General features: G+C 56.5%; 52 protein-coding genes, 1 tRNA gene and 1 pseudogene (1 of these 54 running past the window's edge). 34 read left to right on the plus strand and 20 right to left on the minus strand.

Annotated elements, in window-relative coordinates; all coding sequences use genetic code 11:
* On the plus strand, window positions 1-237 hold a 237-nt coding region (locus Q0Z71_RS04585), incomplete at its 5' end, for a hypothetical protein (protein WP_298018922.1).
* Between the two features lie 114 nt (window positions 238-351).
* On the opposite strand, the gene Q0Z71_RS04590 is transcribed toward Q0Z71_RS04585, so the two are convergent.
* Both Q0Z71_RS04590 and Q0Z71_RS04595 read right to left on the minus strand, forming a co-directional pair.
* Complete coding sequence (locus tag Q0Z71_RS04590; protein WP_298018924.1) at window positions 352-1,221, minus strand: hypothetical protein; 870 nt, start codon at window positions 1,219-1,221, stop codon at window positions 352-354.
* Between the two features lie 175 nt (window positions 1,222-1,396).
* Window positions 1,397-1,858 carry a hypothetical protein gene (locus Q0Z71_RS04595; RefSeq protein ID WP_298018926.1) on the minus strand — a complete coding sequence of 154 codons (462 nt, stop codon included), beginning with the start codon at window positions 1,856-1,858 and terminating at the stop codon, window positions 1,397-1,399.
* Window positions 1,859-2,081: 223 nt separating this feature from the next.
* Here Q0Z71_RS04595 and Q0Z71_RS04600 point away from each other — a divergent pair, with 223 nt between their 5' ends.
* The 4 genes from Q0Z71_RS04600 (at window position 2,082) to Q0Z71_RS04615 (ending at window position 7,623) form a co-directional block, all read left to right on the plus strand.
* Window positions 2,082-4,709, plus strand: a complete 2,628-nt coding sequence (locus Q0Z71_RS04600) for an exodeoxyribonuclease III (protein ID WP_298018928.1) — start codon at window positions 2,082-2,084, stop codon at window positions 4,707-4,709.
* Between the two features lie 575 nt (window positions 4,710-5,284).
* Window positions 5,285-5,539, plus strand: coding sequence for a hypothetical protein (locus Q0Z71_RS04605; protein WP_298018931.1), 255 nt, complete (start codon window positions 5,285-5,287; stop codon window positions 5,537-5,539).
* 95 nt (window positions 5,540-5,634) lie between these two features.
* Window positions 5,635-6,687 (plus strand): hypothetical protein, encoded by a 1,053-nt coding sequence (locus Q0Z71_RS04610; RefSeq protein WP_298018934.1) that lies wholly within the window; start codon window positions 5,635-5,637, stop codon window positions 6,685-6,687.
* A 183-nt stretch (window positions 6,688-6,870) separates the two neighbouring features.
* On the plus strand, window positions 6,871-7,623 hold the full coding sequence (locus Q0Z71_RS04615) for an XRE family transcriptional regulator (RefSeq protein ID WP_298018938.1): 753 nt from the start codon (window positions 6,871-6,873) through the stop codon (window positions 7,621-7,623).
* A 48-nt stretch (window positions 7,624-7,671) separates the two neighbouring features.
* Here Q0Z71_RS04615 and Q0Z71_RS04620 read toward each other — a convergent pair whose 3' ends face one another.
* Window positions 7,672-8,406, minus strand: a complete 735-nt coding sequence (locus Q0Z71_RS04620; protein ID WP_298018941.1) for an elongation factor P 5-aminopentanone reductase — start codon at window positions 8,404-8,406, stop codon at window positions 7,672-7,674.
* Between the two features lie 112 nt (window positions 8,407-8,518).
* Here Q0Z71_RS04620 and Q0Z71_RS04625 point away from each other — a divergent pair.
* Window positions 8,519-8,595, plus strand: a tRNA-Val gene (locus Q0Z71_RS04625).
* 1,165 nt (window positions 8,596-9,760) lie between these two features.
* On the opposite strand, the gene Q0Z71_RS04630 is transcribed toward Q0Z71_RS04625, so the two are convergent.
* From Q0Z71_RS04630 to Q0Z71_RS04640, 3 genes are read right to left on the minus strand one after another with little or no spacing between them, the layout of a single operon-like run.
* A complete protein-coding gene (locus Q0Z71_RS04630) occupies window positions 9,761-10,840 on the minus strand; it encodes an electron transfer flavoprotein subunit alpha/FixB family protein (RefSeq protein WP_298018944.1) in 1,080 nt (359 codons plus the stop codon).
* Between the two features lie 17 nt (window positions 10,841-10,857).
* Window positions 10,858-11,646, minus strand: a complete 789-nt coding sequence (locus Q0Z71_RS04635) for an electron transfer flavoprotein subunit beta/FixA family protein (protein WP_298018946.1) — start codon at window positions 11,644-11,646, stop codon at window positions 10,858-10,860.
* An 18-nt stretch (window positions 11,647-11,664) separates the two neighbouring features.
* Window positions 11,665-12,813 carry an acyl-CoA dehydrogenase family protein gene (locus tag Q0Z71_RS04640; protein ID WP_298018949.1) on the minus strand — a complete coding sequence of 383 codons (1,149 nt, stop codon included), beginning with the start codon at window positions 12,811-12,813 and terminating at the stop codon, window positions 11,665-11,667.
* A 228-nt stretch (window positions 12,814-13,041) separates the two neighbouring features.
* Between Q0Z71_RS04640 and Q0Z71_RS04645 the strand changes: the two genes are divergently transcribed.
* Window positions 13,042-13,476, plus strand: coding sequence for a MarR family winged helix-turn-helix transcriptional regulator (locus Q0Z71_RS04645; RefSeq protein ID WP_298018953.1), 435 nt, complete (start codon window positions 13,042-13,044; stop codon window positions 13,474-13,476).
* A 198-nt stretch (window positions 13,477-13,674) separates the two neighbouring features.
* Here the strand turns inward: Q0Z71_RS04645 and Q0Z71_RS04650 are convergent, their stop codons facing one another.
* Window positions 13,675-14,010, minus strand: a complete 336-nt coding sequence (locus Q0Z71_RS04650; protein ID WP_298018956.1) for a hypothetical protein — start codon at window positions 14,008-14,010, stop codon at window positions 13,675-13,677.
* Between the two features lie 326 nt (window positions 14,011-14,336).
* Between Q0Z71_RS04650 and Q0Z71_RS04655 the strand changes: the two genes are divergently transcribed.
* The 10 genes and pseudogenes from Q0Z71_RS04655 to Q0Z71_RS04700 all read left to right on the plus strand — a co-directional run bounded on the left by Q0Z71_RS04655 (window position 14,337) and on the right by Q0Z71_RS04700 (window position 22,393).
* The gene (locus Q0Z71_RS04655) at window positions 14,337-14,771 is read left to right on the plus strand and encodes a MarR family winged helix-turn-helix transcriptional regulator (protein WP_298018959.1); all 435 of its coding nucleotides are present in this window, start codon (window positions 14,337-14,339) and stop codon (window positions 14,769-14,771) included.
* Window positions 14,772-15,176: 405 nt separating this feature from the next.
* Entirely contained in the window at window positions 15,177-15,335 is a 159-nt protein-coding gene (locus Q0Z71_RS04660; RefSeq protein ID WP_298018962.1) for a hypothetical protein, read from the plus strand.
* Between the two features lie 413 nt (window positions 15,336-15,748).
* Window positions 15,749-15,979, plus strand: coding sequence for a hypothetical protein (locus Q0Z71_RS04665; RefSeq protein WP_298018965.1), 231 nt, complete (start codon window positions 15,749-15,751; stop codon window positions 15,977-15,979).
* 15 nt (window positions 15,980-15,994) lie between these two features.
* Window positions 15,995-17,533, plus strand: a complete 1,539-nt coding sequence (locus tag Q0Z71_RS04670) for a sodium:solute symporter (RefSeq protein ID WP_298018968.1) — start codon at window positions 15,995-15,997, stop codon at window positions 17,531-17,533.
* A gap of 210 nt (window positions 17,534-17,743) precedes the next feature.
* Window positions 17,744-18,937: a CaiB/BaiF CoA-transferase family protein gene (locus Q0Z71_RS04675; protein WP_298018972.1), complete on the plus strand. Its 1,194-nt coding sequence runs from the start codon at window positions 17,744-17,746 to the stop codon at window positions 18,935-18,937.
* A gap of 82 nt (window positions 18,938-19,019) precedes the next feature.
* Complete coding sequence (locus Q0Z71_RS04680; RefSeq protein ID WP_298018975.1) at window positions 19,020-20,213, plus strand: CaiB/BaiF CoA-transferase family protein; 1,194 nt, start codon at window positions 19,020-19,022, stop codon at window positions 20,211-20,213.
* 47 nt (window positions 20,214-20,260) lie between these two features.
* Window positions 20,261-21,655, plus strand: a complete 1,395-nt coding sequence (locus tag Q0Z71_RS04685; RefSeq protein ID WP_298019261.1) for a sigma-54-dependent Fis family transcriptional regulator — start codon at window positions 20,261-20,263, stop codon at window positions 21,653-21,655.
* A gap of 212 nt (window positions 21,656-21,867) precedes the next feature.
* A complete protein-coding gene (locus Q0Z71_RS04690; protein WP_298018978.1) occupies window positions 21,868-22,173 on the plus strand; it encodes a transposase in 306 nt (101 codons plus the stop codon).
* A pseudogene (locus Q0Z71_RS04695) lies at window positions 22,166-22,255 on the plus strand (hypothetical protein); the annotation flags it as partial. The gene Q0Z71_RS04690 and the pseudogene Q0Z71_RS04695, both read left to right, overlap by 8 nt.
* A gap of 12 nt (window positions 22,256-22,267) precedes the next feature.
* The gene (locus Q0Z71_RS04700; RefSeq protein WP_298019270.1) at window positions 22,268-22,393 is read left to right on the plus strand and encodes a hypothetical protein; all 126 of its coding nucleotides are present in this window, start codon (window positions 22,268-22,270) and stop codon (window positions 22,391-22,393) included.
* 21 nt (window positions 22,394-22,414) lie between these two features.
* Here the strand turns inward: Q0Z71_RS04700 and Q0Z71_RS04705 are convergent, their stop codons facing one another.
* From Q0Z71_RS04705 to Q0Z71_RS04720, 4 genes are all read right to left on the minus strand, one after another.
* Window positions 22,415-23,689 (minus strand): MFS transporter, encoded by a 1,275-nt coding sequence (locus Q0Z71_RS04705; RefSeq protein ID WP_298018981.1) that lies wholly within the window; start codon window positions 23,687-23,689, stop codon window positions 22,415-22,417.
* 113 nt (window positions 23,690-23,802) lie between these two features.
* A complete protein-coding gene (locus tag Q0Z71_RS04710; RefSeq protein ID WP_298018985.1) occupies window positions 23,803-24,984 on the minus strand; it encodes a M20 family metallopeptidase in 1,182 nt (393 codons plus the stop codon).
* A gap of 40 nt (window positions 24,985-25,024) precedes the next feature.
* Window positions 25,025-26,425: a YfcC family protein gene (locus Q0Z71_RS04715; protein ID WP_298018988.1), complete on the minus strand. Its 1,401-nt coding sequence runs from the start codon at window positions 26,423-26,425 to the stop codon at window positions 25,025-25,027.
* An 84-nt stretch (window positions 26,426-26,509) separates the two neighbouring features.
* Window positions 26,510-27,691, minus strand: coding sequence for a PLP-dependent aspartate aminotransferase family protein (locus Q0Z71_RS04720; RefSeq protein ID WP_298018991.1), 1,182 nt, complete (start codon window positions 27,689-27,691; stop codon window positions 26,510-26,512).
* 335 nt (window positions 27,692-28,026) lie between these two features.
* Between Q0Z71_RS04720 and Q0Z71_RS04725 the strand changes: the two genes are divergently transcribed.
* Entirely contained in the window at window positions 28,027-28,152 is a 126-nt protein-coding gene (locus Q0Z71_RS04725; protein WP_298018994.1) for a hypothetical protein, read from the plus strand.
* Between the two features lie 864 nt (window positions 28,153-29,016).
* Here Q0Z71_RS04725 and Q0Z71_RS04730 read toward each other — a convergent pair.
* The 7 genes from Q0Z71_RS04730 to Q0Z71_RS04760 all read right to left on the minus strand — a co-directional run bounded on the left by Q0Z71_RS04730 (window position 29,017) and on the right by Q0Z71_RS04760 (window position 36,952).
* Window positions 29,017-31,725, minus strand: a complete 2,709-nt coding sequence (locus Q0Z71_RS04730) for an ABC transporter permease (protein WP_298018997.1) — start codon at window positions 31,723-31,725, stop codon at window positions 29,017-29,019.
* 5 nt (window positions 31,726-31,730) lie between these two features.
* Window positions 31,731-32,402, minus strand: a complete 672-nt coding sequence (locus Q0Z71_RS04735; protein WP_298019001.1) for an ABC transporter ATP-binding protein — start codon at window positions 32,400-32,402, stop codon at window positions 31,731-31,733.
* A 375-nt stretch (window positions 32,403-32,777) separates the two neighbouring features.
* Window positions 32,778-33,236: a hypothetical protein gene (locus tag Q0Z71_RS04740; protein WP_298019003.1), complete on the minus strand. Its 459-nt coding sequence runs from the start codon at window positions 33,234-33,236 to the stop codon at window positions 32,778-32,780.
* 102 nt (window positions 33,237-33,338) lie between these two features.
* Window positions 33,339-34,259, minus strand: coding sequence for a sensor histidine kinase KdpD (locus Q0Z71_RS04745; RefSeq protein WP_298019006.1), 921 nt, complete (start codon window positions 34,257-34,259; stop codon window positions 33,339-33,341).
* 1 nt (window position 34,260) lies between these two features.
* On the minus strand, window positions 34,261-34,938 hold the full coding sequence (locus tag Q0Z71_RS04750; RefSeq protein WP_298019009.1) for a response regulator transcription factor: 678 nt from the start codon (window positions 34,936-34,938) through the stop codon (window positions 34,261-34,263).
* A 13-nt stretch (window positions 34,939-34,951) separates the two neighbouring features.
* Window positions 34,952-36,238 (minus strand): sensor histidine kinase, encoded by a 1,287-nt coding sequence (locus Q0Z71_RS04755; protein WP_298019011.1) that lies wholly within the window; start codon window positions 36,236-36,238, stop codon window positions 34,952-34,954.
* Window positions 36,239-36,241: 3 nt separating this feature from the next.
* Complete coding sequence (locus tag Q0Z71_RS04760) at window positions 36,242-36,952, minus strand: LytTR family DNA-binding domain-containing protein (protein WP_298019014.1); 711 nt, start codon at window positions 36,950-36,952, stop codon at window positions 36,242-36,244.
* Between the two features lie 485 nt (window positions 36,953-37,437).
* On the opposite strand from Q0Z71_RS04760, the gene Q0Z71_RS04765 reads away from it, so the two are divergent.
* From Q0Z71_RS04765 to Q0Z71_RS04775, 3 genes are all read left to right on the plus strand, one after another.
* Entirely contained in the window at window positions 37,438-38,181 is a 744-nt protein-coding gene (locus Q0Z71_RS04765) for an ABC transporter ATP-binding protein (RefSeq protein WP_298019017.1), read from the plus strand.
* Between the two features lie 5 nt (window positions 38,182-38,186).
* Window positions 38,187-40,307 (plus strand): ABC transporter permease, encoded by a 2,121-nt coding sequence (locus Q0Z71_RS04770; protein ID WP_298019020.1) that lies wholly within the window; start codon window positions 38,187-38,189, stop codon window positions 40,305-40,307.
* Between the two features lie 136 nt (window positions 40,308-40,443).
* Complete coding sequence (locus tag Q0Z71_RS04775; RefSeq protein ID WP_298019022.1) at window positions 40,444-41,217, plus strand: HpcH/HpaI aldolase/citrate lyase family protein; 774 nt, start codon at window positions 40,444-40,446, stop codon at window positions 41,215-41,217.
* A 108-nt stretch (window positions 41,218-41,325) separates the two neighbouring features.
* On the opposite strand, the gene Q0Z71_RS04780 is transcribed toward Q0Z71_RS04775, so the two are convergent.
* A complete protein-coding gene (locus Q0Z71_RS04780) occupies window positions 41,326-41,637 on the minus strand; it encodes a cysteine-rich small domain-containing protein (RefSeq protein ID WP_298019025.1) in 312 nt (103 codons plus the stop codon).
* Window positions 41,630-42,559: a LysR family transcriptional regulator gene (locus tag Q0Z71_RS04785; RefSeq protein ID WP_298019028.1), complete on the minus strand. Its 930-nt coding sequence runs from the start codon at window positions 42,557-42,559 to the stop codon at window positions 41,630-41,632. The genes Q0Z71_RS04780 and Q0Z71_RS04785 overlap by 8 nt, the downstream gene beginning before the upstream one ends.
* A gap of 451 nt (window positions 42,560-43,010) precedes the next feature.
* On the opposite strand from Q0Z71_RS04785, the gene cobT reads away from it, so the two are divergent.
* The 13 genes from cobT to Q0Z71_RS04850 all read left to right on the plus strand — a co-directional run.
* Window positions 43,011-44,111 carry a nicotinate-nucleotide--dimethylbenzimidazole phosphoribosyltransferase gene (gene cobT / locus Q0Z71_RS04790; protein WP_298019031.1) on the plus strand — a complete coding sequence of 367 codons (1,101 nt, stop codon included), beginning with the start codon at window positions 43,011-43,013 and terminating at the stop codon, window positions 44,109-44,111.
* A gap of 363 nt (window positions 44,112-44,474) precedes the next feature.
* A complete protein-coding gene (locus Q0Z71_RS04795) occupies window positions 44,475-45,659 on the plus strand; it encodes an aconitase/3-isopropylmalate dehydratase large subunit family protein (protein ID WP_298019034.1) in 1,185 nt (394 codons plus the stop codon).
* A gap of 18 nt (window positions 45,660-45,677) precedes the next feature.
* The gene (locus Q0Z71_RS04800) at window positions 45,678-46,172 is read left to right on the plus strand and encodes a 3-isopropylmalate dehydratase (RefSeq protein WP_298019036.1); all 495 of its coding nucleotides are present in this window, start codon (window positions 45,678-45,680) and stop codon (window positions 46,170-46,172) included.
* 19 nt (window positions 46,173-46,191) lie between these two features.
* Window positions 46,192-48,054: a cobalamin-dependent protein gene (locus Q0Z71_RS04805; protein WP_298019039.1), complete on the plus strand. Its 1,863-nt coding sequence runs from the start codon at window positions 46,192-46,194 to the stop codon at window positions 48,052-48,054.
* Between the two features lie 34 nt (window positions 48,055-48,088).
* The gene (locus tag Q0Z71_RS04810; protein WP_298019041.1) at window positions 48,089-49,231 is read left to right on the plus strand and encodes a 2-methylaconitate cis-trans isomerase PrpF family protein; all 1,143 of its coding nucleotides are present in this window, start codon (window positions 48,089-48,091) and stop codon (window positions 49,229-49,231) included.
* Window positions 49,232-49,293: 62 nt separating this feature from the next.
* A complete protein-coding gene (locus Q0Z71_RS04815) occupies window positions 49,294-50,739 on the plus strand; it encodes a glutamate mutase L (RefSeq protein ID WP_298019045.1) in 1,446 nt (481 codons plus the stop codon).
* A gap of 32 nt (window positions 50,740-50,771) precedes the next feature.
* A complete protein-coding gene (locus Q0Z71_RS04820) occupies window positions 50,772-51,650 on the plus strand; it encodes an oxaloacetate decarboxylase (RefSeq protein ID WP_298019048.1) in 879 nt (292 codons plus the stop codon).
* Between the two features lie 21 nt (window positions 51,651-51,671).
* Complete coding sequence (locus Q0Z71_RS04825; protein ID WP_298019052.1) at window positions 51,672-53,087, plus strand: L-serine ammonia-lyase, iron-sulfur-dependent, subunit alpha; 1,416 nt, start codon at window positions 51,672-51,674, stop codon at window positions 53,085-53,087.
* Window positions 53,088-53,245: 158 nt separating this feature from the next.
* Window positions 53,246-53,947 (plus strand): class I SAM-dependent methyltransferase, encoded by a 702-nt coding sequence (locus tag Q0Z71_RS04830; protein WP_298019055.1) that lies wholly within the window; start codon window positions 53,246-53,248, stop codon window positions 53,945-53,947.
* Window positions 53,948-54,179: 232 nt separating this feature from the next.
* The gene (locus Q0Z71_RS04835; RefSeq protein WP_298019058.1) at window positions 54,180-55,706 is read left to right on the plus strand and encodes a 4Fe-4S binding protein; all 1,527 of its coding nucleotides are present in this window, start codon (window positions 54,180-54,182) and stop codon (window positions 55,704-55,706) included.
* 2 nt (window positions 55,707-55,708) lie between these two features.
* A complete protein-coding gene (locus Q0Z71_RS04840) occupies window positions 55,709-56,545 on the plus strand; it encodes a UPF0280 family protein (RefSeq protein ID WP_298019061.1) in 837 nt (278 codons plus the stop codon).
* A 30-nt stretch (window positions 56,546-56,575) separates the two neighbouring features.
* The gene (locus Q0Z71_RS04845) at window positions 56,576-57,499 is read left to right on the plus strand and encodes an NAD(P)-dependent oxidoreductase (RefSeq protein WP_363316682.1); all 924 of its coding nucleotides are present in this window, start codon (window positions 56,576-56,578) and stop codon (window positions 57,497-57,499) included.
* Window positions 57,500-57,554: 55 nt separating this feature from the next.
* A protein-coding gene (locus Q0Z71_RS04850) for a xanthine dehydrogenase family protein subunit M (RefSeq protein WP_298019067.1) crosses the window boundary here: on the plus strand, window positions 57,555-57,671 show its start. It continues 780 nt past the right edge of the window; the window shows 117 of its 897 coding nt (coding positions 1-117); the start codon lies at window positions 57,555-57,557; its stop codon lies off the right edge, out of view.

A 57,671-nucleotide genomic window follows, 5' to 3' on the forward strand; every position in this document is an offset into this window, starting at 1 on the left:
AATTGGCGATTTTCGTCCGGCCGAAATTGGCTGTTTTCTCCCGGCAGAAAATGGCTAATTTCTCCCGACTCTAACATCGAAGGGAAAATCGCAAAAAAACAGGCCGAAATTGCTGAACTGGAAGCTCAAAAGCAGAGTCTTCTGCATCCTGTGACAATGAAAGCAGTTATGGCAAAGGCGAAGGAGGCAGGCCTTTCGCCTAAAGAAATTGCCGAAAAACTTGGCATTGAACTCTGATAGGCTGAAATAGAGGAAGAATAAAGGCACGGGAGTTCCCGTGCCTTTTTCTCCAAAGAAGCCGCAAGACTGTATGCGCTCCCTCCGGCCATGTTATATTCGCATATGAATTTGTTATTGCTTCCAGTATTGCTCGACCTTCGTCTCGGCAACATGGGGAAGAAGGTTGAACTGTTTCATGATTTTCTGAACCACGACTGCTTTCTCAATCTCCAGTTCCTTCAGCGTAGAAATCATGGCAGAAATGCCTTCTTCCCGGCCTTCCTCCCGGCCTTCCTCCAGAGCGGCCATTCGGGTGTTGTAGTCATGAATCTCCATCACTTTTTCTTGGTCATACAATGTCACCATGATATCGGCTACCTCCTTCTGCCTTGACGCCAGGATGGGGACTAGAACCCCCTCTTCCAAACACTGCCGGATAGTTGCTTCTACCGCCAGCTGTGTAGGCCCAAACACCCGCCGCTGGTCATCAGCAATCCGGCAAAACCGGACATATTGATACACGATATCGTCCTTGCCGCCGGTATCCCCGCGAAGCACCTTTACCGCGACCTCCGCGCTACCGGCACCCTCATACAAATCGGAGAGGCGAAGCACATCGGGTACATTCTGCTTTCCTGTGTAGACGACATAGAGTTCCGGTCTTGGTACGGAAACCTTCTTCGGAGCGTACAGATCCAGATTCTGTTCCTCTACATACTCCTTGTAGGTCGCTGCCAGGTAAAGAAGCATTCGCAGGGCCAAATTCACAGAAAATGTGGACTGTGCCTCTACCAGGAGGATGAGTTTATCCCGGACAAGAACGCCCAAGTCATTATAGATCCCATTGGTCAGAATAGTGGCGAGCGTGACCAGCTTGAAATCTTCTTCCCGCACATCGGTGTCCTCCGGATGGAGGGACAGGTACAGCTTCCGGGTGTACTCCGGCTCCTTAAAGATGTATGAGAAAAGGCTGTCCTTAATGGTCCGCCTCATATCGGTCATATGCCTCATCCCCCCAGCTTGCTGCCTACCTCTATTATATCGTAAGTTTAGAGAAAATACAAGGGGCAATGCCGCAGGGAGGCGAATGCCAAATGGACGGCCACGTCTCCCGCGGATACGCCTCTCCACCAAATGGAGATGAAACCAATTAACAAGACGAATCTCATCTCGGGTATCAAGTGTCTTCGATCAGCGCCACCCAATCTTCTCCATAATTATCTTCATTGAAGTTCTCTTCTAACATGAAAGATACTTTTTGAAAAGCCTCACTCTGCTCCATAAGGGCCTTTGTCTGGACAAATGTGTTCGTCCTGAAATCATAAATCCAGAGCTCATCCAGCTCATCGAGAAAGACCTCATCCCAGGAACAATATCTCAGGCCGGGCGGTGGTGGGGGCAGCTTGTGAAATGACCTGTCAAACTCTTCTTTTGGCATTTCCACACTGATATAATCAAGTATTGCCTTTATGCTATCTCTGTTTTTTTCATCTATCCAATACTGCACCGGGCACCCAACCGGCAGTTCCACCGTCACTGTCATATTATTTTCAGCAGGACAATCGAAGTGTAACGGAGTCCTCACAACAGCATATTTTGGAGCTTTAACAGGATACCAGATGAAGTTATCAAGGCTCATCACGCTCCCCCTCTCTTTTTTTGTTCAGTGTAACAGAATCCGGCCTGGTGCGCAAGGTTTGTTCCCACAATAAATGCCTTCACAATACTTTTGACATGGATTGGAAGAATAATTATAATTAAAGCAGGAGCAATGATTTGTGATGTCTCATCACACACTCAAAAAGCAGCTGGTGAAACCGCCAGCTGTTTTTTTGTAAACTGCAGGGGAGACGGAGGCCAAAATGAAAATAACGACGTGGAATGTCAATGGGATCGCCGCTTGCCGGCGGAAGGGGTTTCTGCGGTTCTTGGCAGACACCCGGCCTGATATCCTATGCTGCCAGGAAATCAAATCGCAGTGTGAGCTTAACACCCCAGGCTACAACCAAGTCTGGAATCCTGCCAAGAGATCTGGTTACTCCGGTTCCCTTGTTCTTACGCGGCGACAGCCCCGGTCTATTACCCTGGGCTTTGACGCTGATGAGGATCTTGACGCCGAGGGACGTCTGATTGCACTCGAATATGCAGATTATTATGTGGTAAGTGTCTACGTACCCAATACCAATCCGCATTCCGACCCGACTCGTCCGGAGTATAGGGCAAGGTGGGAGGCGGCGCTGCGCAAATATATCAAAGGGTTAGATAAACCCGCCATCCTCTGTGGCGATTTCAACGTGGCCCATACAGATCTGGACATCTATCCGGAGCACGAAAAGGGGCTCCTCCAACCGCTGGGGTTTGAACAGGAGGAGAGAGAGCGTTTTAATCTGCTGCTTTCCTGCGGATATGTAGATGCGTTTCGAGCTCTACACCCCACGAAAGAGGGGGTATATACCTGGTGGTCACCCAAAAACCACAATCGGGAGGCGAACCGCGGCTGCCGGCTGGATTATTTTTTGCTCTCGAATGAACTAGTGAACTGCGTCCAGAGTGTAAGCCACCATGTCAATACTGTCGCCTCTGACCACTGTCCGGTATCCATGGTTATCAGGCCGGCGATTAAGCCAAAGGATATCTCTAATGAAGATCTTGCTGTCATGTGGCACACAATAGACTGGCCAAAGATGGAAGATGCACTCTATCAAAAACAGATCAATCTGGCAGAGGCGGCGCATTATCGCGATTGGTCAGCCGTGAGTCAGATCCAGACGGAGATAGTCCACTCATTTGCCGCCAAGGTTCTCGCTGTGCGTAACGTAGTCAATATGGACGGAGCTGCAGGTGTAGATAATGTGAAGTGGTCTACACCGGCTCAGATGATGCAGGCAGCCCTGTCCCTGACTTCACGAGGGTACCACCCTCTCCCATACCGACACCATGAAATCGCGGACAGCGGCCATACACGCATCGTCCATATACCGGCAGCGCGGGATAAGGCAATGATGGCACTCTATGCCTTTTCTTTGGATCCCGTCGCGGAATCCACAGCTGACCATGGGAGTTTCTCTGCCCGCCGAGGCCGCTCAGCGTTGGATCTGCATGCATACCTAAGTCAGGAACTCAGTGGCCCGGATGCGCCTGGATTCATTGCAATAGTCGATGTGAAAGCCTATTACAGCAGCATAGTCCATGAGCGCCTCCTGACTTTAATCCCTATGGATAAGACAATGCTCAGGAAGTTCTTACAGGCGGGAGTCGTCCGGGATGGGCAGTTGTTCGAAACCGACCAAGGTATCTCGCTTGGAACATCGCTCTCCCCCATCTTAGGCAACATGCTTTTGGACGGCCTGCAATCTTATCTCTATGATCACCTGTTCCCGGAAGGCCATAAAAGCCACGATGGAGGCCGTATGTTTCGTTTCGCTGATGATATTGCCGTCACGGCAAGGGACTATAAACAGGCCGCTCAAATCATGGAGATTATCGGAGATTTCCTAGCAGATCGCGGGTTGAAGATCAATCACGATAAATCCTTCATTGCTAGTCTACGGGATGGGTTTGACTTCTTGGCCAGGCATTACCGAGTGGTGAAGGGAATTCTCGAGATAACTCCTTCCACCAAATCCATCCAAAAAATTGAACGCGAACTATCTGACCTGATTCTCGGCCACAACGGGTCTCTGAGGACACTAATCGATTTAATCAATAAGAGGCTCAATGGATGGGCTACCTACCACCGCATCACAGATGCCTACATGGTCTTCCGGCATGTTGACGCTGTAGTTGAGGGACTGTTAGTACGAAGGATGTGCGACCGATACAGCCGGTGGCACCGAGATACAGTCCTCAATAAATTCTGGATAAAAGAAGACGGATATTATGTATTCGCTCTCCCGGATGATCCAACGGTCAGGGTGACACGCCTGGCTCCCATCACTATTGTGCGGCATAAGCCCTGCCGGTTAAGTACCAATAGCTATCTGGACAACGATTATTACGCCTGGCTCAAGTACAAACGCGACACCCAAAAGAACAGCGGAAAGTATAAAGCTGTATGGCAGCGGCAGGGCGGCAAATGTGCTTACTGCGGACAACCCATGCTTGCCGATCAGGAGGTTGATGTGGTAGAGCGGATTCTGGGGCGGGGCCGCAGGCCGCAGAATCTCATGTACATCCATCGCCGGTGCGCCTATGACTCATTTTCGGGTTTGGATGATGTCACATTGGAGTCCATAGACCTTAACAACCTTCTCCAGGATGTCTTAGAAGAAACTCCGGCCGCCGAATCTCCCTACTTAGAATTGCAGGAGTTTTTCAGACTGACAGACAAATCCCCTATATCTCTTTCATTCCGCGAAATCGAACAAATCCTCGGTGACCAGCTGGACTGGGAGGCTTACTTTTATACTGCGTTCTGGTATGATGCCCAAGATGGGGGTATCACAACTCCTATGTGGGTTGAGGAGGGATTCCCTATCGAGACTAATTAGATATGACTTGTAGCGAAAATGCATTTGAGATATTTGGTGCTTCATTTGATACCGGACGGTACGATCCAAGACTGTGTAGATGATACCATTCGGACAACCCAGGAGGTATATCCTCACCCCATGCCAGTGGCTCCGGCCAAGGAGACGGCATCTTTTATCCTGACGGCTATGCAGTTGATTCTCTATCTGCTTTCTGTAAATGCTGACATAGAGGATGAACCGCTGCCCGTCAAATCGGTTCGAACCGGGCCCAAAACAGTGAATATTATCAGGGACAAAGCCGGAGAGGTTTCCGCTAAACAGGTCGGAATCCGAGTCGGTTCCGCTCTTCGCAGGGCAACTTCTCACAGCCAACATGAAGCCAATGTCTCAGCAGTTCCAGGGAGCCATAAACGCCCTCATGCACGGCGAGGTCATTGGCACCACTATTGGACGGGTCCGAAGGACGGCAATCGTGAGTTGATCCTAAAATGGACTGCACCCACCTTCATTCACCCGGAGAACGGGCAGGAGAATAGCATTGTCTTGTTTCCGGTAAAATAGCATTTAAATGTAAAGAGGTTATTGATCCGAACATGCCATTTTGCTATAATGCAATTAAAGATAAAGATACCATTGAAAATGCCCAATTCATTGCGGAAGAGGGAATCGGCGGTTCGAGATCCAAAGTGAGTCATTTTTCCACGTCGGAGCAAGCGTCAGATCGCTTGCTCCGATTTTTTATCAATCAGACCATGCGCATGCTGCTGCGCCTCCTTTCAAAACCAGGCCCGCTTTGCCGGGCCTCTTTTTTTGAGAACGGGTATTCCGGATTTCCCCGCATTTCATAGACGTTCCGTGCGAATGCCGCTGAAGATGGACAAAGGCCGGGATATTTGCTATCCTATCTGTAATACGCAAAGAAACGGACTGAGGGGGACTGCATATGTTCTTATACCGCTGTGACGGAGACATGCTCCGGGTTCAGAAGGACGGCAGAAGCTGGACAGCGGCACTGCCGGGAACACCGCCCAGCCATGGGGAGATCTGGGCCCATATCAGCGGAGATGAACGATATATAGCCTTTGGCAATCACCGGGGTGTCCGGGAGGAAACTCTGTCCGGGGCCAGCCGTTTGGATAGAGTCCATGGGATCTGGGTCTATGACCTGGATGCGGGCCGCCTGATGACAGTTCCCCACAGGGTCCAGCGGACCGATGTCTTTTGGGATATCATGTTTGATGCGGAAAATGCGCTGTATTACAGTGACGGCAATACCTTCTGGCGGTGGAGGATAGGCGCGGAGAGCGTGGAAAAGCTGTTCCGCTTTCAAAAGGTGAAGGGCGCGCCGATGGGACTGTGTGTCAGTCCCGGCGGCCGGGTCCTCTCTTATTACAAATACCGGGCGGATGAAAAGCGGCTCTTCCTGTATGACCTGGAGACCGGAGAGAGCCGGGACCTGCATATCTCCATCTTCTATTACGGTTGGCTGGATGAGGAGCATGTGGTGTGGACCAGGATGGGTGGCCTGAAGGTGCTGGATGTGAAGAGCGGAACGAATCGGACGCTCCTCCGGGATCACAAGGCCATCCTGAAAAGATGCGGCGGGGATGACGCAGCCCGGATCAGCTGCTTTTTGCAGGAGGAAAGCGTCTTTGAAGACCTGGACCTGCTGGGAAGCCATGCGGGGCGCCTGTGGTTCAATCTCGTGCTGCGGAGCTTTCCCAGAGAGGAGCCGGGGGTGCTGGGGTTCCTAAAAAAGAAACGGGAGCCGCTGCTCCACGACGGCGTCTGGTCCGTGGGGCCGGACGGAAAAGAGCCGTGCTTTCACTACCAGGTACCGGAGGATTGCCGTCACGGATATTTCAGCAGGCTTTTCCGGCAGGGGAGCCTGTGCTGGACCGGCGGGGATAACGTCTTCCGGTGCTGGGACGGCACGGACCGCCGGATGTTCCCATCCGGCTGGAAGCCGGTTTTTCTGCCGGGGGAATGCCAGTGAATACCGTGGTGGTGGGCTTGCCGGTTTCTTGATAAATTCACAAGAATCTTGTGAATAAGGACAAGATATCACAAGAAACTTGTAAAGTCAAGACCTATTTTACAAGTTTCTTGTAAAAATGGATTGACAGTTACAAGAAACTTGTGTATTCTAAAACCAGAGAGCAATGAAAGGATGTCTGCTATGAGCTTTGGTGAACGGATGCAGGCCCGCCGGGAGGAACTGGGACTTTCCCGGCTGGAAGTGGCGGCGATGCTGGGCGTGTCCCCCTCTGCGGTCAGCAATTACGAGAAGAGCATCAGCTTTCCCAAGGAGGAGGTCATCCTCCGCCTGTTCGACTGCCTGAAAACCGACCCCAACACCCTGTTTCAGGACAGTTTTCAGGCTGGCGGCCAGGTCCTGACCCATCCAGAGCGGCAGCTTTTGGAGCGTTACCGGGGCTTATCTCCCATGGGGCGGGAGACGGTCCGCTCCGTGGTGGAGGCACTGTGCGCCTACCGGGATGATCTGGAGGCCAGCAGGACCGAGCAGGAGCCCCGGGTGATCCCGCTGTACCGCAGCCCCGCGGCGGCGGGCTATGCGGCCCCGGTGTTCGGCGAGGACTTCGACTACATCCCTGTCACCGATGAGGTGCCCCAGGCGGCGGAATTTGCCGTCCGCATCCAGGGAGATTCCATGGCGCCGTTCATCGCAGACGGTTCCGTGGCCTATGTGAACCGGGACCCCTTGCAGGCAGGGGACGTGGGGGTGTTCTGTGTGGACGGAGATATCCTCTGCAAGCAGTATTACAAGGACCCGGCGGGGATCGTCTACCTGTTCTCCCTGAACCGGGCCAGAGCCGATGCGGATGTGGTGTTCGGCCCCACCAGTGGGCGGACACTGGCCTGCTTTGGCCGGGTCATCATGCATGCGCTGCCCTTGCCGGGAAGAGCGTAGAAGAAAAAGAGAGCCTTTCGGCTCTCTTTTTATATGGATCGGGTGAACTTATACGATAAATCCGCCATCGGCGGTCAGGACCTGCCCGGTGAGAAAGGCGGCCCGCTCCGAGGCGAGAAACGCCACGGCGTGGGCGATGTCCTCCGGTGTGCCCAGACGGCCCAACGGAGTCTCCTCCACCAGCATGGCCCGGGTCTCCTCTCCCAATGCCCGCACCATATCCGTTTCGATGCACCCGGGTGCCACACAGTTCACCCGAATGCCGGAGGGGGCCAGTTCCAGGGCCAGGGAGCGGGTAAATCCGATGATGGCCGCTTTGGAGCAGGCGTAGGCCACCTCACAGCTGGCGCCCCGCAGCCCCCAGATGGAGGAGATGTTGATGATGCACCCCCGCTTTTCGGACAGCATATGGGGGAGCACCGCTTTCGCGGTATTCCGGGCGCCGGTGAGGTTCACCGCCAGTGTGCGGTCCCAGGTCTCGTCGTCCGTGTCCTGAAACAGCCCCTGCCGGGAGATCCCGGCGTTGTTGACCAGCAGGTCCACCGGACCTAATTCGGCTTTTACGGCCTGCACCATGGCCTCCACGGCCTGCCGGTCCGCCACATCCGCGCCAACGGCAATGGCCATGTGTCCGCTGTCCCGCAGCTGGCGCACAAGCGACTCGGCGGCTTCCCGGTGTTCCAGATAGTTGACGCAGACCGCCCAGCCCTCCCGGGCCAGCTCCACGGCGACGGCCCGCCCAATGCCCCGGGAGGCCCCCGTGACCAGTGCGACTCGGTTCATATTCCCGCCTCCTGTTTACTCGATGGAGGCAGTATAACAAAAAAACGAAAAAAACGCAAGAAAAGTGTTGACAAATCGATATCGTTCGTGTATCCTATACCTGTTCCGCTTCGGACGATTAGCTCAGCTGGCTAGAGCACCTGCTTGACGTGCAGGGGGTCACAGGTTCGAGTCCTGTATCGTCCACCAGAGCAATCCCTTAGAGCCGCAAGGCTTTGAGGGATTTTCTTTTACCTGTATACTTTCCAAAATTTAGAAAATACGACATTTTTACGATTTTTAAGGTTTAATTTGGGGTTAAGCCTCTGCCTCACAAAAAAGAAACCGCTTCGATTATAAAGCGATTTCCTTGCCCTCGCTCTTCCTCCCTAACTTACTCCGCCCTTCAATGCTCCTCCCTAATGCGCATTTACTCTACCAGCTTGGAGAACCCCCTTGCGGTTTCCACAAGGGGGGTATGGCAATTCGCCTATCTCGGCATTTTCAAGCGCCCCGAGATTCGGGAAAATGAGCATTTCTCCCACATCGACCGCCGTCCCAAAAGCCTGCCCTAGGTATCCGACTGGTCAATCCATTGGGAAAGATAGATCGAACATCGCAAGTCCTCCATGCGCTGCAAGGTGGGGCACGTTTTCAGGATCGTCAAGTGCCAGTTTGGCTACCGAAAAACAGCGTACCGCGGTTGGAAAAAGAATGCGAACCGCCTGTGTGCGCTGTTCATAAGCGCGAACCTGTATACCTTGGTGCATGAAGGGCGCACGTTGCGCGAAGCATGCCCAAGGTGGGAAGTTTGCCCTGTTCAGCTGGCTTTTCCCCAAAACAGGAAATTTTTCAGGGAACTGCATGGAACCAGGCGAATGGTCCACTATTTGCGCCAAAGTACGGCCATTATACTGATTTACTCAGTGGTTCCCGAACGCTGAAAGCCTAGGAAAAAGTACCCGAAAACTCCTTTGAAATTTTCTGAAACCTAGCGATTTGGCGGCGATTTACAACACAAATCCATAAGAATTTTCGAGACATCCCTTCTAGCAGAGAGAAGTGTTACACCGTGATGAAGTTCTTGCAATAGGCGTGTTAGAGCCCGGCGAGAAGCACCTGTTATAGAGAAACCTTACCTCGACAAAACGCGCAGAGACATCGTCTCTGCGCGTTTTGTCGAGGTAAGGAGAAATTTCCACATGAGCATATCTGATACGAATTCTTCTTAAAACGGTTTTACCGTTTTATGAGAGTCACAGCATGTGACTTGGCGGAAAAGTCGCCATAAGAATGTAGTTTATACGTTTCTTGGCACCGCAGGCGCTGCGGCGTGCAACGCCGCGATAAAGAGGAAAAGCCGCCTTTTACACGTTCAAAGAGTCTGGCTTCTCTGATAGGCCTTGATGGCTTCGGTCAGCTTGGGAACAATGGCGTGCAGGTCACCCACGATGCCCAGATCAGCGATCTTCATCATGGGGCAGGATTCGTCCTTGTTGATGGCGATGATAAACTCGGAACCCTCCATACCAGCCAGATGCTGGATGGCGCCGGAGATGCCGCAGGCAATGTACAAGTTGGGATGGACGGTCTTGCCGGTCTGCCCTACCTGACGGTCTTTCTCAATCCAGCCGCTGTCAACACCGATACGGGAAGAGGAGACTTCCCCACCAAGCACGTCGGCCAACTCCCGGAGAGGCTTATAGCCATCCGGACCACCGACACCGCGGCCGCCAGATACCAAGATTTTTGCCTCGGTGATGTCCACAGTCTTCTTGTCATCATGGACTACCTTCAAAATCTCCACGTTCATGTCGTCCATGCTCAGATTAGCGTCAAAGGGCACGATTTCGCCGGCACGGCTGGTGTCCTTCTTGGGCATCTCCATGACACCAGGACGGACAGTGGCCATCTGCGGCGTGTAGTTTCGGCAGACGATAGTGGCCATGACATTGCCGCCGAATGCGGGACGGGTCATCTTCAGGTAACGGTCAGAGGTATCCAGAGCGTCCACGCGCTCAGGCTGCAGAGCCAGGGAGGTGGAGGTCTTCAGATACTCCTGATACTTTTTCACATCGATATCCAGACGGGTGGTATCGGCGGTCAGGCCGGTATGAACACGGCCCGCCACACGGGGAGCCATATCGCGGCCGATGCTGGACGCACCGAACAGCACGATGTTGGGATCGCAGTCCTTGATGACCTTCGTCACAGCCTTCACATAAGGCTCGGTGGTGTAGTGCTCCAGAACGGGATGGTCGATAACCAGAACCTTGGAAGCACCGTAGTGGATCAGCATATCAGCCTTGTCTTTGATATTATAGCCCAGCAGAACAGCAATCACCTGTTCACCGGAGTCGGCGGCCAGTTTGCACGCCTCGCCAATCAGCTCAATGCTGACCTTCTGAATGGCACCGCTGCGCTGTTCTACAACAACATAAATATCCTTACTCATCGTCGGGGTCCCTCCTCTCAAATAATATGACGCTCAATCAGTTTTTCCATGATCGCTTCAACAGCCTGGTCAGCGGTCAGATCCTTCAGCAGAGTGCCGGGATCCCGCATCTTCTTGCCGAAGGACTGGAATACGTTGGTGGGAGAACCCTTCAGGCCGATCCACTCAGGGTTCAGATCATTCTTCAGATCGTCGAAGCCCCAGACGGTGACGGTCTTCTCGTAAGCGTCCACAATACCGCGGACGGACATATAACGGGGTTCGCACAGCTCTGACAGAGCGGTGACCAAGCAGGGCATCTTGACCTTCAGGACGTGAGCGGAATCCTCAAACTGACGCTTGACAAAGATGTAGTCGCCATCTACGTCCAGCTCCTCGGCATAGCTCACCTGGGGCAGACGCAGCTGTTCGCCAATCTGGGGACCGACCTGAGCGGTATCACCATCGATAGCCTGCCGTCCGGTGATCACCAGGTCGAAGCCAATTTTCTTCAGAGCGGTAGCAATAATGGTGGCGGTGGCATAGGTGTCGGAGCCGCCAAATTCACGGGCGGAGAGCAGGTAGGCGTCGTCGGCGCCCATGGCCAGAGCTTCCCGCAGGGCCACATCAGCCTGGGGGGGACCCATGCAGACAACGGTCACGGTGCCGCCGACTCTCTCACGCAGCTGTAGTGCGGCTTCCAGACCGGCACGGTCGTCATGGTTGATGATGCTGGGCACACCGTCACGAATCAGGGTGCCGGTCTTTGGATCCAGCTTGACCTCAGCGGTGTCGGGGACCTGCTTGATACAAACAACAATTTTCATTTCTTCTGCACTCCCCTCTTACTTCAGCTTCATGGAACCGGAGATGACCATCTTCATGACCTCAGAGGTTCCCTCATAGATCTCGGTGATCTTGGCATCGCGCATCATGCGCTCCACGGGATACTCACGGCAGTAGCCGTAACCGCCCATGGCCTGCACGGCAAAACGGGTCACTTCGTTGGCAACATCGGATGCAAACAGCTTGGCCATGGCAGCCAGGGGACCAAAGACCTCATGGTTGTCCTCGGCAATGGCGGCACGCCAGGTCATCAGACGGGCGGCGTCGATCTTGGTCTGCATCTCGGCCATCTTGAACTGGGTGTTCTGGAAAGAGTTGATAGACTTGCCGAACTGCTTGCGCTCCTTGCCATACTTGATGGCCTCATTCAGAGCACCCTGGGCGATACCAACAGCCTGGGCGGCAATGCCGATACGGCCGCAGTCCAGGGCGCCCATGGCGATCTTGAAGCCTTTGCCCATAGGACCCAGGACACGGTCGGCGGGGACGCGGACATTCTCATAGGTGACGATGCAGTTGCTGGCTGCCCGGATGCCCATGCGCTCAATGTTATCGCTGACAGTGATGCCTGGCATCTCCTTCAGGTCCACAATGAAAGCGGTAAGACCCTTGGAGGCGGGCACGGTGCGGTCGGTCAGAGCGAAGACCACGCAGGTGTCGGCAAATCCGGCGTTGGTGGTGAAGATCTTGGAACCATTAAGAATCCAGTCATTGCCGTCCTTTACGGCCACGGTCTGGGCGCCCTGCACGTCGGAGCCGGCATTGGTTTCAGTAAGGCCGAAGCAGCCCACTTTGCTGCCGTCGATCAGGGGGCGCAGGTACTTCTGCTTCTGCTCTTCAGTGCCGAAGTTGTTGATGCAGGAGCAGCACAGTGACGTGTGCACAGAAATGGCGATGCCGGTGCTGGCATCCACCTTGGAGACTTCTTCCATACACAGGGTGTAGGCCAGGGTGTCACTGCCGCAGCCGCCATACTCCTTCGCGTAGGGAATACCCAGGAAGCCGTACTTTTGCAGTTTGCTCAGAAGTCCCAGATCATAGGTCTCATTTTCGTCCATCTCTTTTGCCAGTGGCCTAACCTCATTTTCCGCAAAGCTGCGGAAGAGCTGCTGCTGGAGCTGATGGGATTTGTCCAGTTTGAAATCCATATGTACCTCCTTGTCAGATCATATAAACTTGCTTACAAATATTTTGCTGGCAAACTAACTGATGCAATCGTAGCAGATAACAAATAATTTGTCAACATATAATTTGCAAACAAAATATTTTTTTATTATGTCTTGAAAAGGCATGGTTAACTTTGCTATAATGCAAAACTAATGCAGAACATCGGAACGGATATAACATCGGATACTGCTAATGGAACGGAGGGACATATGGAACTGAATGAATGTATCAATTTTCAACTGAATAACGTACATAATGCGGTGTTCAGCTACTTCAAGACGATGCTGGCACCCTATGATGTGACGCCGATTCAGTACGCACTGCTGAAATGCCTGTGGACAGAAGACATGCAGCCGCCTACACAGATTGCGCAGACGCTTCAACTGGATACCTCCACGGTTTCGGGCCATCTTGACCGACTGGAAAAGAAGGGATTGATCGAGCGTGTGTACAATGCTCAGGACAGACGGAGCATCCATGTGCATCTTCTGGAGAGCGGTGCCGCGCTTCAGCGCCCAATCGAGGATACGATCCTGAAGGCCAATCAGGAGATCACCACCGGGATCATCCCGGAGGATCTTGCGGTGTTCAAAAAACAGCTGAAAATCATTGAAAGCAATGCGAAGGCCGGCAAAGCTGTATGATGTCCGGCCTAAAGCGGAGTTTTCAAAATAGGAGGCAGGGCACCGGAAAAGAGAACACGGTGTATGACTTCGCCGCGCATGAGAAGATGAAGCCGCTGGGTAAAAGAAATGCGCCGTCCGGAAGGAATGCAGATAAACCGCATTCCTTCCGGACGGCGCATTTTGCTAAGGCTTGACCCTTCACAAAAGTCTGGTGGATCATTTTGATCCATTGATAGGGAGATCATATGTGTTTAACGCAGAAATGGGCAGCTCTCCGCCGGCGGCGATCCACCCTGCCCGAAAAGCGACACGCGCTATGGGGAATAATGCAGCTGCTCTTTCATCATACGCTTGTTCATCCAGGAAATCTTGATACGCTTTTTCAAAGTCACGGTTCATTGTGTGCACCTCCGTCAAGAATCGCAAAAATTCTCTGGTTTCATAGATATTGGCAAGGTCGTCTCCTGCCGCGAATTTGGATGGTTTCTCCATAGCTGCCCCTGATTTGGCGATTAGAGTTTCCGTGATTTCTTTCGTGAACCGTTCCTTCACAGTCAGTGGTCCCTCTCGGCAGTGTAATATTAGTTTGCCATCTATGAAAAACATGATATTCCGCTGCTTCAATAAAGTCAATATAGCGCAAACAAATTTTTCGCATACAAATTAAATTTGATCACGATGCACCAGGAATGCGGCTATTCAACATGAAAGGATGAATTACCAGCAAGAAATACAAGTATTGTTAAATTGTCTTTTCCGAATTTTTGAGCATGTTTTTCTTATATCTATTGAAAGAACGGCGGTTTCTTTGGTATAATACAATAAATAAAGTTTGGTAACGGCAAACATGCCATGGCATTGTCTGGATGGAGGAATATATGGAGCTAAATGAGTGTATCAATTTTCAGCTGAATAATGCACAAAATGCTGTGTTTCATTATTTTAAGTTGATGCTGGCACCCTATGATGTGACACCGATCCAATATGCGCTGCTGAAATGCCTTTGGACAGAGGATATGCAGCCGCCTACCCAGCTTGCGCAGACACTGCAGTTGGACACCTCCACGGTTTCTGGCCTTCTTGACCGCCTGGAAAAGAAGGGGCTGATTGAGCGCATATACAATACACAGGACCGGAGAGGCATCCATGTACATCTGATGAACAGCGGTGCTGCATTGCAGGGGCCCATCGAAGAGACGATCATGGCTGCCAACAAAGAAATCACTGCCGGAATCAACCCGGAGGATTTGGAGCGGTTTCGTCTACAGTTGAAAGTCATTGAAAACAATGCAAAAGCCGGCAGGCATGTGTGAAGATTCGTATGGGACTTGAGACCGCGCGATTCGGTGTGTTCCTGTCCTGTTCGCCCTGAATTCGATTGCTCTTTAGCTTTTTCCTTGCTGTTATTCCGCCTGCTTTGAAACTTTTGTGTTTATTTCCTTAGGTACGGTTTATAATTCTTATGGGTCAAGCCTCGCATTTCCGCTGTACTCGGCGGAGATGCGGGGCTCTTTTCATGCCGTGCCGATTCGGAGAAAGTTAAGGAAGCACTGATGAAATCCAAGTATGCGCCTTGGCAGGCGAAGAAGATGCCGCCAAGACGTATGCGGGGATCTATTCAGGGATTCCTTAATTGTATCCCCCTTCTGCCAGGCGACCATTGTTGAGTCAAAAATAACTCAAGAGTTGTCCTTGACTCGCAAAAAGAGACAAGAAGAATGGAAGAAAAACAAAGAACATATACAACATGCACAAATAAATATCAATTGCTGGGAAAAATCAAAAACAACGCCAAAAAAATAACAAGAAAAATATTTACATGGGCGCATATAGCCGTTTCCTGTGCGATGCGTATGGAATTGCTTTGGGGCATATGAATACAGGAATTCGATAAAAATGCGAAAATCATCCGAGTCCAAACCAACTCGGAAACTATAAATCAGCAGGATAGCAATTGCCTTGGCATACCAATTTATAAATTAGAGCACATTATCAGTATGAGATATTGGGAAATGAGCATGACATAAATATCCGCATGTACATGCAATAAACGCAAATAAAGCCATAATTTTTGCATAAATATTATGAAAATTTGAATAATGTGATGATGCTGGTTAACCCCATTTTCATTCAGAGATGTGTGTGAAAACCAGTTTATAGAATGCTTTAAAAATGGCACAAGTTTTGCTAAATAATAAATTAGAACATGCAGATGGTCTGCATGATTCTAGTATAGAGAAAGGAGTTATTCGGGCATCACTTTAAAAATTATAAAGGAGGCATATATTGTATGAAATTTAAACGTGCAGAAATTATTTGGCTAGTCGCATCTATTGCTGTATACTTGTTCTTCAATATTCCTGGAGTGCCAGCCTACAATGACTTCACGGGGTCCATCGTTCACCATACGATCGGGTTTTTGCTGATCTGGGTCGTGAACTATGTTGGATTCCACAAAATTTGCAAGATCTACCGTGCGCGTAAAGCTCCTGATGAAGCTGAATCTGAGAATAAAAAGTAAGAAAGGAGGCACATCATGCTTAGTACTACTACATTATGGGTTTGCATAATTACTTACCTCATTATTGTGTTAGGCATCAGCAGCGTTGTGCACTACATTCAGAACAAAAGAACACATGGCGACCTGTTCAAAGCAAAATTGCCTTGGCCCCAGGCGGTTATGACTTATATCGCATCTCAGATGTCCACATGGCTGTTTTTCGCCGGGCCCGGCGGATATTACCGCGGCGGCTTTGTGTACTTCATGGCGGAAATGGGCTGGGTCCCCATGTTCATGCTGATTTCCCACTTTGTACTGAACAAGGTTTGGGCGCTGAACCGTCATAGAGACTATGTGACGCCCTCTGACTTCTTCGCTGACCGGTTCCAAAGCCCTGCTCTGCGAGCCATTACCGGTTTGATCTTCCTGGCATCCTCTCTGCCGTATGTTACCTCCGTTCTGGTGGCTATTGCACAGGGCGCTCAAGTGGCTACCGATGGCGCCGCCAACTATACCACTGTCTGCATCGTGATTGGTCTGGCAATGGTGATTTTCACCGCCATTGGTGGTTTCAAGTCCGTGGCGCTGACGGATACAATTCAGGGCGTGATTTTTATCATCTGCATCTGGTTTATCGCGCTGACCTGCTTGGGCATTGGCTTCAACTTCTCTCTGCCCACCGCTTTGAAGAGCATCTATGACAATGCCGGTCCCGAGTGGTTCTCCATGCCGGGCCTGTATAACTGGGTGCCTTACGGCTACCGTTTCGGCTATCCGTTCTCCTGCATGATCGGCCTGTCCGTTATGGTTCCTCATGTGTTTGTCCGTTGCTGCTATGCCAGTAAGGATCTGGACACCCAGCGGAAAGTAAACAAACTGACGCCCCCCGTCCGTCTGTTTACTTGGTTTGGCTGCCTGATTGTCGGTATCGTCGGTATCGCCCTGCTGCCCGGCCTGGAAAAGTCCACCACGGAGATGATCATTCCCTTCCTGGTCAAGGATATCGTTCTGCAAGCCTATCCTGCTCTGGCCACTGTGCTGATGATCATGTTCTTTGTTGGCGCCACCGGCGTTGGCATTTCCACCGCAGACTCCTATTTGCTGGTTGCGGCTTCCATCGTGTCTGACGACTTCATTGGCAAGCTGTTCAAGATTGAACTGAACCAGAAGAAGAAAGAGAATATTGGACGGCTGGTCATTCTCATTATCGGCGTACTGAGCGTTTTCATGGCCATGAATCCGCCCGACCTGATTTATACGCTGATTATGTTTGCCTGCGCCATCGTTATGCCGCTGTTCCCCATTCTGGTTCTGGCAATCTACTGGAAGCGCGCTACCAAGGCTGGCGCAATTGCCGGCGCTGTGGTTGGCACGATTCTGGTTCTGCTGACCTATTTCGTCTGGAACATTGGAAATACCTGGTACGGCGCCATTGGTGTTCTGGGTTCTCTGGTTGCGACCGTGGTCGTCAGCCTGTTGACCAAGGACTCCACGCCTGAGGCTACTACGGACTTCTATGCCACGCTGGATAGGGGGCTGGAAGAAATCTACGACGTCGATCCTGCCGCAAAATAATCATTGGGAAAATCTTCGGTATCGTGCGGAGTGTTCCAGCAATATGATGCTTTGATTTTGTACATGGGCTGTTGGTGGTGCCCGCTCTTTAGGACAGGCCCCTCCTCCCTGCTTGTCCCAATAACGGTCCATCAATAGCCCTGTACAATCAAAATATAAAACAAAGAATTTTAAACGAAAAATTAACAAAGAGAGGGGTTCTGCAAAATCATGCGACCTTTAGAAGGAATTAAAATCATTGATTTTTCTTCTGCTCATGCAGCGGTTTATTCAACAATGATTCTGGCGGACTTTGGAGCGGATGTCCTGAAAATTGAAAGATATGGTACAGGAGATGCTGCTCGCTATTATACGCCTTATCAAAAAGACGGCAGTGCCTATCACGCGTATTTGAATCGTGGCAAGAAAAGCCTGAGCATCAATATGAAGACCCCTGAGGGAAAAGAGATTATCAAAAAACTGGTGGCGGAGGCCGACGTAGTTGTGGAGAACTTCCGCTATGGAAGTCTGGACAAAATGGGCCTTGGGTATTCCGTGCTGAAAGAAGTAAAACCTGATCTTATTTATGCTGCCCTGTCTTCCTTCGGCCAGACCGGCCCCCTGAAGAGGCAAAATGGTCTGGATTTGACGCTGCAGGCTATGGGAGGCATTATGGACCTGACCGGCCGCAAAGACGGTCCCCCGATTAAGATCGGCACCCCCATCGGCGATCAGTTCAGCGGCGTATATTTGGCGCTCGCTATTATGCTGGCACTGGTACATAGGCAGAAAACCGGCGAAGGCCAGAAGATCGATGTGGCTATGATGGATGCCATTTTCTCTATGCTGGAGATGGGCGTCATTCAACCCGCAATTACCGGCCAGCCTACTGTTCGCCGGGGCAATGGTTCCCCGGTCATTTGCCCCTATGATGTATTTCCTGCGGCGGATGGATATGTGTCTATTGGCGTTTCCACAAATGCCCAGTGGGTAAAGTTCTGCCAGGTGATGGAACTGGATGATTTGGCACAGAACCCGCTCTATGCCACAAACGCCAGCCGTGCGGAGCATTTCGACGAGGGACTGCGTGCAGCAATTGAGGCAAAGACCAAGACCATGTCCCGGTTTGAGATCGAACAGAAGCTGCGCTCTGTGAATTTGCCCGTTGGTGCGGTCTGTACGGTATATGAGGCTTCAGAGAGCGAACAGATTAAAGCCAGAGACATGGTCGTAGAGGTTGAGGACAAGGCGGCCGGCAAGGTGCGGATGTTTGGCATTCCCGCAAAACTGTCGGCAACTCCCGGCGCTATTACTTCCAGCGCTCCTTTGCTGGGTGAACACACGACTGCTTGCCTGAAAGAGCTGGGATATACGGAAGCAGAAATTGATAAGCTGATTGCGGATAAGGTTGTTGAGCAGTCGTAAGCACACTGCACGAAATGGCTGAAAGCAAAAATTGAGGAAAACGATCCTTATATTGAATTAACTGTTAAAGGAGCAAAGCGCAATGAAAAAGCCTTTGGACGGCGTTACTATTATTGATTTCACGCATGCCTACAGTGGACCGTTCTGCACAATGAATTTGGCGGACTTCGGTGCGAACGTAATTAAAATTGAGCGCTGCGGCACCGGTGATCAGTCCCGATACTGGGGACCTTTTAACAAGGAAGGCTACAGCGGGTATTACGCATATTACAATAGAAATAAACGGGGTATCGCTCTGGATATTTCAAAGCCCGCCGGGCAGGAAATCATTAAAAAGTTGGTAAAAAAAGCAGATATCGTTGTAGAGAATTTTAAGGTGGGAACCCTTGATAAATTAGGCCTGGGTTATGAGGATTTAAAAAAGGAAAATCCACAGTTGATTTATGCGGCACTTTCCGGGTTTGGCCAGAACGGGCCGTTGCATAAGTTGGCGGCTTATGATAATGTAATAGAAGCGATGAGCGGCTTGATGGAGATGACAGGCTTCCCAGGCGAACCGGGCTTGAGAGCTGGTGCCTCCATTGGCGACAGCTATCTGGGACTTTACGGCGCGTTGGCAATTATGCTGGCATATTTCCATAAATGCCGCACTGGTGAAGGTCAAAAAATCGACCTTGCAATGATGGATGTGCTTTTTGCACTTCCTGAGGCTCCGTTCTTGAATTATACGGTACTTGGCAAGAAGATTACTCGCTGCGGCAACGGTGTTCGCCATCTACTGGCCCCCTACGATGTTTACCGCTGCAAAGACGGTTGGTTTGCGGCAGGTGTCACCAGTGAGAATACTTGGCCGGAGTTCTGCCGCGTGATTGGACATCCTGAAATGGCGGAGGACGCCCGATTTAAAAGTATGCAGCTGAGATGTGAGCACTTTGACGAAATGACGGAACTGGTTTCCCCCTATTTTGCGGACAAGACCAAAGCGGAACTAACAGAGGTGTGGTCCAATACAAATCTGGCCTTTGGCCCGGTGATGACGACCAAGGAACTTCTGGATTTCCCGCAGCTGTGGGAGCGGGAAATGTTGGTTAAGGCCAATGACCCGGGCCTCGGCGAGTATATCGCCGTCGGCAACCCTATGAAATTGGAAGCATCTCCGGCCGATATTCGCAAAGGCGCACCCTTGCTGGGTGAGAATACGGAGGAAGTATTGAAAGAAATCGGCTATACGGAGAAAGAGATTGGCGAGTTTATTAATGCTGGTGTTGCACAGTAAGTATTTCCACAAATGACGTTGGGCGAGGGGGATATTTTGTGGCGGAGATGGAATTTCCCTTTGATTTGGTGACGTTTAAAAATCTGATCGATCATGCCTATGACGGTATCGGCATTTGGAACAAGGAAGGGAAACTTATTTATATCAACAATGCCTGTTACCGCAGATATGGCGTTTCGCCTGAAGAGATGATCGGAAAGAATACGGAGTATTTTACAACTGGAGAAAAGCCGTTTTGGGATGTTTCCACTTCGCCTCGCGCATTTCAGGAAAAGAAACCCGTTCTGCAGAAATATCGCTCTTTATCTGGCCTGGATGTGACAATGATCACGGTTCCGGTGCTTGACAATCAGGGAGAAGTTGAATATGTGATCCAAACCTCGCGGGATGACGATCGTCATCTGTTCGAATACATTTCCCCGATGGTACAGGATGCTGCGCTCGGTGAGCATGAAGAGACTGCCGAAAATAGATGCAGGATCGTATACAAAAGTGCCCAATTCCAGGAACTGATGAAAGAAGCTTCTGAAATTGCCAATACGGATGTGCCCTGCTTGATTTTAGGCGAAACGGGAACTGGAAAGAATATGCTGGCGGAACATATCCATCGTATTAGCGACCGAAGGAAAAAGCCCTTTATTTATGTTAATGTCGCAAGCCTAAATCCCAATTTGATTGAGTCACAGCTGTTTGGATACTGTAAAGGCGCTTTTTCCGGCGCCCAGAAGAGCGGCAGCCAGGGACTATTCAAAGCTGCGGACGGCGGTGTGATTTTTCTGGATGAGATCGGAGAAATGCCGCTGGAGCTCCAGTCGAAGATACTCCACGTTGTTCAGACAGGAGAGTTTATTCCCGTTGGAGGTGTGAAGGCAGAGCGGGTGGATGTACGTATCCTTTCCGCAACGAATTGTTCCCTGCACGACATGGTAAAAAGCGGAAGGTTTCGGCAGGATCTCTATCACCGCTTGAGCGTGGTTGAGCTGTATATACCGCCGTTGAGGTCGCGTCCGGATGACTTGGCGCTGCTGATAACGTTCTTCTTAAATCAGTTTAATAAAAAGTATGGAAAACTCTGTACATTGGCGAAAGAAACGCGGGATATTCTGCTCAGGTATTCATACAACGGAAATGTGCGGGAACTCTCCAACATTATGGAGCGGTGTGTGCTGATGACGAAAGACAGCGAAATAAAGCCCATCGCGCTGCCGAAAAATGTCTTTTCGATTGCGGCACAGCAGCAGGTGCATCAGGACTATACCGTTACGCAGGGATCGCTGGAGAAGACCATGCAGGAATTCGAGCGGCAGCTTGTTTGTAAAGCCTATCGGGAAAATCCAAGCTCCCGCCGTTTAGCGGCAGCGCTTCAGATCAGCCAGACAAAGGCGAGCCGATTGATTCGTAAATATGTTTTAGAAGAAAAATCGTCTTTGCCGGAAGAGTAAAAAATCACAGGCATCCCATCTGCTTTTTGCAGATGGGATGCCTGTGATTCTGAAAAAGTGACCAATGCAGAACTGGCCCGCTGAGGATATCTCTGTGTATTTATAAACCATTCAGGAATTGACCGCATCAAAAACATCTCGGCGCTAAACCAGTCCTTATCTGTATCCTGCACACTTGGGGATCTCAGACGAATTACCATCCTCATATTCATGTGATCCTGCTGGTAGAAGGGCTTACATCTCTTAATCAATGGAAGGACAAGGGAGGCCGTCTCTTTCTCCCCGTCAGGGTTTTATCCCGTCTGTTCCGAGGAAAATACCTAGCTGAATTAAAGGCGCTTTGGAAATCCGGTAACTACGATTTCATGGAAGCAGTAAAATTTACGGTGATACCAGCGGGTTCCAGCGACTCTTGGACACCTGCTATGCGAAGAAATGGGTTCCTCATTGCAAGAAGACCTTCAATGGAGTGCAATCTGTATTGCCATCAGCAATCAGCAAATTATCCGGATGGATGAAAAGACGGTCGCCTTTTCTGTGAAGGGTTACCGGAACGAAGGACATTGGAGGGGATTGACCCTTTCCGGAACAGAGTTTATTCGACGATTCCTTATGCATATGTTGCTGCGGGGCTTTGTTCGGATCCGCCTGGGCGGTGTTTCCATCTTGGGCAGTGCCGCCCCCTCCGTGGGATTCCGGGCGGTCAGATGCTTCCGCACCGCCGCGTCCATCGCCTGATGGAGAACGCCATGGACGCTATCACGGTATGACTCGATGCTGTTGTACAGCTTTTTCAACAGTTTTTCGTCCACCGCGAATGGAGACGGCCAAGAGTAAGATGATAATCATTACACAGACGATTCCAATAGCCAGAACAGTGGGATAGCCCGTTTCATTGCCCAGCCAGTCAATTATACAACCAATCAAACTTGTGGTACCCGCATAACCAATAGAAGAAACCATGGTCACATAGGACAGATATTTTTTATAGTCGATTTTTTGGTAGACGTCACGAAACATGACTGGTATCATAACGGAGTTCATACCCATTGCCGCGCCAAGGAACAAGGATCCCACCATGTGTATGGGAATCGAGTTGATCAGTAACAGGAGAAGACTGAGGGGGATGAAAATGAGTCCTGATATCAATGCGATCTTTAGGCCGTAGCGATCATAAATGCGTCCTAAAGTCAACTTACATGCGATGTTTCCAGCCATACAGCAGGATGTCATCCAAGCGCCCACCTCGGCACTGTGACCAGCATTTACAGCAATTGCACTAAGAAAATTCGGGTATGCACACAGAGCGGAGATAAACAGAATAGCCAGTAGCATCAGCCAAAAAGAAATCGTATAGGCTAGATCTGCTGTATACACAGTGTCACCTTCAACACTTGGCGGGGTCTGCCGGGAACATTCCGCATCATTCTCCCATCCGTAAGGCTGACAACCGACATCTGCCGGCCGAAGCCGAAGAAGAAAAATCGAAATGGGCAGCTGCAGCAGCAAAAGCCCCCCCATGATCCAATACGACATGCGCCAGCCGAGGTTCTCGATAACAAAATTGATAACCGGACTGGCTATAACTCCCCCTACTCCGGCAAAAGATGACGCGATTCCCATAGCAAGGCCGGTCTTTTGATAAAACCAGTTACACAGGAGCAGAGCCAGTAGGTAGTTGCGAAGAAACGCACCGCCTATGCCTTCCAAAAGAGCAGCAATATAAAATGCCGCCAAACTTTGGGCGGAAGCCATAAGGGCAGCACTGGAACATATGAGCAGTGAGGCTGTTCCTAGAACTATGCGGCAGTCAATTTTGGCGAATACCTTATCCGCGAAAGACAGAACAACACAGGAACAAATGTTAGAGATTAAAGCGGTCGTGGTAAGGGCTCCCATGCCGAAATCGAAGTCTTCCAAAATAGGAAGATAGAACAGGCCGCGGCAGTTGACCGTAAGACCAAGGGAAAGCGCCTGAATAATACAGCAACCAATCAGAATGAACCAGGCTTTATGTATGCTTCTATTTTTCATATTTTCATAAGAATTCCTATAATCCTATAAAAAGTGGGCGTTGCCGTTTTGCAACGCCCACTTTCGTCACAAGCAGTTACGATACAGATCAAAAAATGATTGCTGAGACTATTTCACCAACAAAAATCGATGGCATATTGACTGATAAACTCCGCTGCGTTAATGATGCAATCCTCATCCAAACCAAACCGGGGATTATGATGTGGATATGTAGGAACCTTTTCTGGATTCATCCCGCCGACATTGACATAGAGCGAAGGACGCATTTTGCAGTAATAGCAGAAGTCATCGCAGCCTGTTGCCTTTTCGCTGTAAAAGAGGGAATCTTCACCTTTCAGCTTGACGCTTACCTTTTCGCCAAGAGCTGCCAGCTTTTCGTCATTGACGACTGCATCAAGTCCCGGGATAAAGGACACCTCTGCTGTGGCGCCAAATGCGGCAGCTGTGTTTTCGGCAATTCGCTTGAGGGATGATGTGAAATGCTCAAATTCATCCTCATCATAATAGCGGATAGTGCCTTCCATATAGGCATACTCGGAGATGATATTTTTTGCTGTGCCGGAATGGAAGCTTCCGATGCTCATCACCAGCGCGCGATTAGGATTCATCTCCCGGCTGACGAAGGTCTGCAGGTTCATAAGGACCGAGGCAGCCGCCACGGTTGCGTCAATAGCGGTTTGCGGAACACCGCCATGTCCGCCCTTTCCGCGTACACCGATGTTAATGCTGCAGGAAGCGGAAGCACGCGCTCCGGGTACTGTATCAAACTTACCGACTGGCATCATACTCTGCACGTGGAAACCCAAAAATGACTCACAATCATCCAGGAGACCACTGCCGGTCATGACTGGGCCGCCGCAAGGCAGATACTCCTCTGCCGGCTGAAATACAAATTTGACTGTGCCGTGAAGCTGCTCTCTGTTGGCACACAGATATCTGGCTGCGGCAATCAGGGCTGCCGCATGGGCATCGTGGCCGCAGGCGTGCATGACGCCGTCGTGCATAGACTTGTAGGGAACATCGGTCTCTTCCTGAATGGGCAATGCGTCAATGTCCGCACGAATCCCCAACACAGGGCCTTCCTGCGCGCCTTTCAAAACCGCGATCAGGCCTGTCTTGCCCGGTTGATAGATCTCAAGTCCCAGCTTTCGCATTGCATCCGCAATATACGCAGTCGTTTCAAATTCCTGATTGCTCAGCTCGGCGTGCTGGTGGAACCAGCGCCGGTCAGCAATTGCCTGCTCAGCCAGGGACTCGTCGATTTTGCATGGAAATGTATGTTCGTTGTTGTTCATTTTTTTGCTCCTTATTACACGTGTTGGAAATTTAGGCCGATCAGAAGGGTCCCAGGTTGATGATCGTGCAGAATGCAACGACTGCGCAGCTAAAGACAGCCACAACGACGACCAGAGGCATGAAGAACTTGATCCACTTGTTGTAGGGAATTCCGGCCATTGCGAGACCCGCCATGCAAGCCGTGGGCCAAAGGCAATTCGTAAAGCCATCGCCCAACTGGAATGCAATGACAGCGGTCTGGCGGGTAATGCCCAGCATATCTGCCAGCGGGGCGATCAGGGGCATCGTGACAGCTGCCTGACCGGAGCCGGAAGGAACCAGGAAGTTAAAGAAGAACTGGAAAATGTAGATGAAAACTGCCGCCAGCACTTTGGGCATGCCACCCAGCAATTGGAAAGCCGCATAAAGGATCGTATCGACTACCATGCCGCCTTCCAGAATGATCAGGATGCCGCGGGCCATGCCAACCATCAGTGCGCCCATCAGCACGTTGTGGGCGCCCTGAACGAAACCGTCGGCAATGTCATTGAGGCTTTTTCCATCAATCAAGGCTACCACGATGGCCACTACCAGCAGATAACCGCCGATCTGGGAGCCATCCCACCAGCCCAGGACGGTCAAACCATAGATTAGGCCGAGGAAGCCAATAACAGTTGCAGCAAGAACGACCTTTTTACGAGCGGTAAATGCAGGGAGGTTTTGGGGGACAGAGCCAGCCGAAGAAGCTTCACTTGCGTCACTGCTGTACATGAGACTGCGGGTAGGATCCTTGCTGATCTTTCGGGCATACAGAATGGTATAACCAACACCGAGGATCATCAATACCGCATAGATAAACAGACGCATTCCCAGACCGGAATACAGCGGCAGTTCACAGATGCCCTGTGCAATACCGGCAGTCCAGTAGTTCATAGGTCCGGCAGTGAAACCCAGGATGTTGCCTAACATGCACATGGCATAGCCAACAATAGGATCATAACCCATCGTTTTGGCCACCAGGACAAATAGTGGGATAAAGGCGAAGCAGCTTTCAGAAATGCCGAGAAACGCACCCAACAGAGAGGTGATAAGGCTCATGGCAGGGATGATCAAAAGAGAGTATTTTCTCAGTTTGTCAACGGAGGCGTTCAGAGCAATTTCGAAAACCTGGGTGGAATTGATAATGCCGAATGCGGCGCCGTAGACCAGCACGATAGCGCCGACAGAAATGCTTTCAATGATGCCTTTGGGAATCGATTCAAAGATGCCAAAGAAAGAAACACCGTTCTGCTCTACATACTGGAAGGAATTGGGGTCTGTGACGGTACGGCCCGTGCTGGGATCGACCATGTCTGCATATTGTCCGGCAGGGATGACGTAGGTAAGAATTGCGGCAAAGACAATCATGATCATAATGACTACGATTGCATTTGGGGCTTTCATTTTGGAGGCCTTTTTCATTTGTACCTTCCTCTCTCTTCTTTTTTATTATCCAGATTATACATTTTACAGAGGGTTACAAGGTGGATTTTGCGTTTTTGCGTGTTACTTGAAGACTGCCAGCGCCTGCTCAAAGTCACGCACCAGGTCATCTGCGTCCTCAATGCCCACGGACACCCGGATCATGCCGGGGGTGATGCCCATTTTGCGGCGGGTCTCGTCGGGTACGCCTGCGTGGGACGAGAGAACGGGGTAGCTCAAAGTGGTGTGCAGGCCGCCCAGAGTGGGGGCGTAGCGGGGGAATTTCAGCGCCAGCATGAACTGGTCGATCTTCTCCTTGTCCTCCTCCACAATGAAGCTCAGCATGGCGCAGTAGCCGTTTTTGCCGAACATGCTGTCCGCCAGTGCCTTCTGGGGATAGGTGGGCAGGCTGGGATGGTTGACCTTCTCCACACAGGGATGCTCGGAGAGCATCTTGGCCAGCTTCTCAGCTGTGTGCATCTGCTGGGGGACGCGGAGAGAGGCGGTCTTGATGCCCCGCTCAATTAGCCAGGAGCTGAAGGGATCGCCGGGGGTGCCCAGCAGCATGGCCACCGACTGGATCTTGTCGCACAGGGCCTGGGTGGTGGTCACGGCGCCGCCCACGGCGTCGCTGTGGCCGTTGAGGAATTTGGTGAGGCTGTTGACCACAATGTCCGCGCCGAAGTCAATGGGACGGATGGCGATGGGAGAGGTGAAGGTGTTGTCCACCATCAGCAGCGCGCCGTTTTGATGGGCGAGCGCAGACACCGCACGCAGGTCCACCAGCGTCAGCGTGGGATTGGAGAACACCTCGGAGTAGATCAGCTTGGTGTTGGGCCGCACGGCCTTGGCGATGTCCTCTGTGTTCTGATAGTCCACGAAGGTCACCTCCACCCCGCACTTTTTCAAGATCTGGGTCATGACGCAGAAGGTCTCGCCGTAGATGTTGGCGTTGCAGATCACATGGTCGCCGGGCTCCAGCAGCGCCATCAGGGTCGTGGTGATGGCGCCCATGCCGGAGGAAAAGACCAGGGACTCCTCGCCGCCCTCCAGGCAGGAGATGACCTCTCCCAGGGCGGTGCGGTTGGGGTTGCGGGTGCGGATGTAAGTATAGCCTTTGCTGTCATAGGTGTCCTGCACCTCCTGAAATCCCTTCATGGTGAAGGCGGTGGTCAGGAAGCAGGGAATGGTCTCCGGGTGCATCCCGAAGCCGGGAAGATGGTCGCCCTTATACAGGGCTTCTGTTGCAACTGAGTAGTCAGGCATATGATTTCTCCTATTTCTTTGCATTGATATGCGGGTCGAAAAATGCTCCTCCCTTCCTTTGTAAATATACAAGTATACAAGTTTTCCGCGAAAGATATTTGTGTTTCCTCTCCCAAAATCATACGATGACGTTTTAGTGCACTATAAGGTCAATCTAAATTTCTCTGGCAGAATTGACAAAATTCGGCCTCTTGACTCCGCCAATTCCCACAATTTTTTGAAAATTGTGCCCACCAAACCTTATAGTGCAGTATAGACTTTTAAAAAAATTTCAACCATTTTGCACAAAATTTCCTGCTGTTTTTTGCTTTTGCCACAGGGAGAGGAGGATGGGAATGAAGAAACGCTATACGGTGGGCGAGGCAGCCACGCTGCTGAACATGTCGCCGCAGGCCGCCTTGGTGCCCTTCATGCATGTCACGTTCCGCAGATACTGCAGCAGGGCTTTCCACGCCTCATAGGCGGTGGTGATTTCTTCACCATAGACATGAAGGCCTCCTTTATAGCAATGCCGTCTTGCCGGTGTGCCATCGGCCGACGTGTGTCATTTGAGCAGGATAATGTAAGTTTGTCAAACATATTGGACAGTGAAGTCAAGAGGAAAAAGCCAACGGGGAGGCCTTATAGGGAAGTTGTTGGAGCGGCGGACATGATGTGCCAGCTGACAAAATCGTTGACCGCTATGACAGAGGCTCAGAATTGGCACATGGACTGATCCCGGTTTGCGATGTATGCCACATATAGGATAACTCAGGAGATGCCCCCTATCGCATTTTCAAAAAGCGCAAAAGCCAATGCTGGTATTGCACCGAACCGCATCTGTGGCTAAAGGAAGATATCACGGCGCTGATAGGCATTTCATATGCCGAAAGGGCAGCCCTGAACCAGAGAAAATAAGACCGTTCAACCAAACTGCCGGATTGGCCGGTTAAGGATACAGCATGTATCGTATCAAGCAGTTTCCGTGTGCAACAAAAGTACGACACCAGTTAGATATTAACTGGTGTCGTACTTTTGCCGTATAAGAAAAGCTCACAAATCAAGTAATTCCAGGGGCTTCAAGGGGCGACAGGTTGGAGTCCTGTATCGTCCACCACCTGGAAATCCAGGGGAAGCCCCAGAGCCGCAAGGCTTTGGGACTTTATTTTTGCGGGGCGAATCATACAAAGCTATGCAAAGAATTGCGGAATCATGCAATGCTTTGCGGTTAAATTTCAGGTTCAATAAGAGGGCGGCACTTTTTAGAGTGCCGCCCTCTTGTGCGTGGGTCTCGCATCCGGGCCGCCCTTTGCCCAGCCGGCGGATCTGCCGCCGGTTACAGGTTGTCAGCCCTCCGTCTCCCGCAGGCGCTCCACGATGGTAAAGCGGGCCGCGGAACGGTAGACCGCCAGAGGCACCAGCGCCCCCAGGATCAGGAACACCGGCAGCACCAGCAGCACCGGCAGGACGGTGAACCGGTAGGTGAAGAACCAGAACAGGCTGCTGACCATGTTCCCCGCCAGGGGTCCCAGCACCAGGCTCAACGCCAGGGAGAGGGCCATGGCCAGCAGGGTGTAGTACAACCCCTCACACACCAGCATGGTTTTCAGCTGCTTCCCCGTCATGCCCACGGACTGGAGGACGGCAAACTCCCGCTTCCGGGTCAGGATGCCCGTCAGGACGGCGTTGACGAAGTTCAGCACGCCCACCAGGCCGATGATGAAGCTCAAGACCCCGCCCAGGGTGAGGAACATGCCTCTAAAGCCCTCGAACTCGTCCACGTAGGTCTGCCTGCTCTCATAGTTGTAGAGGGGCTGGACCGTCTCGGTGTACCCCGCCAGGAAGTCCTCCATAGCGGCGTTGGACTCCTCCGTGGTGTTGAAGGGGTAGATCATGACCATATCGGTGCCGGTGTCCCGCTGGAACTGCTCCGCCCCCAGGATATAGTCGTCGGCCCCTGTGACACCGTAGCGGAAGGAGATGGCGCTGGGTACCCCTACCAGGGCGCAGACGGTGTACTCCTTCTCCTCATAGACCTTGGGGCGGCGTACGAAGGTGTCAGTCTCATCCCGGCTGTACCGGGCGTCCACTTCTTCCAGGGAAAGCTCTTCCCCGGTGTCCCTGTCGAGCCACGTCCACTCGGACACATAGCGCAAGGTCACGGCATCCCCCAGTCTGGCCCAGGCGCTTTTGGGCAGCAGGTTCCCGTAGTCGTCCACCCGGCCCACGGCGGCGATGGCGTTTTGCCTGGGGTCCTTCAGTGGCTCCAAGTCCCCCTCAATGACGGTCAACTTGCTGAGGGGGAAATCCTCCATGCCGTAGAGCAGGGCGTCCGCTGCCACCCGTCCGTCGGGCAGGTGCTCCGCGTAATCCACCTGGCTCTGGGCGGCCTCCTCGCCGTGTCCCATCCACGCCTGCTTCAGCCAGTCCTGGGCGACAAACTGCTGGACGTTCCAGGTCAGGGCGTACACCCGCCCGCTCTCGGTGATGCCGCCCTGGGCCTCAATGTCGGCAATGACCTCCTCCGGCACGGCGTTGTCGGCGGAGCGGAAGTTGCCGCTGCCCGCCACGAACTGGTCCGCGTGGCCCACGATGAAATCCGTGCAGACGAAGCTGGCCAGATACTTGTCCATGTCGAAGCCGCCGGTGAAGGTGCACGTCAGGGTCATCAGCACCACCGCCAGGGTCAGGGACACCACGGTGACCGCCGTCTTGCCCCGGCTTCGGCCCAGGTTGGCCCAGGCCATTTTCGGCAGGGACGCGCCGCTGGCCGCCCCTCTCACGGCCCGCTTCCCCTTCTTTCTTCCCGATGTCTGGCCGCCCTCGGTGCAGCGGACGGCCTCCACCGGGGAGACCTTCGCCGCCAGCCGTCCGGGACGCCGGCAGGAGAGGAACACCGTCGCCAGGGAGAACAGCGCCGCGCCGAGAAAGATCCAGGGGTTGAAGGAGACGAAGGCGCGTTTATAGTTGAGCTGGGCCATGATGACGGGGGTCAGGCCGTTGCCGATCACAAAGCCCAGGAGCAGGCCCAGAGGGATGCCGATGCAGCTCAGCAGCAGGGCCTGCTGGCGGATGACGCGCTTGAGCTGCCGCCCCGTGGTGCCGATGGTTTTCAGGAGGCCGTAAAACCGGATGTCGTTGGTGACGGAGATCTGGAACACGTTGTAGATGATGAGATACCCGGTGAAGATGATGAGCAGCAGAATGGCGGCGATGGCGATGACCGTTTCCGGGTCAAAGCTGCTGGAGAACCGGGAGCCGGTGTGGGCCCAGCTGACGCCAATCTTCAGGTAATTGTCCTTTCCCGGCTCCTGGTTCTGATAGCCGTGGTTTTCCAGCACGGTCTCCAGGTTCTCCCGGATGTTCAGGGCGTTTTTGAACATCACGTCCAGGGTCCACTTGCCGGTTATGGTGGACAGGTTGGCCTCCGACAGGGCAATCAGCTCCTGGGCGGCGGACTGGGGCAGGAGGACGTGGTTGGCGACGACGGCGCTGTCGTACTCCCACCAGCCGGAGAGGGTGAAGGTGCGCTCCACGATCTTCCCCGCGCCCACGTCGCAGTCGATGGTGATGGGCAGGGTGATTTTTGCCCCCACCTCCGGTTCCACGCCCAGGAGGGCCAGGATGTGGGTGTCGGTGGCCATCTCGTCGGTGCCCTCCCGTGGCAGGGTCCCCTCCACGGGGTCGCAGAAGAAGTGGGGCGCGCCGTGGGGCTCGATGTAGCTGACCTCCACGTGGGACTTGTTGAAGGGCGGCTCGGTGAGCATCCCCACAAACAGCCGGGCCCAGGAATCCTGCACCAGCGGGTCGGCCCGGAATTCCTCCGCCTGCTCCCAGGTGACCTCCTTGATGGCGCCGTGGCCGTCGCCGCCCATCTGGCGGAAGTTCTCCTGCTGGTAGGAGTAGTTGATGGAGGCGGCGATGGTGAACAGAGATGTAAACAGAACCGTCGTCAGGGCGATGGCCAGCACCGCCACGATGTTTCGGGTGCGGGCCGCCTTCATGGAGCGGAAGCCCAGATGCCGGATGCACTTGCCGTTGGAGACTTTGATCATGGCGCTCACCCCCGGACCACGATCCGTCCATCCTCAATGCGGATGATGCGGTCGGCCATCTGGGCGATCTCCTCGTTGTGGGTGATCATCACGATGGTCTGGACGAACTTCTGGCTGGTGACCTTCAAAAGGCTCATGACGTCCTGGCTGGTCCTGCTGTCCAGGTTGCCGGTGGGCTCGTCGGCCAGGATGATGGCGGGCTTGGCCGCCAGGGCCCGGGCGATGGCCACCCGCTGCTGCTGGCCGCCGGAGAGGTTGTTGGGCAGGTTCTGGAGCTTGCTCTCCAGGCCCAGAGTTTCAATGATCCGGTCCACATAGGCCCGGTCCGGCTGGTTGCCGTCCAATTGGATGGGCAGGACGATGTTCTCGTACACGTTCAGCACCGGCACCAGGTTGTAGTTCTGGAACACAAAGCCGATCTTCCGCCGGCGGAAGATGGTCAGCGCCTCATCCTTCAGCTCCGACAGCTCCCTGCCGTCCACCGTCACGGTGCCGCCGGTGGGACGGTCCAGCCCGCCCAGCATGTGCAGCAGGGTGGACTTGCCGGAGCCGGAGGTGCCGACGACGGCGACGAACTCGCCCTTCTCCACCGCCAGGTCCACGCCGTCCAGGGCATGGACCTCTGTGTCGCCTGAACCGTAGATCTTGCGCAGGTCTTTTGTCTCTAAAATGGCCATGGGATATTACCTCCAAGGAAAAGTCTGTATTGCCCTTTGGCAATACAGACCCCTGCATCGAAAAGAATTTCGATACAGGGGCAAGTTTTCAGAAGAGTTATCTTCTGAAAACTTATGATTGAAAACGAAAGACACCCTTCCTGGGTTTCTTTCGTAGCTATCTTCCTTCCCGGCATCGAATTCTTATACGGTTTTTTCAGGTTTGCATAGAGTCTGTATTGCCTTTTGACAATACAGACTCTATCACATGAATCTTTCCAGAATCTTTCTGAAATCTTACAGTTTTGAAAGATTTCCATTCCGGCGGGTTGGAATTGGGCCACGGGTTGAATTTTGTCCTCTAAAAGGTGTTTGACACCTTGATAAACTGGGGCTTCATGTACGATAAACCAAAGAGTGAATGATTTGTTCTTTGGTCATACCGCCATATAGTTCTTTCAGGCATCCTCCCTCTGTAATCTCTTCCATGATTTTATCAGCTTCAATTTCAGCAGTTACTTGTGTGTATTTCCCTTCATGGAAAATGATTTCTCCATTTTCCAACTCAATGATATCCTTGCAATATAACCGCCAATGTTCGATTGAGGGGTTCCATGCCACACATTTATCATTCTCACGATTTCTTATTCTAAAGCAGGTGTCATATTGATCAGACTCCGCTGTTCTTCTCATCCACTCACCTAAACTTTCTGAAAACAAGTTGAACTCAACCGCGAATTTGTACTTTTCTAAAATCCTTATTAAGTCATTTAATTCATCTTGACTTTTTATATGCACCGCAAAATCCATATTGTTATTTTGGGGGTTGCTCAAAACCCTATCAATCTGTTTCAATGATTGTACCTCCACCAATATTTGCTGAGCTAAAGGTGAGGAAAGCATAGCATTATAAAGCGGCAAAATCAATCATCGGAATAGCGGGGCGGACTGTGCGACTTACCCCCTTGGCAGGTACAGAGAGAATTTGGCGCCCTTTCCCGGGCGGGAGGAGACCTTGATATAGCCGCCCTGCCCCTCGGCGATCTGCCGGGCCAGATACAGCCCGATGCCCACGCCCTCCGCCTCCTGAGCGGCGGAGGCGCGGTAGAACCGCTGGAAGATTTTGGACTGCTCCGCCTCGGGGATGCCGGGGCCGGTGTCGGTGACATTGATGCGGCAGAACAGCTCGTAGGGGATGGCCTGGACGAGGATGCTGCCCCCGGCGGGGGTGTATTTCACCGCGTTGTCCAGCAGATTGCACACCGCTTCCGCCGTCCACTTGGCGTCAAAGACCGCCGTGGCGTCGGAGGGGACCAGCGTCAGGGAGACGTTTTTCGCCGCCGCCTTGGGGGCAAACTGCGCGGCGGCGTCCTCCAGCATGGGGGACAGGGGCCCGGCCTTTGGGTGAAAGGCCAGGATGCCAGTCTCCAGCCGGGAGGTCTTGACCAGAGCCTCAATGAGGGATTGGAGCTTTTCCGCCTGTCCCTCCAGCGCCTGGACACAGGCGCGGCTGTCCGGCGGCAGGGCCTGCTCCTCCAACAGCTGGGCATACAGCAGGATGTTGGCGATGGGGGTCTTCGTCTGGTGGGAGATGTCGGCAATCAGGCTTTTGATCTTGTCTTTTTCCGCCGCCACGTTTTTGGCGGAGATGGCCGAGGCGGAGAGATAGTGGGCCAGCTTGGTCTCCACGGCGGAGAGGAGGCTTTCGTCAAAGGCCTCCTCGGAAAAAGTCCCCTGGATGGCCGTCTCCAACATCCGGTCCAGCCGCCTCATGACCCGCCGGGTGTGGAAGCGGCTCCATAAAATGGCTGCCGCGGCCGCGGCGACCGCCGTGATCGCCAGCGCCGCCGCGGGAACGCCCATATAGATCTTTGTCATCTCACTTCACCACCCACGCATAGCCGATGCCGTACACCGTTTTCAGATATTGGGGCCGGGAGGGGGTGTCCTCCAGCTTGTCCCGCAGGCGCTTGACCGTCACGGACAGGGCGTTTTCATCCACATACTCCGCTCCGTCGGACCAGACCCAGTCCAGAAGCTGCTCCCGGGAGAGGGTGCGCCCCCGGTTTTCCACCAGCATCCGCAGAAGCTTCTGCTCCGTCTTGCTCAATTCCACAGGCTGCCCGTCCCTGCGGAATTCCATCCGCTGAAAGTCAAAGGAGAACCCGTCGATCTCCACAGCCGTTGCCGGGGCCGGGGCGGCCCGGCGGAGCTGGGCGTTCACCCGGGCCCGCAGCACCGCCAGGGAAAAGGGCTTGGTGATGTAGTCGTCGGCGCCGGATTCCAGGCCCACCACGATATCCGTCTCCATGTCGTTGGCGGTGAGCAGGATAACGGGCACGGCGCTGGACTGCCGGACCTCCCGCAGCAGGTCCAGCCCGCTGCCGTCCGGCAGGTTGACGTCCAGGATCAAAAGGTCAAAGGGCTTTTCCGCCAGAAGCCTCCGCCCTTCGGCCAGGGTGCGGCAGAGGGCGATCTCCGCCTGAGGGCTTTGCAGAGCCAACCGGATGCCCTGGCCCAGGGCGTTGTCGTCTTCGAGAATCAGCAATTGCTGCATAGGGACCTCCTTTTCAACTGCGCTGAAGATATAGAGGGAAGCATACGACCAGTTCAAACCGCCCCTCTTTGACCTGCGTGTCCAGAGAGCCGCCGTACCGCCGGGCAATCTCCCGCATACCGGCGATGCCGAAGCCGTGGGCGGCCCGGTCCGCCTTGGTGGTGGAGAGGTCCGGATGGACCTCTCCGCAGACGGCGTTTTCCACCCGCAGCATAAAAAGACCCTTTTCCGCCCGGCACCGGACGGTGACGCGCTTATCCGACCCCTGCCGGGCGGCCTCCATGGCGTTGTCCAGCGCATTGCCCAAAAGGGCGCACAGGTCCGTGTCCGCGATGGGCAGCGCCTGGGGCAGGGAGACGGCAAAGTCGCCCTCCAGACCGTCCCGGGCCATCTCCTCCGCTTTCGAGGCCAGCACCACATTGGCGGTCTCGTTTTCGCAGAGCCGCTTGGTCCCCCGCAGGGCGGGAGAACCGGCGATCTGATCCAGATAGTCCAGGGCCTTTGCGTGCTCGCCTGTTTCCAGCAGGCCCCGGACCGCCGTCAGGTGGTTCCGCAGGTCGTGGCGGATCTGGCGGACCTGCCGCTCCTCCCGCCGGAGGCCCTGGTAATAGACCTCCCGTAGGTTGGCCATGCGGCTGGCCTGCTCCAGCCGCTCGTGGTCCGCCAGGACCGTGATGGCGAACAGCAGCACCAGAGAGGTCAGGAACACAAAGGGCAGCACCGCCAGCCCCAGGTTCATGGACAGGCTGTAAACAGAGAAGGAGTCATATCTGTCGTAGGTCAGCAGCACCACTGACACCAGGGCGCACAGGGGCATGGCGGCCAGACCCAGCACCAGCTTCCACAGCCGCCGGGGCAGGGTGACGGTCTCCCCCGGCAGACGGCGGCGGAGGACCAGCCACAGCGCGGCGAAAACAGCGGGCCGGGCCAGCCGGGTGAGGAGGTCGTAACCGTGGAAAAACTGCAGATAGGTGTCCAAAATCGCGCAGACCGACATCTCCAGGCAGAAGAAAATGGAGCACACCGCCAGCCGGCCCACCCAGTCTCCCTGGGTGCAGAGCAGGAACAGGAGAAAATAGACGGGCAGGGTATACAGCAGATTGGGGTCGCCGACCCAGATGACCATGCCGGAGGAAACGCCCAGCGCGGCGGTCAGCAGGAACCGCCGCCCCCGCTTGGCCCGGAGCCGGACAAAGGTCCCGCAGAGCCGGCACAGGCAGAAGCCGCTGACGGCCAGCGGCAGGAGCCAGCCCCAGCTCCGGATCATAAGGATGCAAAATTCCACAAGGTTTTTCAGCACTTCTCATCCCTCCAGCATGGCCCGGGTCAGGGCCACCAGCGCCGTCTGCTGAAAGGCCCGGCTGACAGGCAGGGACGTCCCGCCCAGGCAGACCTCACTGCCCTCCACCCGGTCCACGGCCCCGGCCCGGACCAGATACCGCTGGTGGATGCGGACGAAGCCGGACCCCGTATCCCGCTCCACCTCGTCCAGCTTGCCGTAAAACGTGTAGTCCCGGCCCGCCGTGACACAGGTGACCTGGCGGCGGTCCGAGTAGAAATACAGGATGTTCCGCTTGGGGATGCGGTAGGTGGTGTCCCCGCTGCGGCAGATAAAGGCCTTGTCCCCCTCCCGGCACAGAGCCGCCGCGCAGCGGTCCAGCACCTCCGAAAGCTGCTCCGCCTTGGGCGGCTTCAGGAGATACCCCAGCGCCCCCACGGAGTATCCGTCGAACACATGGTCGGCGTAGCCGGTGACAAACACCAGCTGCAGGCCCTCGTCCGCGGCCCGGAGGCGGCGGGCGGTCTCCATGCCGTCCAGCTCCCCCATCTCCATATCCAAAAACACCAGGTCCAGCTCCCCGGCGTGGCTCTCCAGCCAGCGGAGCAGCCCCTCGCCGGAGGAAAATTCAAAAAACCGGCCCTCCACACGGCGGCGGTCCAGCGCCCGTTCCAGGGCGGCCCGGAGGGCCATCCGGGCGTCATATACATCGTCGCAGATGCCGATGCGCAGCATCTCATCACTTCCTTTGCAGGTCCTATTGTGCCGTCCATTCATTTAAAAAACACATGGGATTTTTCAGGCGGACGCTGTCCGCTGTGCGAAAAGCGCACAGGGACTGCCCATGAAATGCAAATCAAGGCCGCGGCCCGTCACAGCGCGCTTGTGCTGTGACACTTGAAAAGGGAATGGATCACATTTTCAGTGATTTGATTATACCATACGCAGGTCCGGCCTCCAAACCAAACTTGACATCAGACCTGCTGAATTTTACATCAAAAGCGCATGCCCTGTCAAACTTGACACCAGACCTGCCGAAAATGACGGCCCCGTTTGCGGGGGCTGTCATTTGGCGTTACGCTGGGATCAGCAAGGAGGGAACACGCCGTGACCGGTCAACTGACCGTTCCCCACATTCGGGGGATCCTGCGTCCCCTCCCATCCGGCGCTGACCGCGCTGCTGCAATGCATGCTGTGAACAGGAAAAGGAGAGATCTGCCATGCTGACTGTACAAGACCTGCACAAATCCTATCAGGTGGGAAAGACCACCTATGAAGTGCTGAAGGGCGTGTCCCTGACCGTGGAAAAGGGGGAGTTCGTGGCCGTGATGGGCCCCTCCGGCTCCGGCAAGACCACGCTGCTCAACTGCATCTCGTGCTACATCCCCGCCGACTCCGGCAGTATCCGGCTGGGGGACACAGAGTTGGCCCGGCTGGACGAGGAGGCCCTGGCAAAGGTCCGCAACCGGAAGCTGGGCTTCGTGTTTCAAGACTTTTTGCTGCTGGACGGCCTGACGGTGCGGCAGAACATCCTGCTGCCCGCCATCATCGGCGGCGCGGTGTCCGGCATGGTGGAGAACCGGGCGGACCAGCTGTGCGAGGTGTTCGGCATCTCCGCCATCCGGGACAAGTACCCGGCGGAGATCTCCGGCGGCGAGAAGCAGCGCACCGCCGTGGCCCGGGCCCTCATCAACCATCCCCTGCTGATCCTGGCCGACGAGCCCACCGGGAACCTGGACAGCAGGTCCAGCCGGGCGGTGATCCGCTCCTTTGAACAGGCCAAGTCCGCCCTGGAGGCCACCATCTTCATGGTGACCCACGACTCCTTCGCGGCCTCCTTCTGCGACCGGGTGGTCATTCTCCGGGACGGCGTGGTTTGGCGGACGCTGGAAAAGGGCGCCGCCCAGCGGTCCGCCTTCCAGGACCAGCTGCTGGACGCCATCCGGGAGATGGGGAAGGAGTGAGCGCCATGAAAAGCTTCCATCAGGTCTATGCGGCTCTGCGCCGCCGGAACCGCAAGCAGTATGCCCTGCTGGCCGGATGCTGCTTCTTCTCCGTGCTGCTCATCACCGCCTACGCCTCCATGATGCGGGCTCCCACCATCCTGTCGGTCCTGCCGGAGGGCGGCGACTCCCGGAAGCAGGTGATGATGGTGTTCGTGCTGGCGGTCATCGGCTGCGGCGTGTTCACCACCTATGCCTCCAGTCTCTTTTTCCGGCAGAAGTCCCGGGAGACCGGCGTGTTTCTGGCTCTGGGAGCCGCCCGGCGCCAGCTGAAGCGGGAGCTGACAAAGGAGCTGGCCCTGCTGTCCTTCGGCTCCTGCGCCGCCGGGGCGGTGCTGGGCGCGCCGCTGGCCTGGGCGGTGTGGCAAATATTCCGGGCTTTTGTGGTAGACACCCAGGAGATGGCCCTGGCGTTTTCTGCACAGGCCTACCTGCTGGCCCTGGCATTCTCCGCCTTCGTCATCGGGATGCTGTTCTTTTTGGGCGGGCGGTCCATCCGCCGCACCAATATTATCGACATCGTGCAGGAGTCCCATAAGTCCGAGCCCATCCGGGCCGTGCCCCGGTGGTACGGCCCCGTGGGCATCGCCCTGCTGGCGGCGGGAGGCTTTCTGGGGTACAGCGCGCCCAGCTGGTTCATTTTGGGCCTTCACTGGTATCCCCCGGAGGGGCTAACCGCCATTTTCTATCTGCCCGCTCTGGTCGGGCTGTATATGATCCTGCTTCACACGGTGGTCAACGGCTGGAGCGGGAAAAAGCACGCCTACAAGGACCTGATCTCCACCAGCATGATGAAATTCCAGGGGCGGCAGACGGTGCGGAACATGCTGGTGATGACTCTGCTGATCGCCGGGGCCTATTTTGCCAGCTTCTATACCCCCATGCTGGGCACCGGGGCCATGATGGGCTATGACGCCCGGACCGTGGACTATGAGTACCACTGCCGGGCCGACCAGGACATCCCCGGCGAGGACGAGGTGCGGGCGTTGGCGGAGGACTACGGCGTGACCATCACCTCCTGGGCGGAGGCCCCCATGCTCCGGCTGGGCGTGGATGGCTGGGAGCACGTGGAGGAGGATGGCCCCATGGGCGTCACCTGGCATGAGGAATACCGGGAGCTGATGCAGTCCGACCTGTTCCTGTCCGAGTCCGGGTACAACGCCCTCACCGGCGAGTCCCTGGACCTGGCCCCCGGCACGGTGGCGGGCATTTTCGACTCCACCGGCGACGGACAGGGCCGCTTCGGAGGCCATGCGGAGATCCTCACCAACACCGCCAACGGCAAGACCCTGTCCGTCACCCCCACAGAGGGCCTGCGGAACGACATTCTCTTTGGCCGCTACGTCATGGACGACGGGGACTACGCCGCCATGGCGGAGGGCCTGCCCCCAGACTGGCGGGAGAGCACCGTCTGCTTCGATGTGGAGGACTGTGAGGAGACCTATGACTTCGCCAAGGCGCTGTTCTATGAGATCGTGGACCGCTCCGGCCCCGAGGTGGAGCAGTACGACAGCTGGGACCCGGTGATCCGGGCGCGGGAGATCCGGGAGGAGGGCAGTTACTTCCTGGACCGGGAGCATCTGACTGAGCACGGGTTTGAGATCATTGACTACGAGCAGCGGGACAGCTCCAACTTCCGAATGCGCTGGCAGTATATGCCCCAGTTCCGGGTGCTGGACAAGGCGGACTTCGTCAAGACCACGGCGGTATTTTTGACGCTGTTCATCTTCATCGCCATCGTCTGCTTCGCGGCGGTGGTCGTCATCGCCTTCACCCGGTGCATGACCATCGCCCTGACCAACCGGCGGGTCTATGACGACCTGCGGCACCTGGGCGCGCCCGGCGAGTATCTGCGGCGCTCCGTCCGCAGTCAGGTGAAGCGGGTGTTCCTGGTGCCCGCCGTAACGGGCACGACCCTGATCTACGCCTTCTACGCCATGATCATGTACTTCAACGACAACCGGCTCACGGAGACGGAGATCGCCGGGATGCTTGTCTGCCTGGGCGTCATCGCCGCCGCGTCCGCCCTACTGTACGGCGTGTACCGCCTGACGCTGAAAAAAGTGTGCGGGGCCCTGGCGGTATAGAGGACCGGGAACAGACGGCGCGCATGGAGCGCTTGCGTTTTGCCGCGCTTCGCGGTAAGATAAGACCGACCCGCATACGCAGCGGAAAACGTCTGTGACAGGGAGGAGCGCCGGACGCCGGTCCGGCGGACTGGATATGAAAGAGAAGCTTCAAGATGGAAAGGTCCTGATGGGGACCATGGTCATGGCCTTCGACAGCCCGGATATCATGCGCATGATCGCAAACGCGGGGCTGGACTGGGCGTTCCTTGACACGGAGTCCGCCGATCCCGACCCGGCCAGGCTGGGAACGATGCTGGGATATGCCCAGATGGCGGGGCTTCCGGCGGTGGTGCGCATTCCGGAGATCTGCAAGACAGAGGTGGGGCGCGTGCTGGACCTGGGCGCGGCGGGGATCATCTGCCCGGACGTCCGCTCCGCGGCGGAGGCCCGTGAGCTGGTCCGCCTCGCCCGATATTACCCGGAGGGCGAGCGGGGCGTGGCACTGGACCGCCCCCACACCCGATACAGCGTCTCCGGCGCTGCGGATAAGATGCGGTACATGGAGGCGGCCAACCGGAAGCTCATGCTGGTCTGCCAGATCGAATCCCTGCCGGGCCTGGAGAATCTGGACGAGATCGCGGCGGTCCCCGGCATCGACGGCCTTTTGATCGGCCCCAACGACCTGACCCAGGCCATGGGGATCTTTGGACAGACGGAGCACCCGGATTTCCTGGCGGCGGTCCGCCGGATCATCCGGGCGGCGGAGACCCACGGCAAGTATGTGGGCATGAGCTGCGGAAGCGCCGCCGCCTGCGTGCCCTGGGCGGAGATGGGCGTCCGTTTCTTCCAGGTGGGGACGGATGTGGCCCTGTATACCGGGGCGCTGCGGGCCATGCGCCGACAGTGGCAGGAGCGCTTTGATGTCTGATGTACCCTGGGCGCGCCCCGCAAACTTGCTGCCGCCTGGGCGGAGACACCATATTTGACACATGGAAAATGCCACAGGACGGTTGTCCTGTGGCATTTTATAGGTCAGTCAGGTGGATCGCTCCCACTTGGACATGGCGTCCAGGATCTGCCGGTAGTGTTCGATGATATAGCCGTAATTCTCCCGCTGATGGGGAATGAGGCAGCGGCTGCAATCCTTATAGCCGTTTTCCAGATAGGTGAAATTGCCGCCGCACTCCCGGCCCAGCATATACAGGGGGCAGTAGCAGAACAGGCAGTTGAACTCCGTGCCCTCCGGCACCTGGTGGCAGGGGAAGTACTCGCAGGCGGTATTGGAGAAGAAGGAGTATCCCTTTCCATACCAGCCGGGCCGGTCCTTCCGCTTGGCTTCATCACACATGGGGGGCCTCCTTTTCCGCCTTGCCGTCCTCGCCTTTGGAGATCAGCGCCAAAAATTCCTTTGCTGACGGGGACAGCTCCGTGTCCCGGTTCCAGACGACATAGATCCTGGATGGAATGATGGGATCGATGATGTCCTTCCGCACCAGGTGGGGGTCCGTGTTCAAAAGCGAGGAGGAATAGGGCAGGACTGCAATGCCGATGCCGGCCTTCGCCCAGCTCAAAAGGGACATCACATCGTTGTTTTTGCAGATGATATTGGGAATAAAATCGCAGGATTTGCAGTATTTGGTGAACATGGAGATATACCGGCGGTGCAGCAGCAGCGGGAAGTCCCGCAGCTCCGAGAGGGGGATGGTGTCGCCCTCAAAGCTGGCGTAGAAGCCGGGGTCCGCCAGGGCGACAAAGCAGTCGGAATCGTGGGAGCCCAGGGCCTCGTCGTGGATCTGCCGGTAGTTGTAGCGGGTCTTTGCAAAGGGCTCCCGGACGATGCCCAGGTCGATTTTATGCTCGTCCAGGGAGAAGAGAATATCCGTGGTGCTGGCCTCCGAGACCTGGATATCGACGTTGGGGTTGGAGCACTTGTAGGAGTAGATCCAGGAGGGGATCAGCCGGTTGGAGACCGAGTTGACCGTGCCTACCCGGATCTCGACCCTGGGGGAGACGGTCTTGCTGCGGACCTCGTTGATTGTCATGTTGATGAGTTCAAAGATCTCCTGGGCGCGCTGTTCCAAAAGCCGCCCGGACTGGGTGATGGTCAAGCCCTTTCTGGTGCGCTCAAAGAGCGGAACGCCGAATTCATCCTCCAGGGCTTTCAGCTGAAGGCTTAAGGGGGGCTGGGAAACATGCAGGATCTCTGCGGCCTGTGTGATGCTTTCCGTCTCCGCGATGGCCAAAAAGTATTCCAGTTGTTTGAGAGTCACAGGCTGTCACCCCTTTGTATGGCGTTAAGCATTTAAAAAATAAAAGAATGTCCACATCCATGAAGATTTTAAGTATTTGGCAAGCGGAACGACTGCCCTTAAATGATAGCACAGGGGACCATGCGGAGTACAAGAAGTAAAAATGACTGAAATATCGATTTAAAAAATTATCCCTTTTATACATTATAGCACAAAAATCCCCGCGGCTCAATAGAAAAATCATGTCTAAAATTCCGTATTTTCACCGCGCCGCAGCCGGCGTGTGCGGCATGAGACGGCCGCATGGCATAGCGGGAGGGAGCGGCGCGGGATGCCGCCGCTCTCTTTTCAAAGAGCTGGAAGCGGACACAGGAGCGGCCTTTCCCCATCAAAGCACAGGGAAAAGCCGGGTGAAAAAACCCAGATAACTGAACAGGTATCCAAAGGACAGACGGCTTGAAAGGAGGACAGCATGCGGCACCTGCATACACATATCAAGAGGATCCGGCCCCTGGACCAGATGGCAATGGGACTTGCCTCGATCCGGCAGAGCCAGCTGGCGAAGCCTCCGGCCAGCATGGGGATGCTGGAGGACCTGGCGGTCCAGATGGCCGGGATCAGCGGGAAGGTGGAAAACCGGATCCAGCAGCGGCGGGTCATCGTCCTGTGCGCGGACCATGGCGTTACGGCGGAGGGAATCTCCATGGCGCCCCGGTCTGTCACCGCCGCCCAGGCCGTCAACATGACAAGGGGCGGCACAGGCATGTCCGCCCTGGCCCGGCACTTCGGCGCGGAGGTCCAGGTGGTGGATGTGGGCATCGCCAGCGAATACAGCTGCCCCGAGATCCTGAACCGCCGGATCATGCGCGGAACGCACAACTTTGCCGTTCAGCCGGCCATGACGCGGGAGAGCGCGGTGGAGGCGATCCTCACGGGGATCGAGCTTGCCGAACTGGCCAGGGACGATGGAATGGACATCATCGGCGTGGGGGAGATGGGTATCGGCAATTCCACATCCGCCTCCGCGGTCCTGGCGGCCCTGACCAGGACCCCGGCGGACCTGGTGCTGGGGTGCAGCCGGGAGGTCAGCGGCGCGGCGCTTTCCAAAAGAGAGCGGACGATCCGGCGCGCCCTGGAACGCTGCCGCCTGGACCCCAACGACCCCATCGACATCCTGGCAAAGGTGGGCGGGCTGGATCTGGCGGCGATGTGCGGCGTCTATCTGGGCGCCGCGGAACACCGGCTCCCCGTGGTGATCGACGGGTTCGTCTCCGCGGTGGCGGCCCTCTGCGCGGCCCGGCTTTGCCCAACGGCTGTGAAGTACATGTTCCCCTCCCATGCGGCGGAGGAACCCGGATATCATGTGGCGGCGGAACAATTGGGGATCGATCCCTGTCTGGACCTGCACATGCGGCTGGGAGAGGGCGCCGGCTGTGTGCTGGCCTTTGAGATCATTGCCGCGGCCTGCGCCGCCATGTGCGGGATGGCGACCTTTGAGGAGGCCTCCATCGACGACAGCTACTTGGACGACGTGCGGGAGGACAGCCGGTTCGTATACAGCCTGGAGGCGTGAACCCTGCTCCAAAGGCCCCGCGGAGCGCCGCGTATTCGGAATAAAAGTCCGCGCCGGCCTGTCTGACACAGACAGGCCGGCGCTTGTACTTTCGGGTGCTATTCGGTGGTTTTGTGCAATATATATAAAAAATGGACTGGCCGGACGAAAAGCTTGTCCGTGCGGCCCTTTGAGCGGCGGAATATGATTTAAAAAATATATAGCAAAGACGAACGGTTAGATTTTAAGTATTTGTCATTTGGACAAATATCCCGTACAATCGAAAATGGGAAGTTAACAGTACGGAAGCTGGCGGCGTGCCTGCCCCGCCCTGCCGCCGAAGAATTTTTGGGAAAGTATTATTTTTGGAATGGAGTGAGAGCCATGAACCTTGTAGAAAAATATCTGGCGAAAGCCGCCGGAAAGGAGACCGTATCTCCGGGCATGGATCTGAGCTGCCGTGTCAGCTATGTTGCAGCCCACGATGTGACGGCCCCGATCGCCATCAAGATGTTCCGGCAGATCGGCGTGAAAAAGGTGTTCGATCCCGACCGTGTGGCCCTGATCGTGGACCACATCTATCCCGCCTCCTCTGAAAAGGCCCGGGACAATGTCTGGGCCATGGATGACTTCGCCAAGGAGTTTGGCGTACATATTTATCAGCGGGGCGAGGGCGTGATCCACCAGCTGATGTATGAAAAGCACCGGGCGCAGCCCGGCGAGCTGGTGGTCATCGCGGACTCCCACACCGGCACCTGCGGCGGCTACGGCGCGGTGGGCGTGGGCGTCGGCTCCACGGAGCTGGCTGCGGCCATGGCCACCGGCAAGCTGGACCTGGAGGTCCCCGAGGTGGTCCAGATCTATCTGACCGGAAAGCGCCCCGGCAATGTGTTCGGCAAGGATGTGATCCTGTACCTGGGCAGCAGGTTCGGCACCGACCACCTGGTGGACCGGGCGCTGCTGTTCACCGGCCCCGGCATCGAGGAACTGAGCGTGGCGGAGCGCATGACCATCTGCAACATGGGCATTGAGCTGGGCAGCATGATCACCCTCTTCGGCACCACCGAGAGAGAGCCTGACACCGCGGAGGACCTGGAGCTGGACCTGGGCACGCTGGAGCCCCAGATCGCCCGCCCGTTCTCCCCGGCCAACGTGGTGCCGGTGAGCCAGGTGGCCGGAACTCCCATTACCCAGGTGGTGGTGGGCAGCTGCACCAACGGCCGCCTCAACGACATGGAGCAGGTGGCGAAGGCCTTTGAGGGCAAGCATGTCCACCCCGACGTGAACACCCTGGTGGTCCCCGCCTCCAAGGAAATTCTGGAGGAGATGGAAAAGCGGGGCTGGTGCAAGATCATCCGGGATGCCGGCGCCACCGTACTGAACCCGGGCTGCGGCTCCTGCTTCGGCGCCCATGAGGGCCTGACCAGCGCCCGGGACGTGGTGGTTTCCACCACCAACCGCAACTTCCCCGGCCGCATGGGCAGCATGAAGGCAAATATCTATCTGGCGTCGCCGGCCACCGCTGCGGCTTCGGCGCTGGCCGGAAAGATCACCGTGCCGGAAGCGTGAGCGAAGGAGGAGACAACGATGGATAAAATCAAGGGAAAAGTGATCGTCCTGGGGGACGATGTGGATACCGACCAGATCCTGCCCGGCTACGCCATGGCGGAGTCCTATGACCAGCTCGGCAAATTTGCCATGGCGGGTCTCGCGGGCGTGGACTTCAAAGCGGTCTATGAGCCGGGGTGCATCCTGGTGGCGGGCCGGAACTTTGGCTGCGGCTCCTCCCGGGAGCAGGCGCCCATCGCCCTGCAGCAGGCGAAGATCGCCCTGGTGATCGCCAAGGGCTTTGCCCGGATCTTCCGGCGCAACTCCATCAACATCGGCCTGCCGGTGTGGGTGGCGGACGTTGCGGACGGCCTGAAGACCGGAGACCGGATCGAGGTGGATCTGGAACAGGGCACCGTCACGGTGAACGGCGAGACGAAGCAGTTCCAGCCCATGGCGGAAAATGTTGTAAAGACACTGTCCTATGGCGGCCTGATCCCCCGTGTTCGGGCCGAACTGGGCATTACAGAGTGAGAAAAGGGAGGATTGCGTTGTGAAAGATCCGCAGGAGAGAACCAAACGAATCATTAAAGAGGATATTGAGACCATCCGCGCCTATGCCGACTGCTTTGGCGTGGAGATGCCCGATCTGGACGAAAACGGCGAGGTCGTGGGCCTGCCCGCCCCCTATCCCCGCGAGGTGGCCGGTGTGGTCCGCAGCGGCTACCGCATCTATGAGCTGGGCCAGAAGGCCCTGGAGACCGGCGTACCCTGCCTGAACCCCATCCTGGGCCGCAACACCGCGGAGGAGACCTGGAAAGAGTCCTGTGACATCTACAAGTATGCCGACATGTACGATGACACCATCTTCCAGTTCGTCCACTCCGAGGCCACCCGCCACATCGACCCCCTGAAGGGCCGGGAGCTGATCGAGCAGTCCCGGGGCAAGGGCGGCATCACCCCCAAGGGCGAGCGGGAGTTCATCCAGATGGGCGGCGGCGCCAAGCACCCCGTGCGTATCAACGCCACCGGCGATACCGCCCACATCAACATCCTCAACGCCCTGATCGCCGGTTTTGACGGCACGGACATCGGCCCGGTCATCCATGTCCACTTCGGCGGCCGCGGCATCCATGACTTCCGCACCAAGGTCGTCAACGGCTACAAGGCCATCCAGATCTGCGGCGAGAACAAGATCTTCGCCCAGCTGGACACCCATAAGCACATCAACAACATCGGCGGCACCGACGGCATGGCCATCGCCATGTGCCTGCTGGCCGAGGGCCTGGCGGCCCACGGCGGCCTGCCCTGGGAGCTGAGCGGCATCCAGATGAACGTGGGCGGCAACAACCTCTACCGCGACCTGGCCATCATGCGGGCCTTCCGCCACAACATGCTCTCCAAGAGCCTGATCGTGGTGCCCGAGACCTTCCAGAACCCGCCGGGCAACCTGATCGCCGAGCAGGCCCACTTCGCCCGCATGGCCATCGCCGCCAAGCTGGGCGGCGCCAACTTCTACCGTCCCAAGGCGGCCGAGTCCGTGGGCATCCCCACCGGCGACTCCATGGGCCAGGCAGTCTGGGCCAGCGAGGATGTGTTCCGCCGCACCTACAACCCCGGCATCGAGTCCCCCAAGATCGACGAGTACGAGGCCATGATGATGGACGAGGCCTTCGCCGTTCTGGAAGCCGTGCTGCACCTGCCCGCCCACAGCCTGAAGCCCGGCTGCCTGACAGAGGAGTTCTGGAAGCAGTGGACCGACGAAGAACTGATCGACCTCATCGTGGAGGGCGGCAAGAGCGGCATGATGGATACGCCCCGCGCCGGCGGCTGGGACCTGAAGCGCTATGTCAAGACCAACCGGGACCCCGACGGCATCACCCGCTATGTGGAGGGCTACACCCCCCTGGGCGTGGACCCCACCCGCTGCCCCATCACCAAGGAGCACGTCACCGTGCACATCGAAAAACCGCCCACGCGGAAGGAGAAGATCGTCCTGGCCACCGTCGGCGCGGACGCCCATGTCAACGGCATCAACGTGGTGCGTGAGGCGTTCCAGGACGCCGGCTATGACGTGGTGTTCCTGCGGGGCATGAACCTGCCCGAGACCGTGGCCGAGGTGGCCGCGGAGGTCAAGGCGGACGCGGTGGGCGTGTCCAACCTGCTGGGCCTGGGCGTCACCCTGTTCCCCCGCGTGGAGAAGCGCCTGAAGGAGCTGGGCCTGCGGGACAAGACCGTGGTCTGGGCCGGCGGCCGTATCGCGGAGAAGGAAGAGGAGCATCGGATGTACGAGGAGAAGATCACAAAGGAGGGCGTCGGCTTCATGGGCGTGGACGCCTTCTTCGGACCCGACTCCACCCCCGAGCAGTGTGTGGAGAAGATTACCCAGCTGATCGAGGCAAAACAGGGCAAGTAAGTTTACAGAATATATTTTCGAAGGAGTTTTCAATATGGATCAGTTTAGGATTCCCTGCGTGATTATGCGCGCAGGCACCAGCAAGGGCATCTTCCTGAAGGAAAACGATCTGCCCGCTCCCGGTCCCGAGCGCGATAAAGTTGTTCTGAACATTTTTGGTTCCCCCGATAAGCGTCAGATTGACGGCCTGGCCGGCGCTGACCCTCTGACCAGCAAGCTGGCTATCATCGGCCCCGGCTCTGTGCCCGGCGCTGATGTGGACTATACCTTTGCGCAGGTGTCCATCACCGATGCCAAGGTAGACTGGAACGGCAACTGCGGCAACATCTCTTCCGGCGTGGCCCCCTTTGCGATCGATGAGTCCATCGTCCGCAGCCATGAGGGTCTCAACGAGGTCACCATCTGGCAGACCAACACCCAGAAGATGATGAAGTCCTACGTTTTGGTGGAGAACGGCAAGGCAAAGGTTACCGGCGATGCCGAAATCGCCGGTGTGCCCGGCACTGCTGCCCCCATTCAGATGGATATGTCCGGCACTGCCGGCGCTGCTACCGGCAAGCTCCTGCCCACCGGCAATGTGGTGGACGTCATCGAGACCAGCCGCGGCCCCATTGAGGCTTCTATCGTTGACTGCGCCAACCCCGTGATCTTCGTCCGGGCTGAGAGCGTCGGCATGAAGGGCACAGAAAGTCAGGAGGAGATCGACGGCAACGCTGACCTTCTGAAGTATCTGGAAGAGATCCGTGGAATCGCATGCGTCAAGTGCGGTATGGCCAAGGACCTGGAAGACGCCACCAAGAACAGCCCTGCTTTCCCCATGGTCGCTTTCATCACCGAGGCTCAGGATTACTACTATCCTCCCGAGAAGAAGACCATCAAGAAGGAAGAGGTTGATCTGGTTTCCCGCCTGATGTTTATGCAGGTGCTGCATAAGACCTATGCCGGCACTGCCACCGTCTGCACAGGCGTGGCCGCCAAGATCAAGGGCACGCTGGTCAATCAGGTGCTGCATAATGACAATCCTCCCGAGCTGGTTCGCATTGGCCACCCCGCCGGCATGATTCCCTGCTACTCCGAGGTGGATGAAAACAACAATGTCAAGAAGGCTGCCATCGTCCGCACCGCCCGCCGCTTGATGGAAGGCTATGCGCTGCTGGAGCAGGCTCGTTTCGAGTAATCCAATCAACCGTGTCCGCCCCAGAACCGCTTGGCTCCGGGACGGGAAAAGAGGTTAGACCAATGCTGGCAAATATTCTTGTATACGATGTAGGCAGCACCTATACCAAAGCAGCCGCCTTCCGTCTGGACCACGACGAATTTACGTTCCTGGGCCGGGGACAGTCCCCCACCACCCTGGAGAACATCTTGGAGGGCGCAGGCAAGGCGGAGGCTGCCATCCGGGCGCAGGGCGTGGAGTTTGATAAATTCGTAAAGCGCTACAGCTCCTGCAGTGCCGCCGGCGGCCTGCGGATGGTTGCCCTGGGCTACATGCCCAGAGTCACTGCCAAGGCGGCCAAGGAGGTGGCCATGACCGCCGGCGCCCGCGTGATGCAGGTGGTTTCCGCAGACGAGCCGCTGGATTACCGGCAGGAAGTGCTGATGGAGATCAACCCGGATATCATTCTGCTGTCCGGGGGCACCGATGGCGGTGACGAGACCTGCGTGCTGGAGAATGCGGATATGATCTGCAAGCTCCACACCAAGGCCACGGTCATCATCGCCTGCAACAAGTATGCCCAACGGGACGTGGCCGAAAAGCTCGGCAAGGCCGGCGTCAATTATGTCCGGGTGCCCAACATCATGCCCACCATTCATGAGCTGAATGTGAAGCCCGCCCGCGAGGCCATTCATGAGCAGTTCATCAAGCAGATTACCCGGGCCAAGGGATTGCTGGACTTCCGGGATACCCTGGCTGATCGAACCGTGGTCCCCACCCCCGGCGCAGTACTGCTGGCCAGCGAGCTGCTGGCAAAGGGCACCTATGAGGAGGAGGGCGTCGGCTCTCTGATCCTGGTGGACATCGGCGGGGCCACGTCAGACATCCACTCGGCCCTGCCGGAGCTGGATAAGCTGGCCATCGAAGAGCGGGGCCTGGTGATCAACAACGAGAAGCAGTTCTCTTACCGGACAGTGGAGGGCAACCTGGGCCTGCGGGTCAGCGCCACCGGAATTCCCGAGGCTGTAGGCCCCAATGCCATCATCCGTGCCATGGATATGGAGAGCGACGTCACGCCTGACCAGGTGCTGGACTTCGCGCAGCATCTGGAGGACCATCCGGATTACATCCCGCAGGGGGAAGTGGAAAAGTCTCTGGAGCGCGCCTTGGCCACCTGTGCCGTCAACACGGCCCTGCGGCGCCACGCCGGCCACTACATTGAAAAGGCGGATCCTATCATGGGTCTGCTGGCTGGTGAGGCAGTGGGCCGGGATCTGCGCAATGTGGAGCGGGTGCTCTGCGTGGGCGGTATCTTTGTCCATTCGGATGAGGACAAAGCCAAGGCACTGGTGCGCCGCTGCTTCGCGGAACCGGGCATTTCCCTGCTGCCCCTGTATGAGCCCCAGGTGATCCTGGACCGCAGCTATTTGCTGTACGCCATGGGCGTTTTGGGAAAACACTATCCTGACGCCGCCCTGCGCTTTTTGAAGAAATATGTTTCCGGAGAAGCTGCTCCGGCAACAGAATAATTACAATTTAACAGAAATAGGAGATTAATATTATGAACGGACCTCAGAAGATGCGCGAACTGTTCGCCGCCAAGAAGACCATCGTTGCTCCTGGCGCCCACGATATGCTGACCGCCAAAATCATTGGCCAGCTGGGCTTTGACGCTGTTTACATGACCGGCTACGGCCAGTCTGCCAGCCACCTGGGCAAGCCCGACGTGGGCCTGATGACCATGAGCGAGATGGTCGCCCGTGCCGCCAACATGGTGGAGTGCGCCGGCGTGCCCGTGGTGGCTGACGCCGATACCGGCTTCGGCAACGCCGTGAACGTCATGCGTACCGTCCGCGAGTATGAGAAGGCCGGCGTGGCCGTCATCCAGCTGGAGGACCAGGTCATGCCCAAGAAGTGCGGCCACATGATCGGCCGTGAGGTTGTCTCCATGGAGGAGATGGTCGGTAAGATCAAGGCTGCCTGCGATGCCCGCCAGGGTGACATGATGATCATGGCCCGTACCGATGCCCGCACCGTCCACGGCATTGATGTGGCTCTGGAGCGTGCCCACGCTTACAAGGAAGCCGGCGCCGACATCATCTTTGTCGAGTCTCCCGAGAGCGAGGAGGAGATGCGCCGCATCAACACCGAGCTGCCCGGCGTTCTGACCCTGGCCAACATGGTCGAGGGCGGCCGTACCCCCATGTTCACCTATGACAAGCTGTCCGAGTTCGGCTACAACCTGGTCATCTATCCCACGGCTTCCGTCTATGTGACCACCAAGGCCATGGTGGACCTGTGGGAAGGCCTGAAGCGTGACAAGACCACCGAGACCATGATCGACCAGATGATCGATTTCCCCAAGTTCAACGAGATCATGGGCCTGCCCCGCATCCGGGAGATCGAGGCCAACTACTCCACCGGCCGGGTGGTCAAATAACTGCTGAAGGCAGGTGACGAAATGTCTGATTTGAGAAGCGCGGTCAAGGCGAAAATGCCCCTGACCATGGGCGAGACCATCGCACTGGCGAAGGAGCACAACACCCGGGTGGTGGATGTGGTCCTCGTGGAGAACGAGATCAGCACCGGGCTGCCCCGGGAGGAGCTGCTCAACCGCGTGATGGACGAATACGCCCACAACCTGAAAGCTGTGGAGCTGGGCGTCACGGAGGGCAACAGCTTCCTGCTGGGCAACGTGGCCTCCCAGCTGCGGGAAAAGGGCCCCGGCGTATGCTTCAAGGAGGAGTTCCTGGATAAGGCGCTGATGTACACCGTGGGCGCGGAGATCGGCAACCACTGCATCGGCATGCGCCCCTGCGCGGGCACCGGCGACTCCTGCCCCTACACGGGCTATATCCGGGCCATGATGGATACCGGCGTGGACGCCAAGACCATCGCCGAGATCGCCGCATTGATGCTGAAGATCGGCGGATTGTTCCGGGTGGGCAAGGTCACCACCGGCTGCAACATGGAGGGCTTCGGCGCGGGCTCCGCCTGCGTGGCCGCCGCCACTGTGGCACTGGAGGGCGGCACCCCGGAGCAGATGGAGAAGGCCATGGTCCTGGCCATGTCCCCCACCATCGGCGTGCCCTGCACCCCCCGGGTGCTGGTCCCGGCGCTGTGCACCACCCATGTGGGCGGCGCCATCCTGATCGGCATGTACGCCGCCCGCATCTGCATGGCGGTGGATATGAACGTCAACGTTCCCTTTGACGTGATGCTCTCCATGGCCTCCCTGGTCCACGTAGCCTCTGCCAAGAACATCGTCCCCACCGTGGTGGAGTACATGGAGCCCTTCTTCCAGCGCACCGCCGCCGTGGAGTCCCTGGTCAGCCAGGAGGTCCGGGACGCGGAGAAGAAGCAGATCGAGGAGACCTTGAAAAAGGCCGGAGAGATCTCCAAGAAGCTGGCCGAGGGTGCCGGCAATGTGCTGAGCACCTTTGGCGACGCCGTGGTAGGCGGCAGCAGCCAGGCGGTGGGAAGCCCCACCAACTGCGGCCGCATCGCCCACGAGCTGCTGAACGAGGGCGAAAAGGTGCGCAAGATCACCGTAGAGCTGTATCCCGAGCTGTTCGCCCGCCGGACCATCAACATCCCCGGCGTACTGATGGGCGCCGTCTACGGCGCGTCCACCGCGGACCATGAGATGTATGAAAAGGCTGTGGACATGGTGAAGGCCGACGGCGTTGAGGTGGAGATCGTAGAGGGCCATGAGCCCAGCATCCAGAAGGTCACGCTTGTCACTGACCAGGGCAACACCGTGCAGGTGGACTCCCTGAACCGGGGCGGCGGACGGCTGGTGCTGCGCAACGCCGTGCCCAGTCTGGAAAAGGCACAGGAGGCCGCGAAGCGTCTGGGGATCGTTGTGGTACAATAATACATCGTATCATGGGTCGCCCTGTCGCTTGCCTGCGGCAGGGCGGCTGAATATTCGTAGAACTTTTAAAAGAATAACGGCTGCCGCCGGAGCGTTTTCCAACCGCTCTGTCATAAGCTGCCGTTGGACGTATATCCTTAAAAAAGGAGAACATGCAGATGATCGTATGGAAAGAGGTCCTGCCGGGGGTGCGCCCCGGCAAGGCGCTGGATGTGGGGACCCGGTTCGGGGAATTTGCCGTCCGCCTGGCGGAGGCCATGCCGGTGGGCTCGGAGGTGATCGGCATCGACAACGACGCCTCTGCCGCGGAGAAGGCCCGGGAGAAGTTCGCGGAAAAGGGACTGCTGTTTGAGCAGATGGATGCCGCTGCCATGGACTATCCCGACGATACCTTTGAGGTGGTGGCCCTCTCCAACACCCTGCACCACATCGAGGACTACGGCAAGGTCCTTGCGGAGATGCTGCGGGTGCTGAAACCGGGCGGCTTTTTTGTCCTCAATGAGATGTACCGTGACGGCCAGGACGCAGCCCAGCAGGTGCATGAGGCCCAGCACACCCTGGAGGCGAAGCTGGACTGTCTGCTGGGCAGCTACCAGCGCCGGACCTGGAAGCGGGAGGAGATCATTGAGATCTTCCGCACCCTCCCCCTGAAAGACATGACGTTTACGGATTTCCAGGAGGACGCGGCCTATGACGCCAAGCTGGAGGCCAAGAACCGGAAGCTGGCGGCAGAGGTGGAGAAGATCGCCGGACGGCCGGAATACGAGGCGCTGAAGCGGGAGGCGCTGGAGATCCAGGACCGCTGCCAAAAGGACGGCATCCGGCGCTGCACCCAGCTGCTCTGCGTGGGCAGGAAATAAGCGGATCAGGCTTCCGCACACCAGTTGCCCCCGCAGAAAACTGTAAAGAGTGAACAAAAACGGGGCGGTTTTTTCTGTAATTATGTCAGTTCTTAACGTTTTTTAAATGAAAACGCCCTGAGCCTAATCTTTTTTGTATTTGTCAAGAACTTGGGATTGCAGTATCCTAAAGTAAAAGGGGAAACCATGGATCACCACAACGATTTGAGTGGAAACAAGGAGGACGAGGACCATGCTGAGAATTAAAGAGGACCTGTGCAAGAAGTGCCGCATCTGTATGAAAAACTGCCCCATCGAAGCGATCGTCGCCGGAGAAGAGAACGGCCAGAAGTATGTGCGCATCACGGATAAGTGCGTGGAGTGCAACATCTGCCGCCGTGTATGCCCCTTCGGCGTGATCGAAAACGACGAACAGACCGAGGGCATCGTGCAGTGCTCTTCCTGCTCTGTCCAGTGCAAGATCCCCGTTGGGTCTACCGGCGCCTGCAAGCGCTACACCAATGAGGGCGGCAAGCTGGTGCGCAACCGCGCACTGGTGGTGGAGCCCCTGCCCCAGGTAGAGGTGGATGAGAAGATCCGCAAGCCCATCATCACCGCCGTGGGCGCAGGCACCAACTATCCCTGCATCCGGCCCGCCCCCCACATCGTCTGCGAGAAGCGGGACGGCGTGGACGTGGTCACCACCGTCACCGAGGCGCCCCTGAGCTACAGCGGCGTTCTGGTGAAGCTGGACACCAATACATACATCGGCGAAGAAGGCGCCACGGTCTATTGCGAGGGCAAGCCCGTGGGCATGGTCCAGACCGAGGAATACGGCTCCAAAATGGTCTATGTGGGCGGCGCCAACCGCCTGACCGCCAAGGACGGCGGCTTTGCCACCGCCCGCACCATCTGCGCCCTGGCCAACGGCGAGGAAGTGGAGCTGACGGTCAAGACCGAGGATAAAAAGGCCATCAAGATCCGCTGCCAGCAGGGCAAGGCCCCTGTCATCAACGGCGTGGAGGAGCAGACCATGCGCATCGGCTGCGGCAGCGCCACCATCGGCCTGCTGGCGGACATCATGAAGGAGAGCGTGGACGAGTGCATCGTCATCGACCACCACGTCACCGGATTGTTCAGCGAGCACCTGGCTGGCCGTGAGGTCGGCATGAAGTGGTCCGGCGTCATTCCCAATGCCACCAAGAGCACGGTGGGCCGGTACTTCGGCGGCCACGGCGACGGCATCGGCGGCACGGTGCTGCAGACGCCCCGGGACGCCATCAAGAGCGTCGACATGTCCGTTGCCCACGCCGGCATGACCATCCTGGTCACCAACACCACCGGCGAGATCGCCGCCCTGTTCGAGGTCCAGGAGGACGGCGACGTCAAGGAGATCCCCATGACTGAGAAGGCCGCCAAGGTGGCCAAGACCATCCAGGAGAACTGCCAGAGATCCACGACCAGCGTTCTGTACTGCGGCGGCACCGGCGGCTCCGCCCGGGGCGGCGTGTGCAAGCACCCCGTTGCCATCACCGAGGCGGTCCACGACGGCCGCGCCCGGCTGACCATCGGCGGCGCTCCCGCGTTCGTCTATCCCGGCGGCGGCATCAACTTCATGGTGGACACCGCCAAGGTGATCAACAAGGCCTTCACCTGGGTGCCCACTCCCGCCACTGTGGCCCCCGTGGAGTACACCATGACCAAGGCCGACTATGAGAAGATCGGCGGCCACATGGATCAGATCAAAAACGTCGAGGACTTCCCGGAGTACCGGAAATAACCGTGAGTGAATATTTGCACGAGCTGCCTGACGGGCGGGTATTCGTGGACTATGGACCCACGTCCATGGTGATCACGGCCCGCCGGCAGGGCGCCCCGGCCGTGGACCTGGCGAAAGCGGCCTTCCCGCTGATCCAGGACGCGCTGGGGGAGATCGCCAAGGCCCTGTCCGTTCTGCGGCAGTATCCCGGGGAGGGAGACTTCTCCCAATTGGAGGGACTGCCGCGGGTCATGGCCGAGGCGGTGCTGGCCACCGGCGAGGAGACGCTGACCCCCATGGCGGCGGTGGCCGGTACGGTGGCCGACGCGGTGGCCGACTGGATCTTCGCCCAGGGAGCGGAATTTGTGGCCGTGAACAACGGCGGGGACGTGGCGCTCCGCCTGGGACCCGGCCAGCAGATGCGGATGGGCATCCTTCCGGACCTGAACGGGAGCATCTCCCAGGTCGTCACCCTGCGGGCGGAGGACGGCATCGGCGGCGTCTGCACCAGCGGCTTGGGCGGGCGGAGCCTGACCCGGGGCATCGCAAACTCTGTGACAGTGTTTTCCCACCGCTGCGCCCTGGCGGATGCCTGTGCCACCCACATCGCCAACTGCTCCTACATCGACTCCCCCCGGGTGCACACGTGCCTTGCCGGAGAGCTGGAACCGGAGAGCGACATCGCCGCCCTCCGCATCGTCCGGCAGGTGGAGGCCCTGGAGGAGCGGGAGATCCGGCAGGGTCTGGAGCAGGTCCACCAGGAGGCCCTGCGGCAGCTGGAGCGCGGGAACCTCGTCTCTGCGGCGGCGGATATCCAGGGCCTGCAGCTGTGGGTGCCGGAGCCGCTGAACAACACCTGAAACACCCCAGGGCGGCCGACGTCCAGGGTAATTCAAAATAAGGAGAACGCAGCTATGAAAATTGGATTTATCGGTCTTGGCCGTATGGGCAAGCATATGGCGACCAATGTGGTCAAGGCTGGCTTTGATACCTATGTCAACGATCTGGTCCCCGCGCTGGTGGAGCAGCTGGTGGCGCTGGGCGCCAAGCACTGCCCCACCAACCAGGCGCTGGCCGCCGAGGTGGACGTGGCCTTCACCATGCTGCCCAACGGCGCCATCGTGGAGAGCGTGATGTGCGGCCCCGAGGGCGTGCTGGCCGCCTGCAAGCCCGGCACCATCATCGTGGATATGTCCTCCGTGGCCCCCGCCACCACCCAGAAGATGGCGAAGATCGCCGCCGAGAAGGGCGTGAAGTACATCGACGCCCCTGTCAGCGGCGGCACCGTGGGCGCCGAGGCCGGCACCCTGACCATCATGGTGGGCGCTGACGATGAGACCTTCGCCAAGGTGGAGCCCGTTCTGCAGGCCATCGGTAAGCGCATCCACCACATCGGCGGTGTGGGCATGGGCGACGCCATGAAGATCGTCAACAACATGCTGCTGGGCGCCAACATGGCCTCCCTGGCGGAGGCGCTGGTCCTGGGCGCCAAGTGCGGTCTGGACCCCGACACCATGTACGATATCATCAGCACCTCCTCCGGCAACAGCTACGCCCTGACCGCGAAGATGAAGAAATTCGTGATGGCCGACGCCTTTGAACCCGGCTTTGCCCTGGATGTCCAGTACAAGGACCTGACCCTGGCCCAGGAGGCCAGCCGCACCACCCACGTGCCCATCCCCATGTCCAACACCTGCATCTCTGTGTATGAGCAGGCCCGGGCCGCCGGCCTTGGCGGCGAGGACATGTCCGCGGTGATCAAGGTCTGGGAGAAGCTGTGCGGCGTTGAGATCCGCGCCCCCAAGGAAAACTGATCCCCCCTGCCGCGAGCGGCGGCAGAAACTAAATTGATAGAAGGGAAATCCACACATGAAGCCATTTGATTTTTATGCGCCTACGACTGTGGATGAGGCTCTTGAGCTGATGCACAAGTATCAGGACAGCGTTTCCGTCATCGCCGGCGGAACGGACCTGGTCCTGGAGCTG

Origin of the sequence: uncultured Dysosmobacter sp., from assembly GCF_947631635.1 — a bacterium.
Taxonomy (GTDB): domain Bacteria; phylum Bacillota; class Clostridia; order Oscillospirales; family Oscillospiraceae; genus Oscillibacter.

Bases quoted from the DNA above. Each gene is read 5' to 3' on its own strand.
- Q0Z71_RS04665 (WP_298018965.1), top strand. From the start codon at position 15,749: ATGAAATTTAAACGTGCAGAAATTATTTGGCTAGTCGCATCTATTGCT.
- Q0Z71_RS04640 (WP_298018949.1), bottom strand. From the start codon at position 12,813: ATGGATTTCAAACTGGACAAATCCCATCAGCTCCAGCAGCAGCTCTTC.
- Q0Z71_RS04645 (WP_298018953.1), top strand. From the start codon at position 13,042: ATGGAACTGAATGAATGTATCAATTTTCAACTGAATAACGTACATAAT.
- Q0Z71_RS04655 (WP_298018959.1), top strand. From the start codon at position 14,337: ATGGAGCTAAATGAGTGTATCAATTTTCAGCTGAATAATGCACAAAAT.
- Q0Z71_RS04795 (WP_298019034.1), top strand. From the start codon at position 44,475: ATGAACCTTGTAGAAAAATATCTGGCGAAAGCCGCCGGAAAGGAGACC.
- cobT (WP_298019031.1), top strand. From the start codon at position 43,011: ATGCGGCACCTGCATACACATATCAAGAGGATCCGGCCCCTGGACCAG.
- Q0Z71_RS04715 (WP_298018988.1), bottom strand. From the start codon at position 26,425: ATGAAAAAGGCCTCCAAAATGAAAGCCCCAAATGCAATCGTAGTCATT.
- Q0Z71_RS04685 (WP_298019261.1), top strand. From the start codon at position 20,261: ATGGAATTTCCCTTTGATTTGGTGACGTTTAAAAATCTGATCGATCAT.
- Q0Z71_RS04600 (WP_298018928.1), top strand. From the start codon at position 2,082: ATGAAAATAACGACGTGGAATGTCAATGGGATCGCCGCTTGCCGGCGG.
- Q0Z71_RS04775 (WP_298019022.1), top strand. From the start codon at position 40,444: ATGAAAGAGAAGCTTCAAGATGGAAAGGTCCTGATGGGGACCATGGTC.
- Q0Z71_RS04705 (WP_298018981.1), bottom strand. From the start codon at position 23,689: ATGAAAAATAGAAGCATACATAAAGCCTGGTTCATTCTGATTGGTTGC.
- Q0Z71_RS04760 (WP_298019014.1), bottom strand. From the start codon at position 36,952: ATGCTGCGCATCGGCATCTGCGACGATGTATATGACGCCCGGATGGCC.
- Q0Z71_RS04605 (WP_298018931.1), top strand. From the start codon at position 5,285: ATGCCATTTTGCTATAATGCAATTAAAGATAAAGATACCATTGAAAAT.
- Q0Z71_RS04750 (WP_298019009.1), bottom strand. From the start codon at position 34,938: ATGCAGCAATTGCTGATTCTCGAAGACGACAACGCCCTGGGCCAGGGC.
- Q0Z71_RS04730 (WP_298018997.1), bottom strand. From the start codon at position 31,725: ATGATCAAAGTCTCCAACGGCAAGTGCATCCGGCATCTGGGCTTCCGC.
- Q0Z71_RS04590 (WP_298018924.1), bottom strand. From the start codon at position 1,221: ATGACCGATATGAGGCGGACCATTAAGGACAGCCTTTTCTCATACATC.
- Q0Z71_RS04670 (WP_298018968.1), top strand. From the start codon at position 15,995: ATGCTTAGTACTACTACATTATGGGTTTGCATAATTACTTACCTCATT.
- Q0Z71_RS04630 (WP_298018944.1), bottom strand. From the start codon at position 10,840: ATGAGTAAGGATATTTATGTTGTTGTAGAACAGCGCAGCGGTGCCATT.
- Q0Z71_RS04700 (WP_298019270.1), top strand. From the start codon at position 22,268: ATGCATATGTTGCTGCGGGGCTTTGTTCGGATCCGCCTGGGCGGTGTT.
- Q0Z71_RS04725 (WP_298018994.1), top strand. From the start codon at position 28,027: ATGAAGAAACGCTATACGGTGGGCGAGGCAGCCACGCTGCTGAACATG.
- Q0Z71_RS04770 (WP_298019020.1), top strand. From the start codon at position 38,187: ATGAAAAGCTTCCATCAGGTCTATGCGGCTCTGCGCCGCCGGAACCGC.
- Q0Z71_RS04720 (WP_298018991.1), bottom strand. From the start codon at position 27,691: ATGCCTGACTACTCAGTTGCAACAGAAGCCCTGTATAAGGGCGACCAT.
- Q0Z71_RS04735 (WP_298019001.1), bottom strand. From the start codon at position 32,402: ATGGCCATTTTAGAGACAAAAGACCTGCGCAAGATCTACGGTTCAGGC.
- Q0Z71_RS04780 (WP_298019025.1), bottom strand. From the start codon at position 41,637: ATGTGTGATGAAGCCAAGCGGAAGGACCGGCCCGGCTGGTATGGAAAG.
- Q0Z71_RS04680 (WP_298018975.1), top strand. From the start codon at position 19,020: ATGAAAAAGCCTTTGGACGGCGTTACTATTATTGATTTCACGCATGCC.
- Q0Z71_RS04595 (WP_298018926.1), bottom strand. From the start codon at position 1,858: ATGAGCCTTGATAACTTCATCTGGTATCCTGTTAAAGCTCCAAAATAT.
- Q0Z71_RS04835 (WP_298019058.1), top strand. From the start codon at position 54,180: ATGCTGAGAATTAAAGAGGACCTGTGCAAGAAGTGCCGCATCTGTATG.
- Q0Z71_RS04810 (WP_298019041.1), top strand. From the start codon at position 48,089: ATGGATCAGTTTAGGATTCCCTGCGTGATTATGCGCGCAGGCACCAGC.
- Q0Z71_RS04620 (WP_298018941.1), bottom strand. From the start codon at position 8,406: ATGAACCGAGTCGCACTGGTCACGGGGGCCTCCCGGGGCATTGGGCGG.
- Q0Z71_RS04675 (WP_298018972.1), top strand. From the start codon at position 17,744: ATGCGACCTTTAGAAGGAATTAAAATCATTGATTTTTCTTCTGCTCAT.
- Q0Z71_RS04710 (WP_298018985.1), bottom strand. From the start codon at position 24,984: ATGAACAACAACGAACATACATTTCCATGCAAAATCGACGAGTCCCTG.
- Q0Z71_RS04825 (WP_298019052.1), top strand. From the start codon at position 51,672: ATGTCTGATTTGAGAAGCGCGGTCAAGGCGAAAATGCCCCTGACCATG.
- Q0Z71_RS04815 (WP_298019045.1), top strand. From the start codon at position 49,294: ATGCTGGCAAATATTCTTGTATACGATGTAGGCAGCACCTATACCAAA.
- Q0Z71_RS04830 (WP_298019055.1), top strand. From the start codon at position 53,246: ATGATCGTATGGAAAGAGGTCCTGCCGGGGGTGCGCCCCGGCAAGGCG.
- Q0Z71_RS04635 (WP_298018946.1), bottom strand. From the start codon at position 11,646: ATGAAAATTGTTGTTTGTATCAAGCAGGTCCCCGACACCGCTGAGGTC.
- Q0Z71_RS04745 (WP_298019006.1), bottom strand. From the start codon at position 34,259: ATGACAAAGATCTATATGGGCGTTCCCGCGGCGGCGCTGGCGATCACG.
- Q0Z71_RS04610 (WP_298018934.1), top strand. From the start codon at position 5,635: ATGTTCTTATACCGCTGTGACGGAGACATGCTCCGGGTTCAGAAGGAC.
- Q0Z71_RS04660 (WP_298018962.1), top strand. From the start codon at position 15,177: ATGGAAGAAAAACAAAGAACATATACAACATGCACAAATAAATATCAA.
- Q0Z71_RS04615 (WP_298018938.1), top strand. From the start codon at position 6,871: ATGAGCTTTGGTGAACGGATGCAGGCCCGCCGGGAGGAACTGGGACTT.
- Q0Z71_RS04800 (WP_298019036.1), top strand. From the start codon at position 45,678: ATGGATAAAATCAAGGGAAAAGTGATCGTCCTGGGGGACGATGTGGAT.
- Q0Z71_RS04820 (WP_298019048.1), top strand. From the start codon at position 50,772: ATGAACGGACCTCAGAAGATGCGCGAACTGTTCGCCGCCAAGAAGACC.
- Q0Z71_RS04765 (WP_298019017.1), top strand. From the start codon at position 37,438: ATGCTGACTGTACAAGACCTGCACAAATCCTATCAGGTGGGAAAGACC.